The sequence below is a fragment of the Bacillus sp. OTU530 genome (assembly GCF_038440375.1).
In genome coordinates this window covers 115,343-162,835 of sequence record NZ_JASATP010000010.1, presented here as the reverse complement: position 1 = coordinate 162,835, position 47,493 = coordinate 115,343, and the positions used below count along the sequence as shown (strand labels likewise).

Annotated in this window: 41 protein-coding genes and 7 pseudogenes (1 of these 48 running past the window's edge); 27 read left to right on the top strand and 21 right to left on the bottom strand. The window is 37.7% G+C overall.

Annotated features, from left to right (window positions below):
- Positions 1–63: 63 nt before the first annotated feature.
- The 6 genes and pseudogenes from AAHB12_RS31735 to AAHB12_RS10285 form a co-directional block, all read right to left on the bottom strand.
- The gene (locus AAHB12_RS31735; RefSeq protein WP_446715542.1) at positions 64–234 is read right to left on the bottom strand and encodes a CAP domain-containing protein; all 171 of its coding nucleotides are present in this window, start codon (positions 232–234) and stop codon (positions 64–66) included.
- Between the two features lie 254 nt (positions 235–488).
- Entirely contained in the window at positions 489–671 is a 183-nt protein-coding gene (locus AAHB12_RS10305; protein WP_342045239.1) for an aspartyl-phosphate phosphatase Spo0E family protein, read from the bottom strand.
- 214 nt (positions 672–885) lie between these two features.
- Entirely contained in the window at positions 886–1,038 is a 153-nt protein-coding gene (locus AAHB12_RS10300) for a GapA-binding peptide SR1P (RefSeq protein WP_342045238.1), read from the bottom strand.
- Positions 1,014–2,053, bottom strand: a pseudogene (gap, locus tag AAHB12_RS10295) (type I glyceraldehyde-3-phosphate dehydrogenase). The gene AAHB12_RS10300 and the pseudogene gap overlap by 25 nt, the downstream one beginning before the upstream one ends.
- Positions 2,050–2,370 carry a YciI family protein gene (locus AAHB12_RS10290; protein WP_446715541.1) on the bottom strand — a complete coding sequence of 107 codons (321 nt, stop codon included), beginning with the start codon at positions 2,368–2,370 and terminating at the stop codon, positions 2,050–2,052. The pseudogene gap and the gene AAHB12_RS10290 overlap by 4 nt, the downstream one beginning before the upstream one ends.
- Before the next feature lie 117 nt (positions 2,371–2,487).
- Entirely contained in the window at positions 2,488–3,681 is a 1,194-nt protein-coding gene (locus AAHB12_RS10285) for a glycerate kinase (RefSeq protein WP_342045237.1), read from the bottom strand.
- A gap of 539 nt (positions 3,682–4,220) precedes the next feature.
- Between AAHB12_RS10285 and tnpB the strand changes: the two genes are divergently transcribed.
- Entirely contained in the window at positions 4,221–5,321 is a 1,101-nt protein-coding gene (gene tnpB / locus AAHB12_RS10280) for an IS200/IS605 family element RNA-guided endonuclease TnpB (protein WP_342045236.1), read from the top strand.
- 341 nt (positions 5,322–5,662) lie between these two features.
- On the opposite strand, the gene AAHB12_RS10275 is transcribed toward tnpB, so the two are convergent.
- The 3 genes from AAHB12_RS10275 to AAHB12_RS10265 all read right to left on the bottom strand — a co-directional run bounded on the left by AAHB12_RS10275 (position 5,663) and on the right by AAHB12_RS10265 (position 8,310).
- A complete protein-coding gene (locus tag AAHB12_RS10275; RefSeq protein ID WP_342045235.1) occupies positions 5,663–6,370 on the bottom strand; it encodes an SDR family oxidoreductase in 708 nt (235 codons plus the stop codon).
- 154 nt (positions 6,371–6,524) lie between these two features.
- Complete coding sequence (locus AAHB12_RS10270; protein WP_342045234.1) at positions 6,525–7,715, bottom strand: MFS transporter; 1,191 nt, start codon at positions 7,713–7,715, stop codon at positions 6,525–6,527.
- 25 nt (positions 7,716–7,740) lie between these two features.
- On the bottom strand, positions 7,741–8,310 hold the full coding sequence (locus tag AAHB12_RS10265) for a cyclophilin-like fold protein (RefSeq protein ID WP_205650873.1): 570 nt from the start codon (positions 8,308–8,310) through the stop codon (positions 7,741–7,743).
- Between the two features lie 519 nt (positions 8,311–8,829).
- Here AAHB12_RS10265 and AAHB12_RS10260 point away from each other — a divergent pair.
- The 3 genes from AAHB12_RS10260 to AAHB12_RS10250 all read left to right on the top strand — a co-directional run bounded on the left by AAHB12_RS10260 (position 8,830) and on the right by AAHB12_RS10250 (position 10,886).
- Entirely contained in the window at positions 8,830–9,375 is a 546-nt protein-coding gene (locus tag AAHB12_RS10260) for a TetR/AcrR family transcriptional regulator (RefSeq protein WP_129726567.1), read from the top strand.
- Between the two features lie 704 nt (positions 9,376–10,079).
- The gene (locus tag AAHB12_RS10255; protein ID WP_342045233.1) at positions 10,080–10,571 is read left to right on the top strand and encodes a hypothetical protein; all 492 of its coding nucleotides are present in this window, start codon (positions 10,080–10,082) and stop codon (positions 10,569–10,571) included.
- 51 nt (positions 10,572–10,622) lie between these two features.
- Positions 10,623–10,886, top strand: a complete 264-nt coding sequence (locus AAHB12_RS10250) for an HPr family phosphocarrier protein (RefSeq protein ID WP_129726565.1) — start codon at positions 10,623–10,625, stop codon at positions 10,884–10,886.
- 93 nt (positions 10,887–10,979) lie between these two features.
- Here AAHB12_RS10250 and AAHB12_RS10245 read toward each other — a convergent pair whose 3' ends face one another.
- Positions 10,980–11,705: a RibD family protein gene (locus AAHB12_RS10245; protein WP_342045232.1), complete on the bottom strand. Its 726-nt coding sequence runs from the start codon at positions 11,703–11,705 to the stop codon at positions 10,980–10,982.
- 2 nt (positions 11,706–11,707) lie between these two features.
- Entirely contained in the window at positions 11,708–12,076 is a 369-nt protein-coding gene (locus AAHB12_RS10240) for an SDR family oxidoreductase (RefSeq protein ID WP_246040174.1), read from the bottom strand.
- Positions 12,077–12,378: 302 nt separating this feature from the next.
- Between AAHB12_RS10240 and AAHB12_RS10235 the strand changes: the two genes are divergently transcribed.
- The 3 genes from AAHB12_RS10235 (at position 12,379) to AAHB12_RS10225 (ending at position 15,456) form a co-directional block, all read left to right on the top strand.
- Positions 12,379–13,464, top strand: coding sequence for an alpha/beta hydrolase (locus tag AAHB12_RS10235; RefSeq protein ID WP_129726706.1), 1,086 nt, complete (start codon positions 12,379–12,381; stop codon positions 13,462–13,464).
- 467 nt (positions 13,465–13,931) lie between these two features.
- Complete coding sequence (locus AAHB12_RS10230) at positions 13,932–14,681, top strand: cytochrome P460 family protein (RefSeq protein ID WP_342045231.1); 750 nt, start codon at positions 13,932–13,934, stop codon at positions 14,679–14,681.
- A gap of 85 nt (positions 14,682–14,766) precedes the next feature.
- Positions 14,767–15,456: a DUF4405 domain-containing protein gene (locus tag AAHB12_RS10225; RefSeq protein WP_342045230.1), complete on the top strand. Its 690-nt coding sequence runs from the start codon at positions 14,767–14,769 to the stop codon at positions 15,454–15,456.
- 88 nt (positions 15,457–15,544) lie between these two features.
- On the opposite strand, the gene AAHB12_RS10220 is transcribed toward AAHB12_RS10225, so the two are convergent.
- Complete coding sequence (locus AAHB12_RS10220) at positions 15,545–16,093, bottom strand: TetR/AcrR family transcriptional regulator (protein ID WP_342045229.1); 549 nt, start codon at positions 16,091–16,093, stop codon at positions 15,545–15,547.
- A gap of 289 nt (positions 16,094–16,382) precedes the next feature.
- On the opposite strand from AAHB12_RS10220, the gene AAHB12_RS10215 reads away from it, so the two are divergent.
- Together AAHB12_RS10215 and AAHB12_RS10210 are read left to right on the top strand one after the other, a co-directional pair.
- Positions 16,383–17,417 carry an NAD(P)-dependent alcohol dehydrogenase gene (locus tag AAHB12_RS10215; RefSeq protein WP_342045250.1) on the top strand — a complete coding sequence of 345 codons (1,035 nt, stop codon included), beginning with the start codon at positions 16,383–16,385 and terminating at the stop codon, positions 17,415–17,417.
- 112 nt (positions 17,418–17,529) lie between these two features.
- Positions 17,530–17,721 carry a hypothetical protein gene (locus AAHB12_RS10210; RefSeq protein ID WP_342045228.1) on the top strand — a complete coding sequence of 64 codons (192 nt, stop codon included), beginning with the start codon at positions 17,530–17,532 and terminating at the stop codon, positions 17,719–17,721.
- A gap of 80 nt (positions 17,722–17,801) precedes the next feature.
- Here AAHB12_RS10210 and AAHB12_RS10205 read toward each other — a convergent pair.
- Positions 17,802–17,939, bottom strand: a pseudogene (locus AAHB12_RS10205) (TetR/AcrR family transcriptional regulator); the annotation flags it as partial.
- A 268-nt stretch (positions 17,940–18,207) separates the two neighbouring features.
- On the opposite strand from AAHB12_RS10205, the gene licT reads away from it, so the two are divergent.
- From licT to AAHB12_RS10185, 4 genes are all read left to right on the top strand, one after another.
- The gene (gene licT, locus AAHB12_RS10200) at positions 18,208–19,047 is read left to right on the top strand and encodes a BglG family transcription antiterminator LicT (protein WP_342045227.1); all 840 of its coding nucleotides are present in this window, start codon (positions 18,208–18,210) and stop codon (positions 19,045–19,047) included.
- A 143-nt stretch (positions 19,048–19,190) separates the two neighbouring features.
- Complete coding sequence (locus tag AAHB12_RS10195) at positions 19,191–21,029, top strand: beta-glucoside-specific PTS transporter subunit IIABC (RefSeq protein WP_342045226.1); 1,839 nt, start codon at positions 19,191–19,193, stop codon at positions 21,027–21,029.
- A 76-nt stretch (positions 21,030–21,105) separates the two neighbouring features.
- Entirely contained in the window at positions 21,106–22,554 is a 1,449-nt protein-coding gene (locus AAHB12_RS10190) for a glycoside hydrolase family 1 protein (protein WP_342045225.1), read from the top strand.
- 330 nt (positions 22,555–22,884) lie between these two features.
- Entirely contained in the window at positions 22,885–24,054 is a 1,170-nt protein-coding gene (locus tag AAHB12_RS10185) for an MFS transporter (RefSeq protein ID WP_342045224.1), read from the top strand.
- Between the two features lie 189 nt (positions 24,055–24,243).
- Here the strand turns inward: AAHB12_RS10185 and AAHB12_RS10180 are convergent, their stop codons facing one another.
- The 3 genes and pseudogenes from AAHB12_RS10180 to AAHB12_RS10170 all read right to left on the bottom strand — a co-directional run bounded on the left by AAHB12_RS10180 (position 24,244) and on the right by AAHB12_RS10170 (position 27,073).
- Positions 24,244–25,188: a sugar ABC transporter substrate-binding protein gene (locus AAHB12_RS10180; protein WP_342045223.1), complete on the bottom strand. Its 945-nt coding sequence runs from the start codon at positions 25,186–25,188 to the stop codon at positions 24,244–24,246.
- Positions 25,189–25,288: 100 nt separating this feature from the next.
- Positions 25,289–26,719, bottom strand: a pseudogene (gene pyk / locus AAHB12_RS10175) (pyruvate kinase); the annotation flags it as partial.
- Positions 26,720–26,815: 96 nt separating this feature from the next.
- Positions 26,816–27,073 (bottom strand): HPr family phosphocarrier protein, encoded by a 258-nt coding sequence (locus tag AAHB12_RS10170; protein ID WP_342045222.1) that lies wholly within the window; start codon positions 27,071–27,073, stop codon positions 26,816–26,818.
- An 899-nt stretch (positions 27,074–27,972) separates the two neighbouring features.
- On the opposite strand from AAHB12_RS10170, the gene AAHB12_RS10165 reads away from it, so the two are divergent.
- The 3 genes from AAHB12_RS10165 (at position 27,973) to AAHB12_RS10155 (ending at position 30,779) form a co-directional block, all read left to right on the top strand.
- On the top strand, positions 27,973–28,116 hold the full coding sequence (locus AAHB12_RS10165) for a hypothetical protein (RefSeq protein WP_165350690.1): 144 nt from the start codon (positions 27,973–27,975) through the stop codon (positions 28,114–28,116).
- Between the two features lie 405 nt (positions 28,117–28,521).
- Entirely contained in the window at positions 28,522–29,169 is a 648-nt protein-coding gene (locus AAHB12_RS10160) for a PTS transporter subunit EIIB (RefSeq protein ID WP_342045221.1), read from the top strand.
- 386 nt (positions 29,170–29,555) lie between these two features.
- Positions 29,556–30,779 carry an MFS transporter gene (locus AAHB12_RS10155; RefSeq protein WP_342045220.1) on the top strand — a complete coding sequence of 408 codons (1,224 nt, stop codon included), beginning with the start codon at positions 29,556–29,558 and terminating at the stop codon, positions 30,777–30,779.
- A gap of 207 nt (positions 30,780–30,986) precedes the next feature.
- Here the strand turns inward: AAHB12_RS10155 and AAHB12_RS10150 are convergent.
- Together AAHB12_RS10150 and AAHB12_RS10145 are read right to left on the bottom strand one after the other, a co-directional pair.
- Positions 30,987–31,550: pseudogene (locus AAHB12_RS10150) on the bottom strand (family 1 glycosylhydrolase); the annotation flags it as partial.
- A 142-nt stretch (positions 31,551–31,692) separates the two neighbouring features.
- Positions 31,693–33,528 (bottom strand): beta-glucoside-specific PTS transporter subunit IIABC, encoded by a 1,836-nt coding sequence (locus tag AAHB12_RS10145; protein ID WP_342045219.1) that lies wholly within the window; start codon positions 33,526–33,528, stop codon positions 31,693–31,695.
- Positions 33,529–34,131: 603 nt separating this feature from the next.
- Between AAHB12_RS10145 and AAHB12_RS10140 the strand changes: the two genes are divergently transcribed.
- Positions 34,132–34,821, top strand: a complete 690-nt coding sequence (locus AAHB12_RS10140; RefSeq protein ID WP_342045218.1) for a LysR family transcriptional regulator substrate-binding protein — start codon at positions 34,132–34,134, stop codon at positions 34,819–34,821.
- Between the two features lie 88 nt (positions 34,822–34,909).
- Here AAHB12_RS10140 and AAHB12_RS10135 read toward each other — a convergent pair whose 3' ends face one another.
- Positions 34,910–36,139, bottom strand: coding sequence for a benzoate/H(+) symporter BenE family transporter (locus tag AAHB12_RS10135; RefSeq protein ID WP_342045217.1), 1,230 nt, complete (start codon positions 36,137–36,139; stop codon positions 34,910–34,912).
- 246 nt (positions 36,140–36,385) lie between these two features.
- Between AAHB12_RS10135 and hisC the strand changes: the two genes are divergently transcribed.
- The gene (hisC, locus tag AAHB12_RS10130; protein WP_342045216.1) at positions 36,386–37,498 is read left to right on the top strand and encodes a histidinol-phosphate transaminase; all 1,113 of its coding nucleotides are present in this window, start codon (positions 36,386–36,388) and stop codon (positions 37,496–37,498) included.
- A gap of 396 nt (positions 37,499–37,894) precedes the next feature.
- On the opposite strand, the gene AAHB12_RS10125 is transcribed toward hisC, so the two are convergent.
- Positions 37,895–38,434, bottom strand: coding sequence for a helix-turn-helix domain-containing protein (locus AAHB12_RS10125; protein WP_342045215.1), 540 nt, complete (start codon positions 38,432–38,434; stop codon positions 37,895–37,897).
- A gap of 290 nt (positions 38,435–38,724) precedes the next feature.
- On the opposite strand from AAHB12_RS10125, the gene AAHB12_RS10120 reads away from it, so the two are divergent.
- The 9 genes and pseudogenes from AAHB12_RS10120 to AAHB12_RS10080 all read left to right on the top strand — a co-directional run.
- Entirely contained in the window at positions 38,725–39,747 is a 1,023-nt protein-coding gene (locus AAHB12_RS10120) for a DODA-type extradiol aromatic ring-opening family dioxygenase (protein ID WP_446715540.1), read from the top strand.
- Positions 39,748–39,830: 83 nt separating this feature from the next.
- On the top strand, positions 39,831–40,262 hold the full coding sequence (locus AAHB12_RS10115) for a DoxX family protein (RefSeq protein WP_342045214.1): 432 nt from the start codon (positions 39,831–39,833) through the stop codon (positions 40,260–40,262).
- Positions 40,263–40,440: 178 nt separating this feature from the next.
- Positions 40,441–40,554, top strand: a pseudogene (locus tag AAHB12_RS10110) (hypothetical protein); the annotation flags it as partial.
- A 339-nt stretch (positions 40,555–40,893) separates the two neighbouring features.
- A complete protein-coding gene (locus AAHB12_RS10105; protein ID WP_342045213.1) occupies positions 40,894–41,700 on the top strand; it encodes a uroporphyrinogen-III synthase in 807 nt (268 codons plus the stop codon).
- 431 nt (positions 41,701–42,131) lie between these two features.
- Entirely contained in the window at positions 42,132–43,106 is a 975-nt protein-coding gene (gene trhO, locus AAHB12_RS10100) for an oxygen-dependent tRNA uridine(34) hydroxylase TrhO (RefSeq protein WP_342045212.1), read from the top strand.
- 556 nt (positions 43,107–43,662) lie between these two features.
- Positions 43,663–44,967 (top strand): aminotransferase class I/II-fold pyridoxal phosphate-dependent enzyme, encoded by a 1,305-nt coding sequence (locus AAHB12_RS10095; protein ID WP_342045211.1) that lies wholly within the window; start codon positions 43,663–43,665, stop codon positions 44,965–44,967.
- Between the two features lie 116 nt (positions 44,968–45,083).
- A pseudogene (locus AAHB12_RS10090) lies at positions 45,084–45,277 on the top strand (chlorite dismutase family protein); the annotation flags it as partial.
- A 40-nt stretch (positions 45,278–45,317) separates the two neighbouring features.
- Complete coding sequence (locus AAHB12_RS10085) at positions 45,318–46,790, top strand: aminotransferase class I/II-fold pyridoxal phosphate-dependent enzyme (protein WP_342045210.1); 1,473 nt, start codon at positions 45,318–45,320, stop codon at positions 46,788–46,790.
- A gap of 188 nt (positions 46,791–46,978) precedes the next feature.
- A pseudogene (locus AAHB12_RS10080) lies at positions 46,979–47,125 on the top strand (hypothetical protein); the annotation flags it as partial.
- 337 nt (positions 47,126–47,462) lie between these two features.
- On the opposite strand, the gene corA reads toward AAHB12_RS10080, so the two are convergent.
- A protein-coding gene (corA, locus tag AAHB12_RS10075) for a magnesium/cobalt transporter CorA (protein ID WP_342045209.1) crosses the window boundary here: on the bottom strand, positions 47,463–47,493 show its end. Its footprint extends 923 nt past the window's final position; the window shows 31 of its 954 coding nt (coding positions 924–954); its start codon lies off the right edge, out of view — the gene reads right to left on this strand; its stop codon occupies positions 47,463–47,465.

Here is a 47,493-nt window from a genome sequence, read left to right as displayed (position 1 = left end):
CAAAAAAACAGCCATTTTGAGGCTGTCTGTTTACGTAAGATATCAGTTCCTGTTTTCAAATCATCAAGCTGAAAAACAGTTGAATTGGTTATTATTTGTACTACTAGCTAACCACATAACCCATTTAGATTCATTGTCAACAGCAGCAGAACTTGGTGCAAAACCAACACCTATTCTATCGTATTGTCTGTTTGTCATATTTGTAAAATGCCCTGGACTACAAAACCAACCCATAAAAATTTCGTAAGGAGTATTATGGAATAAAGGAGAAATAAACAAGGACTCCCTGACTCTGACTCACTAGTTCATTTCCCTTTAAAGCTACACTGCGCCCCTCTTTTTCCAACAGCCAGGAGGGGTGTTTTTGTTTGTCTTAAAACACGAAGGTTGTCTGCTGATACATTTTCTGAAAGTTAATAATCTTGATTTCCTTACACTAAATCAGAAACAAAAAATTTGCGGACAGATATTTTAATATATTTATTTAATTAAATTGCTTTCAAAAGAGATGGACTGTTTAAGTAATCGACTTTATTGAGAAGGCAATCTAATTGCTGGCTTGCCTGGATGACCTCTGGAGATGTTAACCCATATCGATGGCCTAAATAGATCATTTCTTTTCTTTTATGTTCAATTTGAACTGACAATACTTTATATGAATTCTGATTCATCTTTTTATCACCTTCACTTGTTACAATTCCAAACAGAAGCAAATTTACAAACTACGGAAAATTGGATCTAAAGGCCTACCTTTTGCAGGAAAATAGTTCTATCAAAACAAATAAATGAAATTTTTTCACACAATAGCAACCGCTTACATTTTTCTTTAATGATTTACCAAAAGTAAATACCTTATATTTTGAACTTCAATCTTACCTTAAACTTTTATTTTTTCTGTTCCTCTTCATTGATACATTGTTCTCGACTGCATCTCGAGTAATAAATTACGACTTTTTCTGTATCTACAGTGTCGATAAGCTTTCCACAACATTTACATACAATGGCGCCTAATGCTACAGAACCAACGAAGACTGACATGTCTTTCCCATCCTTTCGTTTACTGTTTGTGCCAATTCGATAACTCTGCAAGCATAAGCCCATTCGTTATCATACCAGGCTAATACTTTAATTTGATTTTCCACTGCCATGATGGAAAGCCCATCTATAACTGCTGACTTATCACATCCTATAAAATCGGCTGATACTAACGGTTCCTCTATATAGTTAACATAATGAGAGAGAGTTTCCTTTGCTGCTGTACGAAATACTGATTTCACTTCATCTATTGATACCTCACGTGCCACTTGAACAGTGAGATCAACTAAAGAGACATCCTGGGTAGGAACACGAATGGATATTCCCTCAATATGAGGAGCAAGATGCGGAAGAACATCAGTAAGTGCTTTTCCTACTCCAGTTGTGGTCGGAACGATGGATTGAGTACAAGCTCGTGCTCTTCGTAAATCTTTATGCGGATTATCTAAGTGTTTTTGATCAGAAGTATAAGAGTGAACGGTTGTCATCCATCCTCGTTTAACTTGAAAAGCTTGGTCCAAAATACTTAAAATTGGGGCGACACAGTTAGTTGTACAGGAGGCTGCGGATAAAATAGTATGCTTCGAAAGATCCAACAGATCATCATTCACTCCCATAACCACAGTTAAATCCATCTGTTTCCCAGGTGCCGTGACGATGACAGTAGATGCCCCAGCTGCTATATGCTTTTGTGCACCCTGGCGATCATTGAATTTTCCGGTAGCATCGATTACAATATCTACATTCATTTGTCCCCATGGAATATTCTCTGGATTACGTTGGGATACACAATTTGAATGAGATCCCCATTAATTAAGAGACTTCCATTTTGGATCGAGATATTCGCGTCCCATGTTCCGTGTACAGTATCATATTTTAATAAATGAGCTACTGTTTCTACAGGATAAGTGGAATTAATGACTCCTAACTTTAGTTGATTATGCTTAGTAGATAGTAGCTTCCTAATCAACATCCGGCCAATTCTTCCTGTACCACTAATACCTACTTTTCTCATCATAGTGATTCTCTCCTTTCGTCTTTAAAAACGTTGCTAACCATTTCCCACTCGTGAATTTCAAAACATCTTGCCCCATGAATAATATAAGGATCCTGCCGAACCAGACTTTCTACTTCACCTAATGTGTTAGCCATGTAGATCACCAGTCCTCCAGTACCGTCAACAAACTTTCCGTTAGCAAGTATCTTCCCCTCATTGCGCAGCCTTGCTAAAAAACCAAGATGCTGCGGGCGATATTCCTGACTTTTTTCCTCATCCAACATCGGTAAAAAAACAATAAAATACTTCATTTGCTTATCAAGCCTCCGTTTTGCCATATTAAATTGACTTTTTGTACTTTGTCCGAAGAAATTGAAATGTAATAATGCATTCTAATTTCAAGAAGAGGACACAGGTAATCAATACACTGATATAAGGCTTCTTTGTTGAGTTTGTTATGAGTTTTTCAATGGAACTGCCAATGTTCGCTTAGACTTTGACGAACTGTCCGGACGAACTGCTCGAATCAATCGAAATAATTGTTTAGTAGTAAATCGCAAATTATCAAAAGTTACTTTTGAATCCATTGCTTCTTCAAGGGACATTGGTGCATTCATAATAGAGAAATAAGACGTTATGCCAAGTTTATTTAAGGCTGATGTGTCTTCTGAAATCCCGCCTGCTAGTGCAATGATTGGGATATGGTGTTTATGCGCTAATTGTGCCACACCTAAGGGGGCTTTCCCCATTGAAGTTTGTCCATCTAACCTCCCTTCCCCTGTAATAACAAAGTCGGCACCTTGCATCTTTTCTTCCATTGCAATGAGATCTAAAATTAATTGGATGCCAGACTGGAGATTTGCATGTAAGAAGCCCGCAAATGCAGCTCCAAGCCCGCCAGCAGCTCCTGCACCAGCTATATTATGAATATCTATACCTAGCTCATGCAAAACACTCTGTGCAAAGGTTTCAAGCCCTTGATCCAGCTCTTTGATCATTTCTGCTGTTGCACCTTTTTGGGGACCAAAAATATAAGCTGCTCCGTTTGGTCCATAAAGAGGATTGTTCACATCACAAGCTACTTTAAATGTGCAAGCCTTGAGCTCAGGGTGTATATCGGTGACATCGATTTTGTGGATATTTTGCAGTTCCTTTCCTCCCCAACCGATTTCTTCATTATACTGATCTAGAAATTTAAAGCCCAATGCTTGAAGCATCCCAACACCTGCATCATTTGTAGCACTTCCTCCAAGCCCGATGACAAATTCGCGGCATCCTTTATCAATCGCATCGCAAATCAGTTCACCAACTCCATAGGTAGTTGTAACAAATGGATTGCGTTTGTTAGAAGGAACAAGTGGTAAACCACATGCTGCCGCCACTTCAATCACTGCTGTTTTCTTATCTCCTAAAATACCGTATACAGCATCAACCTTCTCATGTAACGGTCCTATTACCTCCCTTGTGACAAATCGTCCTTCGGTTGCTTGGACCAACGCTTCTACAGTCCCTTCTCCGCCGTCCGCTAAAGGAAGGGTCACAATCTCTGTATCAGGGTCCACATCTTTTATTCCTAAAGAAATAGCTTTGCTGCCGTCTATGGAAGAAATGCTTCCTTTAAATGAATCGATAGCAATTAAAACCTTCATTTTTAAGACCTCCTTTACTTATTTCTGATTATAGATGAAGTAAAATGAAGATGTTACGGGCTACGTAACAAAGAATTAGACAAGATTTTGGTTCCGGTAACAAAAAAACTTCAAACTAAAGCGTCTGAAGTAAAAGAGCAAGATAAAGTTTAACTGAATTTTAGAAACAGTATTATGATTCATGCTGACTTCTAACTGTTCGGCTATCTATCAGATTTTGCTGAAAGAGTACCCCTACTTCAATTTCTTGAAGGGGATGAACCCAGAAATAAGGAGGGCACTGAAAAAGTCCACTTAAAGAGAAAAACAAGCTGACCACCTACTATATGCAGAGGATTAGCTTATTTTTATTTTCTGTATATTGATAAAAGTTTCTTTATTTACCGAAATCACACACTTTTTCAGTGGCCTCGAAATAAGTAGGGGGTGAATTTCAGCTTTGCGAAGCAAAAAATTCTTTCATCGTGTACTGGAATTTGTTAAAACATAAATAGAACGTATGATCGTTTATTATCTTGGAAAGAGACGAGGTGAAGAGAATGTTAACCAACAAAGCGTATAAGTTTCGTTTATATCCAAATCAAGAACAAGAAGTGCTGATTGCGAAAACAATTGGTTGCAGTCGTTTTGTCTTCAATCGCTTCCTTTCTTTGTGGAACGAGACATATCAAGCAACAGGAAAAGGCTTATCATATAGTGCTTGCTCTTCTCAACTTACACAACTGAAAAAAGAATTCACTTGGTTACAAGAGGTTGATTCACATTCTCTGCAATCATCCTTGAAGCATCTTGCGGACTCATTTGACCGTTTCTTTCAGAAGCAAAATGAAGCCCCGCGTTTTAAAAGTAAGAAAAATAAGGTACAATCTTACACGACAAATATTGAAAAGAAGAATCAGCTTCCTGAAGTAAGTATTGCAGGCAATCGTATGAAATTGCCGAAGTTAGGTTGGATTCGTTTTGCAAACAGTCGTGAGGTGCAAGGGCGTATCCTGAACGCTACTGTCAGACGAACTCCTTCTGGCAAGTACTTTGTATCCTTGTTAGTCGAAACAGAAGTGCAGGAACTGTCTAAAACTCATTCCAGTGTAGGAATTGATGTGGGTTTAAAAAACTTTGCCATCCTTTCCAATGGTGAAGTGTTTACCAATCCAAAATGGTTTCGCACATTAGAGGAGAAGTTGGCTCATGCACAGCGCATTCTGTCCAGACGTAAGAAAGGTTCTTCCAATTGGAATAAACAACGTATCAAGGTAGCACGCATTCATGAACGGATTGCTCATGCGAGAAAGGACTACTTGGACAAAATTTCAACGCACATCATCAAAAACCACGATGTCATAGCGATTGAAGATTTACAGGTAGCGAACATGCTCAAAAACGGCAATCTTGCAAAAGCAATTAGCGAAGTATCATGGTCAACATTTCGCAAGATGCTGGAATACAAAGCAAAGTGGTATGGGAAGCAAGTCATAGCTGTGAATCCACATTGTACGTCACAAACATGCAATGTATGCGGTCATACAGCGAAAGAGAACCGCAAAACACAAGCCTCCTTCAAGTGTGTATCTTGCGGTCATGAAGACAACGCTGACATCAATGCTTCCAAAAATATAAAGGACTTAGCAATCGCAAACTGATTCACCTTGCAGGAGACTTGCTACAAAGTCGTTTGGACTGCCAACCGTCGGAATGACGGGCGTAGCCTAATTCATTAGGAGCCGAGAGGCTTCTGTACTTAGGAATCCCCCACGTTCAACGAACGTAGTGAGTAACTGGGGGTAATTCAAAGAATATGCTTTTCTCTCTATTGGAAAGTTCAATAGCAATAGCTGTAACAGCTGTGATGTTGCCAGTTTTCCATCGTTGGTATGCCTCTACAAATTGATTTGTAAAAGTAGCTTTAGGTCTCCCTAAATTAGATTTTTTTCTGTAATTCATTTTAAACAATAAGCTGGGTCTATTATTATAAACAGTAATGTTACCACTCGATTTGTTTTTCATCCCTAAAGAATTCCCCATTAGGTCCTTCTGGTCCAATAGTTGCTAACCAAAGGATAGATTCAGCGGCTTGTTTTGGCGTTTTTGGAGCAGATGGTCCGCCCATATCTGAGCTTACCCATCCTGGATCGACTGCATTTATTTTGATATCACCATTGATTTCTGCAGCTACCAATCGTGTCAATCCATTTAGAGCAAGTTTAGACAATTTATAAGCGCCTACTCCTTGATATGACATTTCGCTCATCGCTCCATATTCTGAGGAAATATTAATAATTCTCCCATAGCCTTGTTTTTCCATGAGGGGAATAAAGGAACGAATGACATGGTAAGCGCCAAAGAAATTAGTTGCCATTGTTTTCTCTAGAATGGACGGTTCCATATTTAATAACTTTTGATTCCCATCCAAATAAACGCCAGCATTATTAATCAATACGTCTAATCTTCCATACCGATCATTTACTATAATCGCAGCTTGGTGGATGCTTTCTTGGTTGTCTACGCTCATCACCACAAAGGAAACGTCCAGATCTGACTGCTTAAGTTTTTGCGCAGCTTCATGACCATTCTCTGCATTTCGACTTGTCAAAATGACTTTAAAACCTTTCAAAGCTAATTGTTTGACTAGCTCATATCCAATTCCTCGATTACCACCGGTTACAAGAGCAACTTGTTTTTCATGTACCATTTTAAACTCTCCATTTCTCGTCTGCGGATAACCTGGGCTAAGGTAGTTAGTACTTTTAGATTGTTCCGTTCTTTGATTAAGTTACACCTAGAAATCCTGAAAGCAAATAGAACAGGAATGATAAATCAATAATGATTAGTAAACCCTAAAAAAGTTAAATTGATTTCCTATCTAAAAGGTTGTTTTGTACACTACTACTACCCATGTGGTTTCTCATTAAAATAAATACCAAACTCAATAGTAACGATAAAACCCCAACTAATACGACGTACCCGGTACCTATTTCTGATATAAATACCCCGCCTACAGCTGCACCCAATGTTGTTCCTACGTTACAGGATGATATAAATAATCCATTGGCAAAATCAGGCGCTTCAGGAGCTGAAGACGCAATCAAATATTGATTAATATTTGCCATTATGCCTCCAGCTAATATTCCCCAAATTAGAGTTATCATTGCCATAGGTACGGTAAACTGTCCTGTGAAGAATAAAATAATGTAAACAGCACCCAATAACAAAGGAAAAGATACTACGGATTTGGTGGCACTATGAGTAAGTAACTTTCCTGCGACAATGTTTCCAATAATATTGGCTCCACCGAAGATGAATAACGTTAAACTTATGGTATTCGGAGACATATTCGTTACTGTTTTCAGATATTCAGCAAGATAACTATAAACCCCAAATATAGCTGAGTTTAACAAAATGACAGTCACGATAGAAATCCACATAATGGGTTTTTTTAATACAGAAAGTTGTGTACCATAAGAAAGTATTTCTTCAACAGGCATAGACGGTACAAAAATCAATGTAGCAATGAATACAATAGCATTCACAATAGCAAAGAATGCCATCGCCATTTCATATGAAACGGTATTATCAATAAAACTTGCGATTGGTACGCCGGCTACCATACCAGCAGATACGCCTATAAATACTTTGGCAACGGCTTTTGGAGCTTCTTCTTTACTTACTGAGGAAGCAGCTACTGTAAATGCCAAAGAACAATAAATAGGATGAAAAAAGGCCAATATTACACGAACCACTAATGTAATGGTAAAGCTAGCTGTAAATAGGGAGACTATGTTCCCCAACAAGAAAACACCAAGTACAAGTAACATAGCCTTCTTTCGATCTATACCTGAAAATAATAACGGCATAATAGGACCAGATATTGCAACACCAAGGGCAAAAAAACTCACCAGCCATCCTGCTTTTGGTATGCTGACATGAAAGTGATCAGCAATGGAAGGCAATAACCCAATAACCCCCATTTCCGTATTTAGAATGCCGAAAACACCGATGGTTAATATAAATATGAGCAACTTGTTTTGTTTAGCCAAAAAATATACCTCCTAATTTCTCCTTTTAATCAATTTTTTCAATTTGAACTGTAAAATTGCCCTTCATACTTTCAAGCTTTTCTACTCCAGATTGAATCTTGCCTAATTGAATAAGTCCATTTGAATACCCGAAATCTTTATAAAATATAGCTAAATTTCCCCAGGGAGCATAATAAGTGAAATCTCCGACTGAAGGTTCACTGCCTGATGGCGCTTTTTCTATAGATAGTTTTTTTGGTAGGTAACTAATTTTTTCAGTTCTTGCATGATCTTCGAAGGTTACTGTTAACGGAAGTTGTGCTACAAAATCTCTGCTTGTTGGATTATCATACATATTCACAATTACTTCCTCGTTGTTAAACGTTAATTTTATTGCAACATCTTCCATACTAACTAACCCTCCATTATCAATTGTAGAATCCTTGCTACCCTGCTCGTTCGGTTCATCAGTTTTAACTGCTTGCTCACCACTTGAATTTGTATTTGCAGTATCATCTCCATTAATGTTTTTCTCATTATGACTACTGCTGCAAGCTGTTAGAAATAATGAAATAACCAATATAAACAAAAGTTTAGATTTAACTCCTTTTCCCATCAAAACGTCTCCTTATTTATTCTTACAATTGTTTGGGAAATAACATAGATGAACAAAGATTATCACGAAACTATCATCAGTAAAAAATTGCTTCCAACAAGCTGTGGGGCAACTTTTTCATTAGGAGATTTTATGGAAGTTGTCTTGTAGGACGAATAATTATTTCGTTAATCGCAACATCCATTAGATAATTTGTTTCGTTGGACGAATCAGGATTTCGCTTACCGCTACAGTTTCAGGTGTGTGCACCCATAATAATAACAACTTTATTTTGAATATTAGACATACTAAATAACATCCTTTCTTTGTTGTTTTAAAAACAATTCATTTGCAACTATAATGGTGGACATTGACTTCGCCCAGTAAAGAAAATCATCATTGATTGATTAATCAACATCTGCTTATAATTATTAAATAGAAACACGATGCTCTCAATGGTTAAATGAACGTAATTTGTTGATTACTCAACAAATCAATCAAAATTGTTGATTATCTTTAGGAAAGTCTGGTGACGTAACAATGCCAAAAGTAGATAGAAGAATAACCAAAAGTCAAGAAGCCATTAAAAGTGCTCTTATCGAACTGATGTCTGAAAAAAGTTTTGATCATATTACCATTCAAGATATTTCTGACAGGGCAAATGTGAATCGAGGAACCATCTATCTTCATTACTCCGATAAATTTGATTTATTAGATAAGATCATGGAAGAACATATAAACAACATGAGTAATTTTTGCGAGTCGGCAGCTGAAATGGATTTTATAGAATCGACTGTACATTGTATGGAATACTTTGAGAGTAATTATTTATTCTTTTCGACGATGTTAGCGAGTGAAGGGGCTCCTTATTTTCGTAGTCGGTTCCTTCAGTTTAATATCGAAGAGTTCAAGCATGATGTGGACATAACAAAAGGAAAAAACTATGGTCAAAATGAAGATGTACTTGTTCAATTTGTTGCAAATGCTTATGTAGGGGTAGTGGAATGGTGGTTAAAGAATGGAATGCCTTATCCACCTCGTGTCATGGCAGAAAAAGTAGGGGATTTGTTAGAGAGAATTGTATAAAATGTCCCTTACATTAGTGAAGAAGAAAGGGACAATTCCTTTAGAAGAGGCTTTTACTAGGGTATTGTCTCTTACTATTCATTAAAATATAGATTGTACTTAAAGTAATGGGTGCCAATGTTACATAAATCAAATGAAATTACTTTCTCTAACGGTGCTTATGTGAACATGAAATCCCTCCAGTTAATCTGGAGGGATTTTGACAGTATTGACTCCCGACTTGGGGCTTCTTTCACACTGACCTTGTTGATATGTGCGCCCATTCCTCTCTCGGCTTCAGTAATAAACCAAACTTCCTTCAAAATACTCAACAATTTTGATTCATTTGTTCAATAATCAACAAATCGCGTTCATTTAACCATTGTAAGCATCCTGTTGCTATTTATAATTATAGACAAATGTTGATAAATGAGCTTTTGTTTTTTAGAACATCTCATTTAGTTAAATCGAAGTAACTTAAATAGTTGTTCAAATTTTAGTGACCAGCAAGTGAGTGATGAAGATGTTGAAAGAATCATTCATGGAATCGTCAAAGGAGGAAAACCTCGTGAAATCCAAAATTACATAAGGAAAAGAGGTCATGATTATGGGTTTTACAGAGGTGAGAGGTCTTGTTCCATCCATCCTTGTTTCAACATCGGCGAGTCATACATGAGGTCGAAACTTCAAGTCAGTTATATAGAATAGAGTATAGGAGGAGAGGTATGGAAAGGAGGACACTTTGGTTCTTTATAGCTTCGATATTTATAATCAATCTCATTATCATTTGTGGTGTAAAAGTATTGGCGCACCAAATGAAATATCAGATAACTTCACCGACTGAGCAAAAGGTAACTATGATCATAAATGATGAAGCCGTTCGGAAAAAAGCAGAAACGCTGGGGATTCAAACGGAGGGAAAGAACACGTTCTTGTTAGAAAAAGAAATACAGGAAATAGAAGTGAAAAACGAAGCAAAGCAGCTTGGTATTGAGGTGGAAGGCAAAGGGCTGGTAGAGCTGTTCGAAGCCATTTATGAAACAAAACTTAGAAACGAAGCGGAGGAGCTTGGCATTGCCACAGAAGGCAAAGCGGCTTCGAACTTAATACAAGAAGTCTATGACGTAAAGGCAAGGAAAGAAGAAGAGGAACAAGGCCTTGTTATAGAAGGGAAAGATGTATCTGCTATTGCGGATGAGGTAATGGAAGTAAATTGAAAAATTTAATTGTTTATTTTTCAAAAAAAGAGCTATAGGAGTACGAGAACAATGGTTGAAAAACAATTTAAAATAATTACGAGTACGGGATTTGCTCGGCAAGCAACCGCATTGGTAAGGGTTGCTTGTCAGTTTGATTCGAATATATTTATTGAATATAAGAATAAGTCAGTAAGATTAAAGGGCTCTCCTCAATCTATCCTCGATGTTATGTCATTAGGAATTAGACCTCACACTCTATTTCATATAAGGATCGAAGGAATGGACGAGCATGAGGCTTTACAATCGCTAGAAGATCATTTGAGCAAAATTTAAGATTTATCCAATGAAGATAGGAGTTCTCCCTCAGACGATTTATATCTTCTCTAGGTGGAAAGACAAACATTTGGGAATTATGTTACATGATGATTAATCACGTTTTGTTACATACCTTATCCATAGTCCACTGTCGTCCAGTTTTTCGAGTGCTTTTAAGGAGAAATTTACTGGATTCGCTTTGTTTAGAAAAGAACTCGTTTCAAATAGTGTTACAGAGTTAGAGGCACCATCTGCAATTGGAACTAAAAGCAGGCTCAATTCATCAATTAATCCTTCGTTTAAAAAGGAGCCATTTAAAAAGCCTCCACCTTCTAGCATTAATTTATCGATTGAAAATAGACTTTTTAGTTTTTGCACTACGACAGTAAAATTTAAGTGTTCTTTCCCACCAAAAATATAAGATATACCTATTTTTCTCAGATGAGCTAAATAAGCATCAGATACTTGCTCTGTAAGTACCTCTACTATGTGGTCATCTGTCCTATGCTCATTCCATGACTCAATTGAATTTTCAGTCCATCCTAATTTCCCAGAGGGGTCTACTGCTATAGCATAACTTTCAGCATTTTTGTTTGCAACGTAATCAGTTCTAGGGATAGGTAGGATGTCTTCGTGTTTTAAATCTAATTTATGTCCAAAGGTAAAGTGTTCCTCCATGGTAACCCTACCACACATCCAAGCTTTAGATCTGTAACGTTCATGGATTTCTTCGTATACCTCTGTAAAAACAGCTGCTCGTTCCGCTTTCAAATAATCTCCAATGATTTTCCCATCCAATGAAGTTGCCATGTGGCAAATAATATACGGTCTTTCCAAGCTTACAACCCCTTTAAACGATAAAATACTGCCCCAGAAATATGTACGATCATTTTATCCCATTCATCAATTTTCTTCTTGAAAAGAAAAGATTGGGGCATTAATCCAACATTATTGACTAATACATCTATTTTCCCAAAATTTTCGAGTGTATATGCAGCCAACCCTTCCATCCGTTCATGTGAAGAGACATCTGCTACTTTATATATAGCTTGTCCACTGTTGTTTTGAATCTCTTCTTGTAATTTCTTTAATTGGTTTTCACGACGAGCCGTTAGGACCAGCTTAGCACCTTTAGACGTAAGCTCTTTTGCAGTAACTTCTCCAATTCCACTAGAAGCACCAGTAATAAACCAAACTTCCTTGAACATACTCAACAATTTTAATTCATTTGTTCAATAGTCAACAAATCGCGTTCATTTAACCATTGTAAGCATCCTGCTGCTGTTTATAATTATAGACAAATGTTGATAAATGAGCTTTTGTTTTTTAGAACATCTCATTTAGTTAAATCGAAGTAGCTTAAATAGTTGTTCAAATTTTAGTGACCAGCAAGTGGGAGGGAAGATGTTGAAAGAATCATTCATGGAATCGTCAAAGGAGGCAAAACTTCGTGAGGCGGTTGCAAAAGAATTATTTTCAAAACAAAAATAAGAAAGGGTGTTATTTTAAAATGAAAAAAAAATCTATTATCACGCGTGTACTCACAGTGATAGCACTGGTCTTGCTTTTATCCGTGACCATCGTTGCATCCAAGACCAGCGTTGTCGCTGCATATACGCCGGACTTGTCCAATGGAGCAGACAACTTTTACAAGAGCAACAAGGTAACTATGAAGAAGGTTGAGTTTAAAAATCAATACAACATGAATGTTGTAGGGAATCTTTTTATTCCCAAAGGCTTGAAGAAGAATACCAAAAATCCCGCGATCATTGTCGGGCATCCTATGGGCGCAGTAAAAGAACAAAGTGCGAATTTGTATGCCCAGAAAATGGCTGAACAGGGATTCGTTACTTTGTCCTTGGATTTGTCTTTCTGGGGAGAGAGTGAGGGGCAGCCTCGTAACGCTGTTTCGCCGGATATCTATGCCGAGGATTTCAGTGCTGCGGTGGATTTCCTAGGTACCCGGTCGTTTGTTGACAAGGAACGGATTGGTGTTATTGGGATTTGTGGCAGCGGGAGCTTTGCCATCAGCGCAGCCAAGATCGACCCGCGCTTGAAAGCCATTGCGACAGTCAGTATGTACGACATGGGTGCCGCCAACCGTAACGGGCTTAAACACTCGCAGACTCTCGAGCAGAGAAAGAAGATTCTCGAAGAGGCAGCGGAGCAACGCTATGTGGAGTTCACAGGTGGTAAAACCAAATACACCAGTGGGACAGTACATGAACTAAATGAAAACTCTACTGCCATTGAGCGTGAGTTTTATGACTTCTATCGCACTCCAAGAGGTGAATTCACTCCCAAGGGCTCGTCACCTGAACTCACGACACACCCGACGCTTACTAGTAACGTCAAATTCATGAATTTTTATCCGTTCGCAGACATAGAGACGATTTCTCCTCGTCCGATGCTTTTCATTACGGGTGAAAACGCTCATTCCAGAGAGTTCAGCGAAGACGCCTACAAGCTGGCGGCCGAACCGAAGGAACTCTACATTGTTCCGGGTGCAGGTCATGTGGATCTGTACGACCGGGTGAATTTAATCCCTTTTGACAAGCTCACATCCTTCTTCAAAGAAAATCTGAAGAAACAATAAGGCTTGTGTTGAAGATTGTAGAGGGCTTTGCGTGCCAATGGTGCTTTGATTGAAAAAGCTGTGTGAATCCTGCATATCTTGTCGGGGTTCACACTTTTTTGCACTTTAAGCAAGTATAAATTTCTAGCTGGGAGACCATTCGACGTAGCGAGAGATTTTAGAAATAAGGTATAAGGGTAACTATGCCTCTGTCTTCACCCAAGGGCAGGGCTCGCCAATCGGTGAGTTTTCTTTATCTGAATAGAATTCCATATGCTATGTAGGTTTGAAGGGGCGGTGTTACTCATTACCATATGCTGGAGTTTTTTATGCTTGGCGGATATAACGAATAGAGAGGGAGTCAGTATGAAAGTAATTCTCTTACCATCTAAAGACAACGCTATTCAACTTGGATTAAGAGTCAGATAGAAGCCAAGTCATGATGAATTTACGAGACAATAAAACGAAACTTGAAGGAGGAAAACGGGATGAAAAAACGATTATTTCATTCATTTGCGTTGCTGCTAACCCTCACCCTTACTGCCTGCAACAACAATGATAATTATACAAAGGACATTTCTCAACAAGAGGGGAACTCCTCTGAGGCTAAGTCCGGAGAATACGCCGAGATTGGATCTGGGGCTAACCTTGTTAAATTCCCTGAAGACCTTAAAAAGGGGATCGTGTTTGCCACTTACGATCGAGGAGATATTCATGAGGACATCTATATAAATAGTAAGGAAGCGATTGAAGCAGCGCAGAACGGAGAGGAACTTCCGAGCGGCACCGTTATTACTCTTGTAGGATATAAGGATGGAGAGATCGACCAATATTTAGTGATGGAAAAGCGTACTGGCTGGGGCTCCCAATATTCGCCGGAAGAACGTAATGGGGAATGGGAATTCCAGCATTTTACTCCTGACAGAAAGGTAGCTAAAGATAATATTGAGCGTTGCTTTGCCTGCCACGCGAATCAGTTAAGAGATGACTATGTGAATTCGATGGACCAGATGAAAGAGTTTGATTTGGGAGAGATTTCACAATCAAAGAACAGCAGTACAGAAACCCCAATCGCAGCTATCCCTACGGAGAACTGGAAGGTACGTGAGCTATCTGCTCATATGAATGATTCTAAGGATGTAAATAAAGGAGAAAGTAATTTAATAGATGATGAGGAAAAAGCAAAAAAAATTCAGGATGTTCTTTTGACGATGTATTTACAACAATATAAAAACTAATGGATGTGTTGCCATTAAAGGATACCTGCATGTCCACTATAGAAACACAATCTGATGATTAATTAAATAGAAAGAGGAGAATGCTTTGAATCAAAAGGTGTTATTCAGGCTAGTAAATGACCTTGTTATGACAGTACTCATGTTAATAGCAATGGCTTACTATATTACCGGAAATAAGATTCATGAAGTCGTTGGAGTTGTGGTACTTTTATTATTTGTTGTCCATAACTTTTTAAATCGACATTGGTATAAAACGATTTTAAAGGGAAAACATAATGTACGGCGCATTCTACAAATAGGAATCAATCTGCTTTTTCTTGCAACTATGGCCTTGATGATGATAAGTGCTGTGTTGATTTCCAGTGATTTATTTCCCTTTATTCCTATAAATAATGACATGATGCTACGGCAAATACATGTTCAGACTGCCTATTGGGGATTTATCATCATGGCAGTGCATATAGGATTATCATGGGGAATGATTATGAATTCAGCGCGGAGGATGACTGGATTGACCGGTACTAGCCGTGCTCGCACTATTGCGTTGCGTATTTTGGCGGTATTAATTGTAATCTATGGGGTGCATTCCTCCTTCGAGAGAGATATGGGTTCTAAGCTAACTATTTATAACCCCTTTGGTAATTGGTTCAATGATGATTCTATTATAAGATTTTTAATTGATCACCTATCTATCATAGGAATCTATATTTGTGGGACACATTATGCTTTGAAATTCATTCAGAGACAGGAACAAAGAGCAGTTCAAAAAATCTGATATTGATTGGCCAAATGAAAGAATGAAAAGGGCATTAACTAAGAAATGAATTAATGCCCTTATTAAAATATTTTGTCTTAGGGAAGTTTTATACAATTCTGTCTAACAAATCCCCTACTTTTTCTGCCATGACACGAGGGGGATAAGGCATTCCATTCTTTAACCACCATTCCACTACCCCTACGTAAGCATTTCCAGCAAATTGAACAATCACATCTTCACTTAGACCTTCATTTTTTCCATTTGTTTTGCGCAACTCGTTCTCGTACCCTTCCATAACATACTCTAGGAACTTACTCCGAAAAGAAGGGGCTGCTCCTTTACTGGTTAACATGGTCGAAAAGAATAAATAATGAGTCTCAAAGTATTCGAAAAAGATCTGAATTGCATCTATCCATTCCTCTTGACATGCCCATTCACTTGTTTCCTTAAGCTCGTTTATATGTTCTTCTATCATCTTATCTAATAAATCAAATTTATCTAAGTAATGAAGATAGATGGTTCCGCGGTTCACATTTGCCCTGTCAGAAATATCCTGAATGGTAATGTTATCAAAACTTTTTTCAGACATCAGTTCGATAAGAGCCTTTTTAATGGCTTTTTGGCTTTTGATTATTCTTCTATCTACTTTTGACATTGTTTGGTCACCAGACTTTCCTGAAAATAATCAACAATGTTTATTGATTTGTTGAGTAATCAACGAATTGCGTTCATTTGACCATTGGGGGCATTGTGTTTCTATTTATAATTATAAACAAGTGTTGGTTAATCAATCAATGATGTTTTTCTTTGCTGGGCGAAGTCAATATTTATTCCGTATAGGTACTTGGATATGTGAGATTCTATTACTGTTCATCGGAATCATTCAGTGCTAACAAGAAAGGATTGTGTTGTCTCTTATGTCCAATAATCAAAAAAACACAACTATGACTGGTGCTTTAAGTGCTCCGAGTGCAAAAGCACCATTTGAACGCACTACTATTGAGCGGAGAGGATTAAGACCGGACGACATCTTAATTGATATTAAATTTAGTGGTATTTGCCACTCCGACATTCACAGTGCACACGGTGAATGGGGCGGTGGCATCTTCCCAATGGTTCCTGGTCACGAAATCGCTGGGGTTGTGGCGGCAGTAGGAACAGAAGTTACAAAATTTGCTATTGGTGATCGAGTTGGCGTTGGCTGTTTTGTTGACTCCTGCGGAGAATGCGAATACTGCCTCAGCGGTGAAGAGCAATTTTGTACGAAAGGTGTTATCAACACATATAATTCATTAGACTACGATGGGAATCCAACATATGGAGGATACAGCCAAAAAATTGTTGTAAAGGAAAGGTTCGTTGTCCGTGTTCCAGATGCTCTAAATTTGGATGTGGCAGCACCACTATTATGCGCAGGTATCACTACGTATTCTCCTTTGAAAAAATGGAACGCGGGTTCAGGTAAGAAGGTCGCCATTGTGGGAGTGGGAGGTCTTGGGCACGTAGCAGTTCAATTTGCGCATGCCATGGGTGCTGAAGTAACTGCTTTGAGTCAAAGTATAAATAAGAAAGATGAAGCAATAAAATTGGGTGCAGATCATTACTATGCAACCAGTGATCCCGCTACATTCACCGAGTTGGCTGGTCGTTTTGATCTTATCTTAAACACAGTGTCCGCAAATCTTGACGTTGATGCGTATTTATCTATGCTTCGTGTAGATGGAACACTTGTAAATGTCGGTGCGCCAGCTGAGGCAGATAAGTACCATGTGTTTTCTTTAATCATGAAACGTCGTAGCATTGCTGGATCCCTTGTAGGTGGAATTCGCGAAACTCAAGAGATGCTAGATTTTGCTGCTGAACATGGTATTAACCCTATGATTGAAATAATCCGTGCTGACCAAATAAATGAAGCGTATGAGCGTGTTCTACGCAGTGATGTGCGTTATCGATTCGTTATTGACATATCAACTATGTAATTCTAAAAGGTGATTTATCTATAGTTTCACCTGAAATTATGCTTAATTAACTCTTTAAACCATATAGCTTTCAATTCATATATTCTATTACTAATACCAAGGAGGACTTCTTATGAGCCAAGAGAAAAACGTTGCGCGTAACAAGGGTAATTTTGCAAAACTGGTCCTAAGTCACATCGACAACAATAATAACACTGAACAAAATGTAAGCAACGTAAATTATGAGTTTGCTCCTGAAAATGATGCTCAATTCATTAATAACAATAATGTTAATTCAAAAACGAAGAACAACAATAAATTCTAATAACTACGGTTTCTGTAATGCCTGAACAAATAGCCTATATGGAGGAATCCTGTGTTCCTCATCATGTAGGTTTTTTCTTTTTTGTCCGTGTAATGAAGATAGATGGTTCTTCTATTAACATCTGCTCTGTCATCAAAACTTTTTTCAGCCATCAATTCAGTAACAGCTATTTTGATGGCTGCTTGGCTTTTGAGTATTCTTCTAGCCACTTTAGACATTTTAGTTCCCCAATCTTTTCTCAAGATAATCAACAATTTTGATTGATATGTTGAATAATCAACGAAATGCGCTAATTTATCCATTGTATGCAACCGGTTTTTATTTATAATTATAAACAGATGTTGATAAATCAATGTCTTAAGGTAAACGCATACAGAACGGATTGTTACTGTTAAATCAGGCAAAACCGATTACTTTAGAAAAAGGTAGGGGTTTTGCCTTTTTCTATTATTGGAGGGGATACAGTATAAATCTGGGGGGTATACAGTGAAAATCGAGAGAATATTAAACAATAATGCAGTTATTTCAACAAAAGATAAACAAGAGATCATTATCGTCGGACGAGGAATAGCTTTTAAAAAACAAGTTGGAGAGGAGGTTAATCAGGAACAAATAGATAAAGTCTTCACTTTAGAAAACGAAGATATAATGAAAAAGTTCAAGACCTTAATTGCTGATATGCCAATTGAATATATGGAAATATCTGAAAAAATCATTGCGTATGCAAAAATAAAGTTAGGTAAGAAGTTAAACGACAGCATTTATATTCATTTAACTGATCATATATACTTTGCAATTGAGCGTTATAGAAATAATTTACCTATTAAAAATGGATTACTATGGGAAACAAGGCAATTATACAAAGAAGAATATGAGATTGGACTAGAAGCATTAAATATGGTATGTGAACAATTTGGCGTCATTCTACCTGAGGATGAAGCAGGGTTCTTAGCCCTTCATATTGTTAATGCTGAATTGAATGAAGAGATGCCCATTGTAAAAAATATGACGAAGGTTATGCAAGAAATATTAACGATGGTTAAATATCATTTTAAGATCGAGTTTAATGAAAATTCTTTACCATTCTATCGTTTTATTACTCATCTTAAGTTTTTCGCACAACGTCTAGTCAAGGGCAATCATTACAACAGCACAACAGATGATGGCTTATACCATGTAATACAGGAAAAATATCCAGAGGCCCATAAGTGTTCACAGAAAATAAAGAGGTTTATTGAAAGCTCTTACACATACGAATTAACAGACGAAGAAATGATTTATTTAACAATTCATATTGAAAGAGTAGTAAAAAATAATAACGGATGATCTTAGGGTTGTAACCTAACGGGCAAAACCTAAATCAAACATTCAAAATGGATTGTTTGATTTAGGTTTTTTTTATTAAGCCTTTTTACCATACGAACAGTTAAGCAAGGTTAGAATTTAACAAGAAATAAGGGGTGGAGAAATTGAGTTACCAAGGCTTAGCGAAAGAGATAGTCCAATTGGTCGGTGGAGAACAAAACATAATTAGTGTTGTGCATTGTGCGACACGTCTACGTTTTACATTAAAAGATCATGGTCAGGCTGATAAGAAAAATCTTGAAAATTTAGATGGGATTCTCAGTGTTGTAGAGAATAGTGGGCAATTTCAAGTTGTCATTGGGAGCCATGTCTCCGAGGTTTATAAAGATGTAATAAAGATTGCAAATGTAGGTAGTACAGCAAAAGAATCATCAGAAAGATCAAAGGGAAATGTTATTGCAAAAATATTTGCAGTTATTTCAGGAAGTTTTTCTCCGTTGCTCGGAGCCCTTGCTGGTGCTGGGATGCTTAGAGCGTTGCTAGCTCTTTTAACAATGACAGGGGTATTATCTACGGAAAGTGGAACGTACTCTATTTTAGTAGCGGCTGGGGATGCAATCTTTTTCTTCCTTCCCATTTTTCTAAGCATTACCCTTGCTTCAAAGCTTGGCGCAAATCCATACGTAGGTGGAATGATTGGGGCTGCGCTATTAGATCCGAATTTTACTAGCCTGCTGCAGAATCAAGGTGATATTACTCATTTTCTTGGTATACCGGTTGTTTTGATGAACTATTCTTCTTCGGTGTTCCCGGTTTTTATCGCAGTCAGTATTTATGCTGTTTTAGATCGGTTCCTTAGGAAAATCATTCACAAAGATTTACAAATGTTTTTGGTTCCGATGTTGTCTCTGATTATCATCGTACCATTAACGGTAATGGCATTTGGTCCTTTCGGAGTCTATTTTGGGAATAGCATTGGAGTATTTATTAATTTTCTATATTCTAAGAGTGGAATCTTGACAGGCGCCTTAATGGGTGGTGGATGGACTTTCCTTACCTTACTTGGGATCCACACAGGCTTCACTCCGTTTATTCTTGAGAATTTGGCTAAGGGTGGGGATCCAATACTTGCATTGGTTTCCGCAGCTGTATTTGCACAAATAGGCTTGGCCTTTGGGATTTTCTTAAAAACAAAGGATAAAAAAGTAAAGGCACTTGCTGGATCTACGTTATTGCCTGGATTTTTGTCAGGTATAACAGAACCAATTCTGTATGGGCTAATGCTTCGTTACAAACGTACAATTCCTTATGTCGCAATAGCTGGCGTTGTCGGAGGAGGAGTTAGTGGTTTAGTTGGAGCAAAATCAATGGCATATGCATTTCCATCTGTTTTAAGTATTCCAATTTATTCACCACTAGTATCATACATTATTGCTATGCTATCTGCTTTTGCTGTTGCAACGATTCTGACAGTAATTTTTGGATATGAAGATAAAAAGAAAGTAGAAGTGGAAGAACCCAGGGTAGAAGCTGGACAGACAATGCTAAAACAAGAAGCAATTGTCAGCCCATTAACTGGGATAATTAAACCGTTGGCCTATGTGGATGATCCAGTGTTTTCATCAGGAGCTATGGGAAAAGGGATTGCAATTGAACCAACTGTGGGAAAAGCTGTATCACCTGTGAACGGTACGATTACAACAGTTTTTCCGACAGGACATGCAATTGGGATTACGTCAGACGAAGGAGCAGAAATATTAATCCATATTGGAATCAATACAGTTCAATTAGAAGGAAAATATTATGCACCGGTCGTTAAACAGGGAGATCGGGTAAACAAGGGTGATCTATTAGTTAATTTTGATATTGAAAAAATTAAAGAGGCTGGGTACCCAGTTACTACTCCAATTATTATCACAAATACAGATCGTTATATCGATATTATCGAAATGAATAAAGAAACTGTTCAAGAAAATGATGGTTTATTAACATTAGTCATTTAATGCACTTTTTTAATATAGGGAAGAGACCTAGTTGCTCTTCCCAATAATTAAACTATAATCACGGAGGATACTAATTATGAGAAACGAAAAAATGAAATTTCCAGAAGGTTTCTTATGGGGCGGAGCTACTGCAGCAAATCAATGTGAAGGCGCGTTTGATGTTGATGGTAAAGGGATATCTGTGGCTGATACAATGCCTAGAGGTAAGGATAGATTTTCAATCATTGCTTCACCGGACTTTGATTGGGAGATAGATCCAAACAAATACTATTATCCAAACCATCTGGGTATTGATCATTATCATCGATTTAAAGAAGATATTGCTTTATTTGCAGAAATGGGATTTAAAGCTTACAGGTTTTCAATTGCTTGGAGCCGAATTTTCCCAAAGGGTGATGAAGTAGAGCCTAACGAGGCTGGACTGTCTTTCTATGAAGAATTGATTGATGAATGTTTAAAATACGGAATTGAGCCTGTGATAACAATTTCTCACTATGAAATGCCAGTTCATTTGGCAAAAGTTTATGGTGGCTGGAAAAACCGAAAGCTGATTGGTTTTTTTGAAAATTATTCAAAAGTTGTCTTGAAACGATTTGCTAATAAAGTGAAGTATTGGATGACTTTTAACGAAATCAATTCTGCAATGGAATTTCCGGCTTTATCTCAAGGGCTGATTGTATCTTCAGGCGCTCAAGACTATACAAATCGGTTTCAAGCTTGGCATCATCAATTTGTTGCGAGTGCTTTAGTAGTAAAAATTGCTCATGAGCTAAGAGAAGATATTCAAGTAGGGTGTATGCAGATTTATGCCCCGTTATATGCTTTTGATTCGAATCCTGTAAATCAGTTTGCTTCCCAATTCAAGCAACGAGCTTTTGATTATTTTACGAGTGATGTTCAAGTTCGTGGATACTACCCAAGCTATTTCAATCAATTACTAAAAGAGTACAATGCAAAAGCTCCAGAAATTGAAGATGGAGATTTAGAGATTCTAAAAAACAATACGGTGGATTATATCGGATTCAGTTATTACATGAGCTTGGCAGTTAATGAGACCAATTCTGAAAAGAGCGATCCAGCGTCAGGAAATCTTATGCAAGGAGTTAAGAATCCATTCTTAGAAGCTAGTGAGTGGGGATGGCAAGTTGATCCTTTAGGGTTGAGAATCTCGATGAATGATCTCTGGGATCGCTATCAAGTTCCCTTGTTTATCGTTGAAAATGGGCTCGGTGCAAAAGATGAAATAGATGAAAATGGTGAAATTAACGATGATTATCGAATCGATTATTTGAAAAAACATATTATTGCTATGCACGAAGCTATGGAAGATGGAGTTGATTTAATAGGATATACGCCTTGGGGATGTATTGACTTAGTAGCAGCTTCTACAGGAGAAATGAGCAAACGTTATGGTTTTATTTATGTTGATTTAGATGATAACGGAAACGGTTCTCTCGATCGTATAAAGAAAAAATCTTTCTATTGGTATAAAGATGTAATTGCAACAAATGGAGCAAACATATAAAACTTTTATCATTTTTATATCCTTGTTAAACTAATTCGCATTGCTTTGAGAAGAACTAAACCAGGTTTAGATAAGTAGCACGGAAAAACTCCCTTCATTATTTCTAGAAGGGAGTTTTTAAAAATAAATGGAGACACTTGCATCTCCTTATCCAATTCATGTGCTTTGTTGCCAAAATAAGTGTAGTAGATCCAAGCTGAAAAACAGGACAACTTTATTTACACTGTTTTGTAGAAAAACGATATCTATTTGGAGGGTGGAATTCATTATGACATGGCGTCCAGACTTGTTTTCCTCCTCAATAACTTCAAGACTTAGGAGAAGGATTGTATGACTAAACGAAATAATTTACTTATATTCATATTGACCGTAGGGGTTTTCGGAATTATTAATACTGAAATGGGGGTTATTGGGATATTACCTGCTATTGCTGATCACTTTCATATCAGTGTTTCAAAAGCAGGATTGCTGGTGAGTCTTTTTGCCCTTACTGTTGCAGTAGCAGGTCCAACGATGCCGTTATTGTTTTCGGGGATAAATCGGAAGAAGGTCATGTTACTCGTACTTGGTGTTTTCGTTCTGGGGAACATTGTCTCCATCTTTACATCTAACTTTACCATTGCATTACTTGCTCGTGTAGTTCCAGCCTTTTTTCATCCCATTTATTGTTCGTTGGCCTTTACAGTAGCTGCTGCCTCAGGTAGCAAAGAAGAGGCTCCAAAAGCTGTTTCTAAAGTATTTATAGGAGTATCTGCGGGTATGGTAGTCGGTGTACCAATCGTAAGTTTTATTGCTAATACCGTTTCTTTAGAAATGGCTATGTCATTCTTTGCCGTTGTAAATGCTCTAGTATTCATTGCTACAGTATTATTTGTACCATCGATGCCTGTTAAGGAAAAACTTTCTTACGGTGCACAATTAAGCGTATTAAAAAAGCCCATTACATGGCTTTCCATTGCGGCTGTTATTTTATTAAACTCAGCCGTATTTGGAGTTTATAGTTATCTTGCAGAGTATCTAAAAACTGTTACGAATATGTCTCCGAATACAATTAGTTTAATGTTATTCATCTACGGTGGGGCCAATATTATTGGAAACATTGTGGCAGGGAAGTTACTTACTCATAGTGCCATCAAATCTGTAATATCTTTTCCTTTTGTATTGGGGGCTGTTTACATCATATTATTCTTCACAGGACAGTTTACCCTACCTATGGCAATCATTACTTTAATTTGGGGAATATTAGCTGGTATAGGAGCGAATATTAATCAATATTGGATTATGTCTTCAGCTCCCGAGGCTCCTGATTTCGCTAATGGCTTATTTTTAACATCCGCTAACTTAGGAACAACAATTGGTGCCGCTGTAGGTGGATTATTTATATCAGAATTAGGTACCGGGTACGTCGTATTGGTGGGAATCCTATCATTGATACTAAGTTTGGTAACTATTTTACTTAGAACCTACATGTTTACTCCTACACAACAGCTTTCTAGATAATGAATTAGGTATGGAAGGCTAGGGGGAATTCAAGCTTTATAGTCAGCAAACAAAAACAAGTCATTATATCGTATGGAAACGAAACACCGAAAGAACCATTCTCAAACAGGTTATGATGAGAATGGTTCTTTTTATTTCAGATTATTAACTTTATATGGTAATTTTTTATTAATAACTACTGATGAGGCTTCATTTTAACACTTCTTTTAGGAAATCTAGTTTCAACTTCGCGTTATCTTTAGTAATAATATCTACACCTGTATCAATATTTTTTCTAACTCTTTCTCCCTTTATTACTTCCCATGCGGTTTCAACACTTATATACCCCATATCATAAGGGTTTTGTGCTACGGTACTAGGTATAGTTCCATCTTCAATTGACTCAACCATTTTAGTAATTCCATCTGTTCCTACGACTGGTACTTTATTCCCGTGCTTCTTAATAACCTCTAAGGCATTTAATGCCATGACGTCATTTATGGCAAAGACACCTTTTATATTAGGATACTGCTGTAAAATCCTTGTCATTTCTTCTTTAACGTCCAAAGGTCTAAATGGTAATTCTACCAGCTTTTCTACAATTTTGATTCCTGCAGTTTCTAAACTAAATGTAGCCCCTTGGATCCGCTTATTTAAAACTGTACTGGTTAAATCTCCGGCAATCAGGACAACTTCATCTTTAGGCTGCAGCTGCGAAGCTAATAATTCCCCTGCTATTCTGCCTAATTCAAAATTATCGGCACCAATATGAATGGTTCTATTTTTTAAAGGAACATCTGTGTCTAGTAACACTACAGGGGTCTTAGTTTCAACGGCCTTTTTTAAGTTGGATAGAACAACAGGTGATTCAAATGGAGAGACAACTAGTATATCTGGATGTTCCTTAAGAATATTGTTTATCATAGCTGCCTGTACATCTGCTGTTGAGCCGTAAGGAGGTGCAATAACTTTACCATCTATATCGAATTCTCGAAACCCCTTTTCCGCGCCTACCTTCATAATATTCGAATACTGTGAGTCTAGGTCTTGTAAAACAACGATTACTTTGGGTCTATCGTCCGCTCTAAGGAACTTAACTATACAAGTGATCAGAAGGACAGTGATAATCAATAGGATGATCCATTTCCTTTTCATGATTTATCTCCCTTCTAGAAGGAGTAGTGCCAAGATTTTTCAAATTTACAATGTGAAGGACAAGCATAGTCCTATGAACATTTCCTGCTCAGTTCCAGGTAGCCAGTGATTTACCAACAGCATGAATCTTCATTAAGTTTGTAGTACCTGCTTCACCAACTGGTACACCTGCTGTGATCACAACTGTATCACCACTGTTTATAGTTCCTGTCTCTATTCCTGTCTGTATTGCTATTTCTAGCAGTTCATCTGTGGAATTCACCTGTTCCTTCGCAAGGTAAGCTTGTACTCCCCATATAAGAGCTAGCTTACGGCATACTCGTTCATCAAATGTAACTGCCACAATCGGGGATTTCGGACGATATTTCGCAACCATCTTTGCTGTATAGCCGCTCTCTGTTGGCGTTACAATCGCTGCTACATCTAGTGCAATGGCTGTATGTGCTACAGATTGACTGATTGCATCTGTGACTGTAGGTTTTGTTTCTTTTAGGTGCTTACGGAACGCGTCTTGATATTGTAACGAACGCTCTACGCGAGATGCAATGGTTGCCATCATGTTTACGGATTCAACCGGGTAAAGTCCTGCAGCGGTTTCACCTGAAAGCATGATGGCATCAGTTCCATCAAAAATTGCATTTGCCACATCACTTGCCTCTGCACGTGTCGGACGTGGGTTGCGCTGCATAGAATCCAGCATTTGTGTAGCTGTAATCACCGGCTTTCCTAAGATATTGCACTTCTGAATCAAACACTTTTGGACAAGAGGGACTTCTTCAGGCGGGATTTCTACCCCCATGTCGCCGCGTGCTACCATTAAGCCGTTAGATACTTCCAGAATAGAATCAATGTTATCAATACCTTCTTGGTTTTCAATCTTTGAAATGATCTGAATGTGCGTTGCACCGTGCTCTTCTACTAATTCACGGATTTCTAGTACGTCGGATGCTTTACGTACGAATGAGGCTGCGATAAAATCTACGTCTTGCTCAATACCGAATATGATATCCTGTACATCCTTTTCTGTAATACCCGGAAGCTGGATGCTTACGTTTGGCACATTTACGCCTTTTTTATTTTTAACTACACCACTATTCAATACTTTCGTGCGAATTTCACTACTTACTTTCTCAAGTACTTCTAGTTCAATTAAACCGTCATCGATTAAGATACGGGAACCGGCTTCTACATCATCGTAAAGCCCTTCATAGGAAACGGAGAATTTCTCTACTGTTCCTAGCACTTGTTTTGTAGAAATCACAACTTCTGCGCCTGCCTTCAGTTCAGCTTGTCCGTTTTCAAAGTCATGTGTACGAATTTCCGGACCTTTTGTATCAAGAAGAATGGCTACTGTTTTATTCGCTTGCTTAGCAGCCTCACGAATATTTTGAATACGAACCGCGTGCTCTTCATGACTTCCGTGTGAGAAATTAAGTCGAGCTACGTTCATTCCTGCTTCTATTAATTGTACTAATTTCTCAACACTTTCACTTGCAGGGCCAATTGTACATACAATTTTCGTTTTACGCATAACATACCTCCGGATATTTGTTGGAAACATTACTAAGTTCTTAGACTATTATTCGAAACTCTCCCTAAGCCGCTTCGGTTCTTGCCTTACAAGGTATTATTCCTTATTTAAAAGAAATTCCTCCAAGGCTAAACCCGCCTCTTGTTCATCCTTTCCAGTTACAAGGAGTGTAAGTTCTGATCCTTCCCTAGCTGCTAGAGACATAACTCCCATAATACTTTTCCCATTTACTGATCTTTCAGCGTTTATTACCAGTATTTCACTATAAAAAAAGGATGCTTTTTGTACGAATTTAGCAGCGTGTAGGGCTTGAAGCCCCTGTGGAAGTTGGATACTCACCTTTTTTTTAATCAAAAAACAATCGGCTACCTTTCTTAAGGATGATTCATATCAAACCCAAATATTGAGATGGGATGTATATGCCCTATATAAATAAAGATGTGAAGATTCGTAGTATATTTATTGCTGAGCTTGATAGCTCTCTCGGATGATTAACTCTGCCTTAAGCGCCGCTTACATTTCTAGCATGTAAGCGGTCATGCAAAAAACTTGTCACCATTTATTACTACTCAAAGTAAAGATAAGTAATTTTAAGTTAAATTTACTAAATTTATAAATAGAACATATCAAAAAAATCGTTTTCATTCAATGTATTTTTGATAAGTTCACTTAATTTTTTAAAAGTCAACTCGCTATTAACTGTAAGTTTTTTCGATTATCCTAGTGATTTTATGCGAAAAATGACAAAAAAACCTATAAAAAATAAAAATGCATGCTAAATGTGTGGGAAACATCAAATGATAATTTTAGTTAACGTAACTAAAATTATCATTTGTGAAATATGAATAACTTTAAGCTTGTTAGGTAATATATGGGATTAATGGTAAAATATTAATTAATCTATGATATCAAATCCATAATAAGGATCTTAATATTCGTTAGTCTTTAAAAGGGAGAATATTGCGATTGGAGGGTAAAATATAGTCAAAGACAATATTTTACCCTCCAATCGCAATAACCTACCGTTGAGGTTATTATGCAAGCATTTTATTATTATTTGTGTACATTATGAAGTTGAACTTTTATTTGATTCATAAAATAGCCGTCCCTACGAGATGATGACACTTTATTATGAATCAACCATCGGGAATCTTGCTTTATGGAGCAAGCCTTCTTACTTTATTATCAGAATAGCTTTGCGTCTAATTTATTTCATTCATGAAAAAAGAGACTATAGGGAGAGACCACGAATTATGATTATAAAACATTATTTTCTCAACGAGCTAGAACGGGAAATATGTGAACAAAAGCTGTTGAAACAAGACCCTGCATTAGATGAAACGGCAATTCTAGAGATGGATGATCGAGAACTGGTAGAGATGGATAAATCAAAGTAATACGCTTATTCTTTCTAAAAAAGGGTTAAGCACAGGGTACTCCCGTGCTTAACCCTTTTTTAGAGTAATAATATCAGTATGTCTAAGGTTTAAAGAATCTCCATTTCAACTCACATTTCTAAGTATGTTTCAGTGAAAAATAAACGTATGAGTATCTTAACAAATTTATGATAAACTAATTTGAAAATCGAAAATGAATTAGGGGCGGAAAAATGGAGTTAAGAGTACTTAGATATTTTTTGACAGTTGCACGTGTAGAAAGTATTACGAAATTTTTCTGGCTGAAAAACGACATGTAAATTCAGAAGATTCTGACTTATGCTTAAAATTTATGCACAGGAATTTATTAAGACGTAGTAATTCGAATTTGTATAGCAAATTGAGAAATTATAGAGGAGGGCTCATATGAGCAAGAAATATGAAAAATTAGCTCAGGATATCGCCGGGAAAATTGGTGGCAGCGAAAATGTATCGACATTCACCCATTGTATGACCAGACTTAGATTTGCATTAATCGATAATAAAAAAGCTGATCCAAAAGGTATTGAAGCGTTAGAAGGTGTTGTTGGTGTTATCGAAAATGGTGGACAATTTCAGGTTGTTATCGGACCACATGTTGAAGAAGTTTACAAAGAGGTTACCAAGCAGATAAAACCTTCGGAAAATACAGCTACTGAAGGTTCTAATGGGAAAAAAAGTCCTATCGGTAAAATGATGGATTTCATTTCTGGGACATTTGCCCCAGCCATACCAGCTATTGCGGGCGCAGGAATGATTAGAGCGTTATTGGCTTTACTTGTTATGTTTGGTTGGATGTCAAGAGAGTCACAGACCTATTATGTGTTAAATTTCATGGCAGATGCTGTTTTTTATTTCTTGCCGGTTTTACTAGCATATTGTGCCGCTAATAAATTAAAATGCAATCCTGTTTTTGCAATGGTATTGGCTGGAATTTTGCTCCATCCGAACTTGATTCAATTGCGAACGGCTGGGACGTTCTTGATAGCCTGGATAGAACCTGGTTTCTGCAAGCTCTGTAAAAATTACTTATAGTTAGCAAAATGCAATCTCTCATACGCTAAGAGAATATCAGCTTAGTAAAGCCGATTTCTTCTTAGCGTATGAGAGATTGGTTTTATTCAATATGAAAGTCTTAATGGTAAAATGTATTGTATTCGTGTAAAATTTATGAGGGACATCAAACTCCTTGATAATAATTAACAAGGTTAATTAACTTGTTGATTATTAAACAAAGTGTATTTGTTTAACCATTGTAGGTATCCTGTTGCTTTTTAATAATTATATACAGGTGTTTGTTAACGTATCTATATTTATTTCTTACGAGCATCAAAATTAGCTAAATCAAAGTAAATGAAAAGGGGAGAGAGAATAAAAATGTCTGATACGAAAAGTTTTTATGGAAGAACGGAGAGAGAGTGTTGATTAGAGAAAGAATTTGGACGAAGAATTTTATCGTTGTTTGTTTAAGTAATTTTTTCATGTCATTAAACTTTTATATTCTGGCGACATCATTTCCATTATATGTGAAAGATAATTTGCAGGGGAATCAACAACAGATGGGATTAGCCATTACCATCTATGTTATCGGAGTTGTATTGATTAGGCCCTTCTCAGGACGATGGGTGGATCGATTTGGGCAAAAGAGAATGGCTGTAATAGGATTGGTTATTTTTCTAGTCGCCTCTATATGTTATTTTGGCACTAAAGGAATTGGCCTGTTCTTAGCCGTTCGCTTCATTCACGGAATGAGCTATGCGATAGCCTCGACTGCTGCAAACACAGTTGCTTCCTCACTCATTCCTGATTCACGCCAAGGGGAAGGAATGGGCTACTTCAGTATGTTTATGAGCCTTGCCATGGTGATTGGACCGGCTTGCGGACTTTTTTTATGGAAAGACAAGAACATCACTGTATTACTATTGGCTGTTTGTGTCATTTCTGCGCTTTCTCTCCTGTTTGCAATTGGGATACGGGTGCCTCAACAAAAGCAGAGTAAGCTAAAATTGGCTCTGAACGTAGAACCGACTAAGAGAAAGAGCATGCATTGGAGTAGCTTTATTGAACCGAAGGCACTGCCGATTTCGTTGGTGGGTTTTATTCTTGCTTTTTCTTATAGCTCATTAGCTGGATTTCTTGCTTCTTTTACGGCTGAGATCCATCAATCTCAAGTCACGGGTACTTTTTTTATGGTGTTTGCACTCATGATCGTATTATTCCGTCCCATCGTTGGGAAAGTATTTGATAGATATAATGAGCATTATCTGTATTATCCCGCGATTTTGTTGTTTGCTGTCGGTATGCTCTCATTAAGTCAAGCCCATTCCGGAATAATGGTTTTGGTGTCTGGCTTCATGATGGGAATTGGTTATGGTGCTCTCTTTTCTTGTTTTCAGGCACTTGCCGTGAAGCTATCCCCTGAACATCGCAGAGGAAGTGCTACGGCGACGTTTTTCTTGTGTTTTGATTCAGGCTATGGAGTAGGTTCTTACGTTATGGGACTGACTTCTTCTTTTATGGATTATCGCATGATGTATGTTATTGCAGGGATCATTCCTTTGCTTTCTCTTGTCTTTTACTATATGTGTCATCATCGCCTACAGGCTAGATTGTCCATTCGCAATCAAGATATAAATATAACCTAAGTGATTCGGTTTAAGTAGTTATTTACCTGAGCCGATAAAGAGACTAATAGTGTATCAAACAAAAGCCTTTCATTCCTTTGCTTAGCTTAGCGAAGAATGAAAGGCTTTTTCGTTTCTAATTAGTTAGAGCTAAGAAGCTTGGAGTTAAAACTGTAAAAAAGAGATAAAAATATCTCCTTTCTTATCTCTTTTTTGAAATGGTTTAATTTACAGTTCTTCCCCATTCGTCGCAATGACATTTTTGTACCAGAAGAAGGATTGTTTCTTCTTACGCTCCAATGTACCGCTGCCATCATCATGCTTATCTACATAGATAAAGCCGTAACGCTTACTCATCTCACCAGTGGATGCGCTAATTAAATCAATACATCCCCATGGAGTATAGCCCATAACTTCTACTCCATCCTCAATTGCTTCACCAATTGCTTCACCAATTGCTTTAATATGCTCGCGAAGATAGTCAATCCTGTAATCGTCATGGATTGAACCATCAGCTTCTACTTTATCGATTGCTCCAAGTCCATTTTCTACGATGAATAACGGTTTTTGGTAGCGATCATACAATTGATTTAAAGAAATTTGAAGGCCAATTGGATCAATTTCCCATCCCCATTCACTTTCTTTTAAAAATGGATTTTTAATTCCGCCTATAATATTACCAGAAACTACATCTTTATCTGTTTTGTCCTTCTTCTCTGTACGGGACATATAATAACTAAAAGCGATATAATCAACCGTGTTTTCTTTGATTAGTTCAAGATCGCCTTCTTGTTCCTCCTCATAATCAACAAAACGAAATAGTTTATCCTTGTAAACAAAGTGTAATGATTTCAGACCATATAGCTATGCCGTATCAAGATAAAAAATAAGTAAAGGGGAGGGGACTCTTAATCAGTCCCTCCCCATGATGAATCTAAATGACAAGTGTCAGTAAGCCTTCTTTTGCCTCAACCTTCTTTTGATGTGTTTCTACCACATCCATATACTGATTTGTATTTGTAATAACTACTGGCGTTGTTACCTGATAGCCAGCTTCTTTGATCTTCTCAATGTCAAACTCGACTAGTAAATCGCCCTTCTTGATATGATCACCTTGCTTCACATGCGGTGAGAAGTATTTTCCTTCTAACTGTACAGTATCTAAGCCAACGTGAATTAAAATCTCTGCACCTTCTTTAGACGTAATTCCGATTGCATGTCCAGTCGGGAATAGGATAGACACAACACCATCTACAGGAGCGAACACTTTACCAACTGTCGGTTCAATTGCAATTCCTTTCCCCATCGCTTCTGATGCGAATACTTGATCATCTACTTCGTTTAATGGCTTAATCGCCCCTGTTAACGGGCTAACGATATCTTGCTTTTTCACAAGCGGCTGTCCTGCTTCTACTTTGTTATCAGATACTACTTCCTTTTGCTTTTTGTCTTCAAATCCAAATAATACTGCCATTAATGCTGCACCTGCAAAAGCAATTCCAATCGCGATGATGTGTATTCCCATCGGTGCGAAGGCTGGGATAGACAATGCGCTTGGGAATGCATACACCACTGCTTTTGTTCCAAACATACCGTTAATTGCGCCACCAACAGCAGCAGAGATGATAACATACGGAATGGTTCTTTTATAGCGCATCATTAAACCATAAAGAATTGGTTCTGTTACACCGGATAATAAAGCTGGAACTAAAGTTGATGCTCCAAGTGTTTTTACGTTTTTATCCTTTGCTCGTAAGAAAACACCAAGTGCTAAGCCTGCTTGTGCAAGTGGAGCAGCTGCAAGCATTGCAAAGAGCGGACTGCCTCCATGTGCAAGCTGATCTAAAAGAATCGGTACGAGTCCCCAATGAAGACCAAACAATGTCAAGAATGTCCATCCTGCACCCACAACAGCCCCTGTCAAAATACCGCTCTTTGTGCTCAAGAAGTCAATCGCTGCGCCGATCGCATTCCCGACATTGACTCCAAATGGTCCAAAAGCTATCACAGTAAGCGGTACGATAATTGCTATTGATAACATCGGAACCAAAAACATTTGTAAATCTTTATGAATTATTTTTTTAAGGAATTTTTCTAAAACAGCATAGATAGATACAGCTATAAAGACAGGAAACACAGAAGATGAATAATCCATCAATATAACGGGAATGCCGATAAAATCTGTACTTTTAGCTGCGGCTAGCAAACCGGTGAAATTCGGTTCGAGCAGCGCTGCCCCAATTGTGCCGCCAACATACGGGTTTGCACCGAGCTTCGTTGCAAGTGTAATCCCTAAAAAGATCGGTAAGAAATAGAAAACAGCGTTTCCAGCGGCGGATAGAATAAAATACGTTCCGCTTTTGGCTGATAATAGTCCTGCCATTGTTAAAATCGTTAACAACGCTTTCAGCATACCTGCTCCAGCAAGTGCCCCTAATAATGGTGAAAAGCTGCGTGAAATGACTTCAAAAATGCGTGCACCGATACTTCCCTTTGGTTCATCTGATGGGTCAGCTGCCGCACCTACATTTGCGGTTTTTGTAATTTCCTTATACACATCCGCAACATGACTTCCAACAACAACCTGAAATTGTCCGCCGCTCTCAACAACACTGAGAACCCCATTTAAATTTTCAAGTGTTGTCTTATCTGCCTTTGCGCGATCCTTTAGTTTAAAACGCAGGCGAGTGGCGCAATGCACAAGACTGGACACATTTTGCTCGCCGCCAACAAGTCTTACAATATCCTTTGCTAAACCGTTATAGCTCATATTGTCTGCTCCTTTTTTTAATTAATATGTTTATAAATTTGTTGTTTAGTTAATATGTTTGTGAATTTGTTTATTAAGATAAAAAAGAATTAAAGCGCGGGTACATCCCTGTAACAAAGAAAAATTTGAACTAAAGTCATGTAATAGGAAAAATAGAATTAAAATTTCTGAAAGCATGAAGATTTTTTCTGTCAAATTTTTAACTATTCCTTGGAATGAAATTTCTCTTTATCCGTTATGTTGCTGTGGAACAACACATCCTTTCAAGGGAATAAAAAAAACCTAAACCACCACAGCATATGGATATGTGTATATACCTAATTCTAGGGCATATATATCCTATTCTGTGAGTGATTTAGGTTTTGCCTGCTTAACCAGTAACAATCCTAAAATAACTCAAGTATTTGAGTTGTAGATCGCTTTCATTTGATAAATACAATCTAACATGCTAAAAGTAAGATGTCAACGCTTTCTTTTGATTGAATTTTTGATTAGGATATGCCGTTTATTTGAAATTTTTACTTGTTCAAGCGGCTCGTGGTCGATAGACATCCAACCTATGGTAGGAAAAAGAACCTTGTTTTTCTATCGATAACGTTCATTATGGTGCAGTTAGGAATCCTTGGAATCCAGATTTTACTTGCCGGAGGTTCTGCCGCTGCGGTAGCGTCCAATCAAAGCATTGTTTCATTTGGCGCTGATACTGGGGGTTCCATCCGTATACCGGCTGCATCCTGTGGTGTGATAGGCTTAAAGCCAACTAAAGGAAGAGTGCCAACTAAAAATGTAACTGATATTTCTTGGACATTAGATCATGTTGGGCCTATAGCAGCAAATATGATGAATTTAGCTATTGTATCAGAACCTCTTTTAAATAGTTCATTTACAGAGGAATCCAACAAAGGTATAAAGGGGTTAAAAATCGGAATTCCTAAAAATTATTTTCATGAAAAAGTAAAGAGAATTGAGTCATTTCCCCTTATACTATCTCGGCGAGAAGAAGGTAGTGGTGGAACATATGATGCAATTATGGAAGAATTTAAAAGAAATGAAATTAAACCCAAGGTTATATGCGAATCTAATGATATTGACCTTATTTTTACGTTAGTAGAGGCAGATATTGGAGCGACGATAATGCCGGATTATATTTTAAGTCATTTTCATAAAAATAATATACGCTCATTACATATTGTTGGCTCTTCGTTGCGTAACGAATCTGCAATTGTATGGTTCAATAACCGCTATTTGTCGAAAATAGCTAAAAAATTTATTCATACATTTTTAAATAATTAGCAAGATTGTTTAAAATAATTCCCGAGTGAGCAGAAAAGCCCTAGAATTCTATGGAATACTAGGGCTTTTCTGCTTTTTGACTTAAACTTTAGTCTGGATTATGTTCTACCATTTTTGCGATAATTGCGCCAAGTATAAGCGCCCAAACAGGAGCACTAATATGAAGAAAGGACACGTTTGATAAGGCAACAATAAAGGAGAATAATGCACTTAATCGATATTGGTTTCCGGAAAAACCAGCCTGTAAGCTGGAATGCAGGGCTCCAATTAGAGCAAAACCAGCTAATAGGGAAACAAATGCCTGCGGTAAGGATTGGATGAACGGGACAATCTTCCAAGCGAAAACTCCAAATAGTACAATTATAATCCCCGATATAAGGGCGGCCATATATCGCTTTGACTTTGGCCCTGAATCAGGACCAGCACAGATTGCAGTCATCATTCCAGCGATATTAGCACTTTGTCCTCCGAAAAAACCTGCGATGATAGAAAAGACGCCACTAACAGAAACAATTTTGCGAATGGGAGGATTAAATTCAGAACTTTCTAATGCAGCTATTCCAGGTGCTGCATCATTGCTAAGAATTAGCGCAGCAAGAGGAAGAGCCAATGTTACCAATCCCATCCATGTGAATTCTGGAATCTGTAAGGATGGAAAGGAAAAAGCGGTTTCCGTGGATGTCATGTTTAGATCCTGAGTCCATAACATCACAAGGAAAGCCGCGAGCACGGCTACTATCACAGGTGGCAAACGTTTACTGTATTTTGTAGTAATGAAAAAACTAATCAGCGCCGCTCCCCCAACCAAGGGCATCTCTTTAACTGAAGGGACAAGCCGAACGACATAACCGGTAACTAACCCTGCTAGCATTGCTGCAATCACTTCTCTAGGAACCCATTTAATAATTTTTGTGAAAAGGCCGGAGATACCGACGAGAAATATTAACAGACCGGATATCACATAACCGCCAATTAACTGTGGATAGGTGAAATGGGAAGTAACCGTTGCTAGGAAGGCGACCCCTGTAATTGAATGGCCGCCAGTAATTGGAATGCGAAAGGCTAAAGGCATAAGAATACCGAATAGTCCACCAAAAAAATATACAGCGAACATCCAGTTTATGGTCTGTTGAGCCGTAAAATGACTGGAAGTCGCTGCCTCTAAAATAATGATCGCTGGTCCTGTCATGACCAAGGTGCTAGAAATTAGGCCGGAAGATATGTTTTGAGCTGTTATATTTGCAAGAAGATCATTTTTTCCTGATCCTTTGCCCAATAGAAAACTTTTTTGTCTTTTGTTTTCATCTGGTAATCCCATTTAATTAAATTCCTCATCTTTCTGTTGTCTAGTTAGCATAATCATTGGACAAAATTAGTGGATTGTCAAGAAGTCTTGTTTTTTTATGCCCTGTAATGATTAGTGAGCATTTCTTTTATGTGTATAAAGTGGATGACTAAAATACCTATGCATTGGGGGGTTCCTTTTTGCCCAGCTTCATTATCATAGAATATGACACTATTAATAAAACCTTTTTAATGTTGGGGACGGAAGGGAGTCTATAAGATGTATATTGAACAAAGAATTCAGCCACGTAAAGCCCTGCAACATATTCAGCCCTATCATCCTGGCAAACCCATATGGGAGGTACAGAAGGAACTAGGTATCGATCGGGTTATTAAGCTAGCATCTAATGAAAATCCGCTCGGTCCATCTCCTAAGGGGATAGAAGCTATATCAGAAAGTCTGCTAGGAATTAATCGCTACCCTGATGCAAATGCTACTGCATTAAAGGAGGCAATTGCTTCACGTCTTCAATTGCAGCCACAGCAACTTATTATTACAAATGGGGCAGACGAACTTATTACATTAATTTCAGAAACTTTTTTAGAGCAAGATAGTGAGATTATTGTACCTTCACCGTCGTTTAGTGAGTATGATTTTGGGGCTCATTTGATGGGGGCAAAGGTTGTACCTGTTACTCTTAGAGAAGACTTTAACTATGACATTGAAGCGATACTCTCTGCTGTTACGGAACGAACGAAGATCATTTATTTATGTTCCCCTAATAACCCGACAGGTACGTATCTATCTAGGAAGCAGCTGAGCCAACTCTTAGACGCTTTGCCAGGGGATATTCTTGTTGTGTTTGATGGAGCCTACAGTCACTATGCTACCGCAGAAGATTATACGGACGGCTTAGAGTATGTTGCTTTGGATTATCCGGTTATTGTGTTACAAACTTTCTCAAAAGTCTACGGTCTTGCAGGTGTTCGGGTTGGTTTTGGAGCAGCCCCAGAATCAATCATTCAAAGCATTTTAAAAGTAAAAGAGCCATTTAATGTGAATATGTTAGCTCAGGCGGCAGCCGCAGCTGCAATAACGGATGATAACCATATTCAAGCATCTCAAGAGGCCAACAAGCTTGGACTTGAGTTTTTATATAAAGCATTCTCTATTCTTGGCTTACATTATATAGAGAGTATGAGTAATTTTGTGCTCGTACGGATTGGAATAAATGCAAAGGATGTTTATGAGAAGCTTCTTGCTAAAGGAATTATCGTACGTTACGGTGGGGCTTGGGGATTACCGGAGTACGTTCGAGTCTCAGTCGGTACACGTGAGGAGAATGCTATTTTAGTTAGGGTAATGAGTTCTATTTTGCAGGATAATCATTAAAGCAATACAAATTTAGAGGGGGCGCCCCTCTAGTGAAAGTAAAATGGAAGTCAAGCACAGTTAAGGAGTTCATTTTATAGAGATAGATAAATGAAATAATGTTTTATTAACCATAACAATAGAAAAAGAATGCAAAGCAATTCCTGTTTTGAGTGACATATGGAGGTTAATGATAAAAGGAAAAGGTAGCTTGGATTAGCCGCCTTTTGTTTTAGGTGAAAGCAACCTTTCAATGTTCAAGAACTGAGTGGAATAACTGGTTCAGATTTTTTATGATTAATCGGAGCGAACTAACTACATCATAAGTATATGAGGTTTCAATATGTTAGTAAGAAATAGTAACCATAATCTGGTCACTATTTCTTTTTTTTTGTACTGTTAATGTGTGGATAGTATTTAAAAAATGTCGGTAAGTTCGGTATCTGAATAAACGGAAATTAACAAAACTGCTTTTTCCTCACCAATATTTTTAACAAAATGCGGTACACTTGCATTCCAACTAAAAGAATCACCTTCTTCAATAATCATCGAGTCTTCGCCTTGTTCTGCGATGACTCTTCCCTCTAATACTACATGGCATTCTTCTCCCTCATGGGCATTTGCTTCACCCATTGAAGCACCAGGAGGAAACTCAACCAACATCATTCTTAATCCTCCTTTGGAAGATAAATGTTCTATTTTCAAATTGTTAAAGGTAGAGTGAGTTCTTTCAGTCTTTTTAATTACTCGCATGTGCTGCTTCTTTTCTAACAACAAGTAGGGTAAAGGTACCCCTAGAAAATTTGATATGGTTTGCAAAGTGTTAATGGAGGGAGAGGTATTATTGTTTTCAACATTGCTGATAAAGCCTTTTGAAAGTCCTGTTCCTTCACACATTTGAGCAATGGTGATTTTTTTCCTCTTTCGTATTGCGCGAATTTTTGATCCTATTTCCAAATTTCTCACCTCTAAAGTTTCCTAATAAAAAACTTAATTCTATATTAACAAAAAAATAATTGACAATCTACAAGGAAGATTGTTATCTTTTAGATAAATAATATTCATATAAGAAAACAAAAGCCGCTTCGATGACTTATTTTTTCGTTGATATGTTTTTTTATATTCACATATTATCCTTGGTTAACAAGAAGAATCATTTTTAAATGCATCATTTTGATAGAGTGCTGGGAAAAGGTGATCTATTAACATTAATATGTTTAAATATATCCTTTGAAGGGATGATGAAAGTGAACTCACCAATGATTTATGAGCTTCGTCGACCGAAACGAGTCGAGCCAGATAAAATTTATCCTGCCCTTTTCGTAATGCATGGAATCGGAAGTCATGAACAAAACATGCTGCCTCTGGTAAACGGCTTGGAAGAGCAATTTTATATCTTTAGTATTCGTGGTCATTTGAAGCAGCCTCCCGGTTTCGCTTACTTTACGATTCAAGGGTATGGGAAACCTCATCGGGAAGTATTTGATGATGCTATTCATAAATTGTCGAGATTTATTGCTCATGGGGCCCCGTTACTTGCAATTGAGAACAATGAGTACACTCAGTTTTTAAATCACTTAGGCATTACACTATCTAAACCAAAGGCAATTATTTTATTTTCGGCTCACTGGGAGTCGAATATTCAAAAAGTGAGCAGTGTCAATGAGTATGAAACGATTTATGATTTCGGCGGATTTTCTGAGGATTTGTATCGTATGAAATATCCGGCAAAGGGAAATGAGGAAATTACGAAGGAAATTATACAATTGTTTATAAACCAAGGTGTTTCTTATGAAGTGGATACGAGTCGTGGATTAGACCATGGAGCCTGGGTGGTTCTAAGATTGTTGTATCCAGATGCAGACATTCCCGTTATTTCTATGTCTGTCAACCCGTATCTTTCACCGGAGGAGCAGTATAAGATTGGGAAATCTTTATCGGCGTTAAGAGAAAAGGATGTTTTAATTGTAGCTAGTGGAGGAACGGTGCATAATCTCAGAGCTTTGAATTGGGGGAAAGACACTACTGGGGAAATTGATGATTGGGCACTTGATTTTGATAATTGGTTATCCAATCATTTGAAAAATTGGGATGTAGAATCACTTTTCAAATACCAAACTTTAGCCCATAACGCTAACCTCGCAGTACCGCCGTATGGCGTTGAGCACTTTGTTCCCATTTTCTATGCTATGGGAGCAGCAGATGATCAAAGAACAGCAAAATTATTGCATCGTAGCTACCGATATGGAAATCTAAGTCATAGTGTTTAGCAGTTCGGTTGATAACTAGTCATCAAACACGCTGCAATATTTCAGTAATTATTCTTTTAAAATTATCATTTGGAGGAAATAACATGAAAAACAAATTTGAGGTAAGTACGTTGATTTTACGAGTAATTTTAGGAGTTAGTTTTTTTATACATGGGTTAGTCAAATTCCAAGGAGGAATTGAAAATATTGTAGGATGGTTTGAGAGTAGCGGCTTACCTGGGGCATTGGCTTATGTTGTCGCATTCGTAGAGATGGTTGGTGGATTGGCAGTAGTCATTGGTTTAGGTACTAGAATTGTATCCGTTTTATTATCACTAGTCATGATTGGAGCTATTATTAAAGTGAAATTAGCTGTTGGCTTTTTAGGTAATGGCCAAATGGCAGGTTATGAATTGGATTTGGCTTTTCTAGCGATGGCTGTGGTTATTGCGATTAATGGCAGTAACATATTTGCGCTTGACCACTTGATTTTTAATAAGCCAACGAACAGAAATAAGAGCAATACAGTAGTTTAATTTTATCTTTACTGAAAAAAGATAAGACTCAATTAGGCATTACTTCAATCTGTGACGGGATGGGTGAAATTTCATTTTCTGTTAGGTAAGTCTGTGTTAAAACCGACATTAATTTCCAGTAAATCAGGATTTTTGCATCACTATTCATCTTGATCTTAATGTAAGTTCATAGAACCCGTTACTTCTTTCCCATTATGCGAAAGAGCGCGAAGAAGGCGAGCGCTTCGGCGACTATGTTATCCGTGTTGGCATCGTCAAAGCAACCACAGATAGAACGAACTTCCATGATTAGGATGTGCTAGAGACAGGAATGATATCCTGTCTCTTCTTTAGTTTATCTTATTATTCAAGGTCTCTTATTATTCAATACGTAGATAGAGACCTTGATTCGATTTAAAGTGGTTGGTTTGAAAACCACTGAATTGGATGGTTACTTTTTTTGTCTGACCGTTATGATTAAGAAGAATAGAAAGTTCTATGATTGTTTTTTCTACATGTATTTTAAGCCTAGAAAAGACAGTTGAAGTCACTATTGAAGCAAAAAAAAAAGATAGATAAGAACATAGCTAAAATAAAGTTTTGTGCCATGGAGAATATATAGGAATAAATTAAACGGAAGGCGGAAATCTGTGTGGGAAAAGGATTGGTAGGGAAGCGAGTTGCTATTGGCGCTTCGCGCAATACAGATGAAATTAGTACATTAATTCAAAAGCAAGGAGGTGTTCCTGTTATTCGCTCCCTTCAAGGAACCGTTTTTTTAGCTGAGAAGGAAGTGGAGCCTGACTTGCAAAGGTTTGTTCAAGAAGGGGCAGATTGGGTTATTTTCACGACAGGGGTTGGAACGGAGACTCTTTTAGATGTAGCAAGGAAGCTTGGTTTTGAGGAACAATTTTTAAATATAATTCATCAAGCTAAAGTGGCTTCAAGGGGATATAAAACATTTTCGTTTTTAAAGAAGCTTGGGGTTAAACCAGTTGCGGTGGATGGAGATGGGACTACCCAAGGACTCATTCGTTCTTTAGAAAGCTTTGATTTTTCAGGGAAAAGAGTGATGGTCCAGCTCCATGGGGAAACAGCACCAAAGCTAATGGAGTTTCTTGAAAGTAGAGGGGCTTCTGTATTAAAGCTTCTGCCTTATCAGCACATCGCTCCTGAGTCAGAGACAGTTGCAAGGTTGTGTCAGGAGTTGTTGCGTAACGAATTAGATGCTGTATGTTTTACAACTGCTATTCAAGTTCGCTCTCTCTTTGAGTTTGCAAGGAAACAAGGCTACTTTACAGATATCGTGCATTCTTTCCAAAGCGATGTCTTAGCTGTTGCTGTTGGGAAGGTTACCGCGGAAGTCTTAAAAGAAGGAGGTATTGAGCAATTACTTGCTCCTAAGCATGAAAGGATGGGGGCAATGATTGTAGAATTATCCCGCTACTATGAAAAATAGTTATGGGTTAACTAGCTGTCAACCTTGAAAAAGGAGAGATATGATGATATTTGCCATTAGCTTAGTCGCAATTATAAGTGTTATCTCGCTTTTGGGTACAATACTGGTTTCCAGAAATGTGGATACCTCATAACTGGTAAGTACAGAACTTTTATCAGATGAAGCAGTTAGAAGAAAATATGATGGTACAAAAGAATAGATAAAAAATATCTGATTGTATTTGGCAAGCAAAACATTTGCAGTATTGGACTAAATATGTTTTCCTTAGTTAGATAGCTTGGAAGATAGATGTTTGATTTTAAATGGGTTTTAAACAAGCTTAATTATAATGAATAAAAATGTAATGATAGCAGGAAAAGTATATTGATTGAACTGGCCTACAAGTATATATATCTTGCAAATATAGACAACAGATAGGTGGTAAAAATAGCATGACAACTGTAAAACCGTATAGAGTATTATTGTATTACATGTATGTTCCGATTGAGAACCCAGAAGAATTTGCAGAGCAGCATTTAGAATTTTGTAAAGAGCTTGGTCTTAAAGGCCGAATTCTTGTGGCGGAAGAAGGCATCAATGGAACAGTATCTGGAACGATTGAGCAAACGGATGAATATATGCAAGCAATGCAAAAAGATTCCCGCTTTGCAGAAATGGTGTTTAAAGTGGATGAAGCAGACGGACATGCATTTAAAAAGATGCACGTTCGCCCTCGGTCGGAACTCGTAACACTTCGATTAGAGGATGATGTCAATCCGAACGAGTTGACCGGTAAATATTTGAGTCCCAAAGAATTTTTTGAAGCGATGCAAAATGAGGATACGATTGTGATAGATGCTAGAAATGACTATGAATATGATTTAGGTCGTTTTAAAGGAGCAATCAGACCTGATATTGAAGCCTTTCGTGAACTTCCTGAGTGGGTAAGGGATAATAAGGAAAAATTAGAAGGGAAGAAAATTCTTACCTATTGCACAGGTGGTATTCGTTGTGAAAAGTTTTCTGGGTGGTTGCTCAAAGAAGGGTTCCAGGATGTCGGCCAGCTTCATGGAGGGATTGTCACATATGGAAAAGACCCGGAAGTACAAGGAAGGCTGTGGGATGGACAATGCTATGTATTTGATGAACGGATTAGTGTTCCTGTTAATCAGACAGAACATGTTATTGTCGGAAGGGATTATTTCACAGGAGAACCATGCGAACGCTATGTAAACTGTGCCAACCCGGAGTGTAATAAACAGATTTTATGCTCGGAAGAAAATGAACATAAATATTTACGCGGGTGCACGCATGAATGTAGAGTACATCCAAGGAATTTATATGTAACAGAACATGGTTTAACTGATGAACAGGTTGCTGCGAAGCTAAAACAGATCGAGGAAGAAGATACAGTACGATTAGGATAAGGAGACTGACCCAAAAGGTTGCTGAAGCGCAATCTTTTGGGGGCAGTCTCTTTGTTTTGGTCACAAGTTTGGGTATAACTGAATGATTCTTAGGGGATGACCTTAGTAGTGGATGATTTTCTCATTAAAAACAAGTCATACAGCATCGAGTTTCACAACCTCCGTGGGGAAATATTGCTCGATAGGTAGGGAAGATTCGGCGACCACTTTTATAATTTTTATAATCTAAAACTTCTAACATCATGAGGATAGATTTAACTTCCTACTGGCCGACATACACAGTAAATAATGGAAGCGAAGTAACCTATTCTAAATTGGATGGTCAAAATACATCTGTATTGGCCGGTTTGTTTTTTTGGTCATTCTTTATTATAGAAAGAGAGGTAATACTAAAGGATTCAATTTCGTATCTGTTTCTTAATTATGATTAGTTTCCATATAAAAAACAGGCTGATTGGATGGGAGAAAGAAGTAATTATGAATAGATTTGCAAACTGATTATGGAAAAAAGATAAACATGGGCTTTTTGAAGTTGAACACACAGGAGGTTGTTACCTTGAATAGCTTAGCTGAAAAATTAAATGAAGTGATACAGAATGAGAACCCATCTATATACGCTATGTTATCAGAACTAGGTAGGAAACTGTATTATCCAAAGGGTATTTTAAGTCAAAGTGCTGAAGCAAGCCAGAAGGCATACCGTTTTAACGCTACTATTGGTATTGCAACAGAAGAAGATGCTCCTATGCATTTTCAGCATATACAAAGCCATTTTTTAGACTACGCGCCCGAGGATATTTATCCGTATGCTCCACCTGCTGGAAAGCAGAGGTTACGCGAAGTGTGGAAGGAAAAGCTGCTAAAAGATAATCCTTCTTTACGTAATCAAAGCTTTGGGTTACCTATTGTTACAAGTGCTCTTACGCATGGGCTAAGTATTGCGGCAGATTTATTTGCAGATCCGCAAGATTGTGTACTAGTACCAGATAAGTATTGGGGGAACTATCAATCGATTTTCCAAGTACGAAGAGGAGCACCATTAGTAACATATAAGCTGTTTAATGAAAACGGACGGTTTCATACGTCCGCTTTTCGAGAGGTTCTATTGAAACAGAAAACGGCCGGAAAGGCTATTCTGTTACTCAATTTTCCGAACAACCCAACAGGTTACACACCGCATCTAAATGAGGTAGAGGAGATTATTTCTGCTTTATGTGAAGCTGCTCAAGAAGGAATGAATCTTGTTGTCATTCTGGATGATGCTTATTTTGGATTATTTTATGAAGATTCTGTAAAGGAATCATTATTTGGCAGATTGGCAGGACTGCACCCAAGGATTTTACCCGTTAAAGTAGATGGTGCTACAAAAGAAAACTATGTTTGGGGATTAAGGGTTGGTTTTATCACATATGCCAGCACAAGCCCTGCTATATTGGATGCACTGGAGCAGAAAACAAAAGGGATTATACGAGGAACGATTTCTAGCAGTGTCCATTTATCTCAAACTATTATTTTAAAATCCCTAGAATCAGAGGAGTTTGATCTAGAAAAACACCAAAAATTCAAACTGATGGAGCGTAGAGCTAGTAAGGTAAAAGAGGTATTACGTCAGGAGAAGTATGAAAAGTGTTGGTCTTATTATCCGTTTAACTCCGGTTATTTTATGTGCTTAAAGCTTAAGCAAGTAAATGCTGAAGAACTCAGGGTGCACTTGTTAGACCATTATGGAGTAGGTGTTGTTGCCATTAATTCCACGGATTTAAGGATCGCCTTTTCTTGTGTGGAAGAACAAGATATAGAAGAATTATTTAACCTTATTTATAAGGGTGTAAAGGATTTAACAGAATCTGCCGTAATGTGAGGGTAGGGGTGAGGATTGCCTGAACCAGGCAGTTCAAACGCTAGAGGGCTGGTATTGCCTGCAGGATTTTCGGGAAATCGATTGGAGAGGTTGGAAGTTACTAGCTAATAATGAACGTCAAGCAGATTATCTTAGGCTCAGTTAGCCTTGATGATTATGAGTGGGGGGTAGCCCTGATATGATCCGGTTCAAAAAGCTTGTATATGAAATGCGTTTTGATGAAGTAAGCTCCCGTTACGGAGAATTTGGCTCCTTTTTTGTGGGGAGTGCATTGTCTGAAGATAAATTAGTAAGTTTACTGCAATTATAATTAAAAATAAAAATATTAAAATGAGAGGTGTATAACGAAATTGTGTTCTCAATTAAAAACTCCATTGTTTACGGCTCTAGTAGAACATGCAGAAAAAGAACCAATCCAATTCCATATTCCGGGTCATAAAAAAGGATACGGCATGGACTCTGAATTTAGGGAGTTTGTTGGTAAAAATGCACTTTCTATAGATTTGATTAACATTGGTCCTTTAGATGACCTACATCAGCCAAAAGGAATCATTAAACAGGCTCAAGATTTAGCTGCTGAGGCATTTGGTGCTGATTATACTTTCTTTTCTGTTCAGGGTACGAGTGGCGTTATTATGACAATGATACTGTCGGTTTGTGGACCTGGTGATAAAATCCTAGTACCGCGCAATGTGCATAAATCGATCATGAGCGGGATTATCTTCTCAGGTGCTAGGCCAATTTTTATCCACCCAGAGGTTGATCAAAACTTAGGCATCTCGCATGGGATTACACCTGAATCTGTACAAAAAGCATTGGAGCAGCATCCAGATACTAAAGCTGTCCTTGTAATTAACCCTACCTATTTTGGAGTTTCCGGGGATTTAAGAAAAATTGTAGATATTGTCCATTCTTATCAGATTCCCGTACTTGTGGATGAAGCGCACGGTGCTCATATTCATTTTCACGATGCTCTTCCTCTTTCTGCAATGCAAGCCGGTGCTGATATAGCTGCAACAAGCGTGCACAAGCTAGGAGGATCAATGACGCAAAGTTCTATTTTGAACGTTAAAAAGGGCTTGGTATCCCCTGAGCGCGTGCAGACTACTCTAAGTATGTTGACGACAACATCCACGTCCTACTTATTGCTTGCTTCTTTGGATGCAGCAAGAAGATCCTTAGCGACAGAAGGACAGGCCTTACTAGAAAAAAGTATTCGGCTTGCTGAACAAACACGTGCCCAAATTAATGAAATTGCACATCTCTATTGCATTGGAGATGAAATCTTGGAAACGAGCGCTATATTTGCCATGGATCCAACAAAGCTCCTCGTCTCGGTAAAAGAGCTTGGGATTACTGGCTATGATGCGGAAAAATGGCTTCGTAAAAGGTTTAATATAGAGGTTGAAATGTCTGATCTTTACAATATTCTTTGCATCATCACATCTGGCGATACCGAGGAAGATGTATTAAGACTTGTACATGCATTAAAGGAACTTGCGGATGAGTTTAAACATCAGGCAGATTCAGATATAGACACAAATATGGTGTTGCCTGAGATTCCAGTTCTTGCATTAACCCCACGAGATGCTTTTTATTCAGAAACAGAAATGGTGCCATTTGGGGAGTCAGCGGGGAGGGTTATTGCTGAGTTCGTCATGGTGTATCCGCCAGGTATTCCTATTTTTATTCCGGGTGAAATTATTACAGAAGAAAATCTGGCATATGCAAAAAAGAATATAGAAGCTGGTCTTCCTGTTCAAGGAGCCGAAGATCATAGTTTTCAATTATTGCGTGTTATAAAGGAACACTCTATAAGTTAGATAAAAACCAATTTATATATGATGAGGACGGAGAGTTTGTGTACAGCTTCTTTTTAAGAAAGGCTGTGTTAATTATTAATACTGATCTGTTCTATTTTTTATTTACGAACTAAAATGGTATACCATTATCCCACTGATATTTAATCAACCATATTACAGATAATAACAAATAAAATCAGGAAAAAACTATGCAACTAGCGAAATTAGCTTCTATCTTTGGCTCAAGTCATGCTTATATATTAATGTTAGTCTTATCTTTTGTTGCATTAATTTTTGCATGTTTTATGCCTGAAAAAACAGCAATACAAAAAAGTGTGCCTCAAGGAAGAAACTAATTGATGCATTTTACAAAGAGTTCGAGACACATTTAAAAATAGCCGAACAAGAATCATTTGGAGTAAATCCAAACGCAATTACAACGCGAGCCGCGAGCTCTTCTGTAATTAAAGTTAAATGCAAATGTTCAGTCTGGATTTGATTTTGATGTAGAGGATATTGAAAATCATTGGTTATAACCCGCACCCGGCAATTAAGGCTCCAGTTGCGGTTTGATATCAAATATATAAGCACCCTTGTCAAGCATGATAAGGGTGCTTTTGTTCTTTAAAAAATAAGATATATAGTTGTCTACATGGTTAAAAAAAACCGGTTGCGATCAAAGGATATATACTATTAATTTCTAAACCAGCCCTTTTTCTTAAAC

Bases quoted from the DNA above. Each gene is read 5' to 3' on its own strand.
- AAHB12_RS31735 (WP_446715542.1), bottom strand. From the start codon at position 234: ATGGGTTGGTTTTGTAGTCCAGGGCATTTTACAAATATGACAAACAGA.
- AAHB12_RS10305 (WP_342045239.1), bottom strand. From the start codon at position 671: ATGAATCAGAATTCATATAAAGTATTGTCAGTTCAAATTGAACATAAA.
- AAHB12_RS10300 (WP_342045238.1), bottom strand. From the start codon at position 1,038: ATGTCAGTCTTCGTTGGTTCTGTAGCATTAGGCGCCATTGTATGTAAA.
- AAHB12_RS10290 (WP_446715541.1), bottom strand. From the start codon at position 2,370: ATGGCAAAACGGAGGCTTGATAAGCAAATGAAGTATTTTATTGTTTTT.
- AAHB12_RS10285 (WP_342045237.1), bottom strand. From the start codon at position 3,681: ATGAAGGTTTTAATTGCTATCGATTCATTTAAAGGAAGCATTTCTTCC.
- tnpB (WP_342045236.1), top strand. From the start codon at position 4,221: ATGTTAACCAACAAAGCGTATAAGTTTCGTTTATATCCAAATCAAGAA.
- AAHB12_RS10275 (WP_342045235.1), bottom strand. From the start codon at position 6,370: ATGGTACATGAAAAACAAGTTGCTCTTGTAACCGGTGGTAATCGAGGA.
- AAHB12_RS10265 (WP_205650873.1), bottom strand. From the start codon at position 8,310: ATGGGAAAAGGAGTTAAATCTAAACTTTTGTTTATATTGGTTATTTCA.
- AAHB12_RS10260 (WP_129726567.1), top strand. From the start codon at position 8,830: ATGCCAAAAGTAGATAGAAGAATAACCAAAAGTCAAGAAGCCATTAAA.
- AAHB12_RS10255 (WP_342045233.1), top strand. From the start codon at position 10,080: ATGGAAAGGAGGACACTTTGGTTCTTTATAGCTTCGATATTTATAATC.
- AAHB12_RS10250 (WP_129726565.1), top strand. From the start codon at position 10,623: ATGGTTGAAAAACAATTTAAAATAATTACGAGTACGGGATTTGCTCGG.
- AAHB12_RS10240 (WP_246040174.1), bottom strand. From the start codon at position 12,076: ATGTTCAAGGAAGTTTGGTTTATTACTGGTGCTTCTAGTGGAATTGGA.
- AAHB12_RS10235 (WP_129726706.1), top strand. From the start codon at position 12,379: ATGAAAAAAAAATCTATTATCACGCGTGTACTCACAGTGATAGCACTG.
- AAHB12_RS10230 (WP_342045231.1), top strand. From the start codon at position 13,932: ATGAAAAAACGATTATTTCATTCATTTGCGTTGCTGCTAACCCTCACC.
- AAHB12_RS10220 (WP_342045229.1), bottom strand. From the start codon at position 16,093: ATGTCAAAAGTAGATAGAAGAATAATCAAAAGCCAAAAAGCCATTAAA.
- AAHB12_RS10215 (WP_342045250.1), top strand. From the start codon at position 16,383: ATGACTGGTGCTTTAAGTGCTCCGAGTGCAAAAGCACCATTTGAACGC.
- AAHB12_RS10210 (WP_342045228.1), top strand. From the start codon at position 17,530: ATGAGCCAAGAGAAAAACGTTGCGCGTAACAAGGGTAATTTTGCAAAA.
- AAHB12_RS10190 (WP_342045225.1), top strand. From the start codon at position 21,106: ATGAGAAACGAAAAAATGAAATTTCCAGAAGGTTTCTTATGGGGCGGA.
- AAHB12_RS10185 (WP_342045224.1), top strand. From the start codon at position 22,885: ATGACTAAACGAAATAATTTACTTATATTCATATTGACCGTAGGGGTT.
- AAHB12_RS10180 (WP_342045223.1), bottom strand. From the start codon at position 25,188: ATGAAAAGGAAATGGATCATCCTATTGATTATCACTGTCCTTCTGATC.
- AAHB12_RS10165 (WP_165350690.1), top strand. From the start codon at position 27,973: ATGATTATAAAACATTATTTTCTCAACGAGCTAGAACGGGAAATATGT.
- AAHB12_RS10160 (WP_342045221.1), top strand. From the start codon at position 28,522: ATGAGCAAGAAATATGAAAAATTAGCTCAGGATATCGCCGGGAAAATT.
- AAHB12_RS10145 (WP_342045219.1), bottom strand. From the start codon at position 33,528: ATGAGCTATAACGGTTTAGCAAAGGATATTGTAAGACTTGTTGGCGGC.
- AAHB12_RS10140 (WP_342045218.1), top strand. From the start codon at position 34,132: ATGGTGCAGTTAGGAATCCTTGGAATCCAGATTTTACTTGCCGGAGGT.
- AAHB12_RS10135 (WP_342045217.1), bottom strand. From the start codon at position 36,139: ATGGGATTACCAGATGAAAACAAAAGACAAAAAAGTTTTCTATTGGGC.
- hisC (WP_342045216.1), top strand. From the start codon at position 36,386: ATGTATATTGAACAAAGAATTCAGCCACGTAAAGCCCTGCAACATATT.
- AAHB12_RS10115 (WP_342045214.1), top strand. From the start codon at position 39,831: ATGAAAAACAAATTTGAGGTAAGTACGTTGATTTTACGAGTAATTTTA.
- trhO (WP_342045212.1), top strand. From the start codon at position 42,132: ATGACAACTGTAAAACCGTATAGAGTATTATTGTATTACATGTATGTT.